This window comes from Pseudomonas sp. LBUM1661 (assembly GCF_059695925.1).
The window spans coordinates 1-56,682 of the sequence record NZ_CP166794.1 but is presented as its reverse complement, the minus strand read 5'-3'; the positions used below and the strand labels follow the sequence as shown (position 1 = coordinate 56,682).

The 56,682-nt window shown below is 60.0% G+C and carries 52 protein-coding genes (1 of these 52 only partly in view); 27 read left to right on the top strand and 25 right to left on the bottom strand.

The genetic code is table 11. The features are described 5' to 3' along the window. The 7 genes from ACA057_RS00260 to ACA057_RS00230 all read left to right on the top strand — a co-directional run. A protein-coding gene (locus tag ACA057_RS00260) for a c-type cytochrome (RefSeq protein ID WP_060540368.1) crosses the window boundary here: on the top strand, positions 1 to 226 show its 3' portion. Its footprint begins 65 nt before the window's first position; 226 of the gene's 291 nt are visible here — the last part of the coding sequence; its start codon lies off the left edge, out of view; its stop codon occupies positions 224 to 226. Positions 227 to 272: 46 nt separating this feature from the next. Further along, positions 273 to 884 (top strand): c-type cytochrome, encoded by a 612-nt coding sequence (locus ACA057_RS00255; protein ID WP_109627072.1) that lies wholly within the window; start codon positions 273 to 275, stop codon positions 882 to 884. A 200-nt stretch (positions 885 to 1,084) separates the two neighbouring features. After that, complete coding sequence (locus ACA057_RS00250) at positions 1,085 to 1,726, top strand: thiol:disulfide interchange protein DsbA/DsbL (RefSeq protein WP_497345033.1); 642 nt, start codon at positions 1,085 to 1,087, stop codon at positions 1,724 to 1,726. Between the two features lie 14 nt (positions 1,727 to 1,740). Beyond that, positions 1,741 to 2,619: an endonuclease/exonuclease/phosphatase family protein gene (locus ACA057_RS00245; RefSeq protein WP_401360393.1), complete on the top strand. Its 879-nt coding sequence runs from the start codon at positions 1,741 to 1,743 to the stop codon at positions 2,617 to 2,619. After that, positions 2,616 to 4,625: a GGDEF domain-containing protein gene (locus tag ACA057_RS00240; protein ID WP_497345031.1), complete on the top strand. Its 2,010-nt coding sequence runs from the start codon at positions 2,616 to 2,618 to the stop codon at positions 4,623 to 4,625. Before ACA057_RS00245 ends, ACA057_RS00240 begins: the two co-directional genes overlap by 4 nt. Before the next feature lie 102 nt (positions 4,626 to 4,727). After that, positions 4,728 to 5,510, top strand: a complete 783-nt coding sequence (locus ACA057_RS00235) for an N-acetylmuramoyl-L-alanine amidase (RefSeq protein WP_497345029.1) — start codon at positions 4,728 to 4,730, stop codon at positions 5,508 to 5,510. Positions 5,511 to 5,585: 75 nt separating this feature from the next. Next, positions 5,586 to 7,196, top strand: a complete 1,611-nt coding sequence (locus tag ACA057_RS00230) for an EAL domain-containing protein (protein WP_497345027.1) — start codon at positions 5,586 to 5,588, stop codon at positions 7,194 to 7,196. Positions 7,197 to 7,208: 12 nt separating this feature from the next. Here ACA057_RS00230 and ACA057_RS00225 read toward each other — a convergent pair whose 3' ends face one another. After that, positions 7,209 to 8,999: an ATP-binding protein gene (locus ACA057_RS00225; protein ID WP_497345025.1), complete on the bottom strand. Its 1,791-nt coding sequence runs from the start codon at positions 8,997 to 8,999 to the stop codon at positions 7,209 to 7,211. Between the two features lie 7 nt (positions 9,000 to 9,006). Beyond that, positions 9,007 to 10,353: a sigma-54-dependent response regulator transcription factor AlgB gene (gene algB / locus ACA057_RS00220; protein ID WP_497345024.1), complete on the bottom strand. Its 1,347-nt coding sequence runs from the start codon at positions 10,351 to 10,353 to the stop codon at positions 9,007 to 9,009. Positions 10,354 to 10,789: 436 nt separating this feature from the next. On the opposite strand from algB, the gene ACA057_RS00215 reads away from it, so the two are divergent. The 5 genes from ACA057_RS00215 to ACA057_RS00195 all read left to right on the top strand — a co-directional run bounded on the left by ACA057_RS00215 (position 10,790) and on the right by ACA057_RS00195 (position 15,274). Beyond that, a complete protein-coding gene (locus tag ACA057_RS00215) occupies positions 10,790 to 11,077 on the top strand; it encodes a hypothetical protein (protein WP_497345022.1) in 288 nt (95 codons plus the stop codon). 81 nt (positions 11,078 to 11,158) lie between these two features. Then, positions 11,159 to 11,323, top strand: a complete 165-nt coding sequence (locus ACA057_RS00210) for a DUF1328 domain-containing protein (RefSeq protein WP_003177151.1) — start codon at positions 11,159 to 11,161, stop codon at positions 11,321 to 11,323. A gap of 2 nt (positions 11,324 to 11,325) precedes the next feature. After that, positions 11,326 to 11,787: an inhibitor of vertebrate lysozyme family protein gene (locus tag ACA057_RS00205; RefSeq protein ID WP_497345020.1), complete on the top strand. Its 462-nt coding sequence runs from the start codon at positions 11,326 to 11,328 to the stop codon at positions 11,785 to 11,787. Positions 11,788 to 12,491: 704 nt separating this feature from the next. Beyond that, positions 12,492 to 13,823, top strand: coding sequence for a glutamate/aspartate:proton symporter GltP (gene gltP, locus ACA057_RS00200; RefSeq protein ID WP_497345018.1), 1,332 nt, complete (start codon positions 12,492 to 12,494; stop codon positions 13,821 to 13,823). Between the two features lie 221 nt (positions 13,824 to 14,044). Then, complete coding sequence (locus ACA057_RS00195; protein WP_497345016.1) at positions 14,045 to 15,274, top strand: nucleoside recognition domain-containing protein; 1,230 nt, start codon at positions 14,045 to 14,047, stop codon at positions 15,272 to 15,274. 117 nt (positions 15,275 to 15,391) lie between these two features. On the opposite strand, the gene ACA057_RS00190 is transcribed toward ACA057_RS00195, so the two are convergent. The 9 genes from ACA057_RS00190 to ACA057_RS00150 all read right to left on the bottom strand — a co-directional run bounded on the left by ACA057_RS00190 (position 15,392) and on the right by ACA057_RS00150 (position 25,882). Then, positions 15,392 to 16,018: an ABC-type transport auxiliary lipoprotein family protein gene (locus ACA057_RS00190; protein WP_497345014.1), complete on the bottom strand. Its 627-nt coding sequence runs from the start codon at positions 16,016 to 16,018 to the stop codon at positions 15,392 to 15,394. After that, positions 16,015 to 16,953: an MlaD family protein gene (locus tag ACA057_RS00185; RefSeq protein WP_497345012.1), complete on the bottom strand. Its 939-nt coding sequence runs from the start codon at positions 16,951 to 16,953 to the stop codon at positions 16,015 to 16,017. Before ACA057_RS00185 ends, ACA057_RS00190 begins: the two co-directional genes overlap by 4 nt. A 1-nt stretch (position 16,954) precedes the next feature. Next, the gene (locus tag ACA057_RS00180) at positions 16,955 to 17,758 is read right to left on the bottom strand and encodes an ABC transporter ATP-binding protein (protein WP_497345010.1); all 804 of its coding nucleotides are present in this window, start codon (positions 17,756 to 17,758) and stop codon (positions 16,955 to 16,957) included. Continuing rightward, positions 17,755 to 18,903, bottom strand: a complete 1,149-nt coding sequence (locus tag ACA057_RS00175; RefSeq protein WP_497345008.1) for an ABC transporter permease — start codon at positions 18,901 to 18,903, stop codon at positions 17,755 to 17,757. The genes ACA057_RS00180 and ACA057_RS00175 overlap by 4 nt, the downstream gene beginning before the upstream one ends. Before the next feature lie 54 nt (positions 18,904 to 18,957). Continuing rightward, positions 18,958 to 19,986: a DUF5924 family protein gene (locus tag ACA057_RS00170; protein ID WP_497345006.1), complete on the bottom strand. Its 1,029-nt coding sequence runs from the start codon at positions 19,984 to 19,986 to the stop codon at positions 18,958 to 18,960. A gap of 221 nt (positions 19,987 to 20,207) precedes the next feature. After that, positions 20,208 to 21,596: a M16 family metallopeptidase gene (locus tag ACA057_RS00165; protein WP_497345004.1), complete on the bottom strand. Its 1,389-nt coding sequence runs from the start codon at positions 21,594 to 21,596 to the stop codon at positions 20,208 to 20,210. Positions 21,597 to 21,762: 166 nt separating this feature from the next. Continuing rightward, entirely contained in the window at positions 21,763 to 23,421 is a 1,659-nt protein-coding gene (locus ACA057_RS00160; protein ID WP_497345002.1) for a Na/Pi cotransporter family protein, read from the bottom strand. Positions 23,422 to 23,721: 300 nt separating this feature from the next. After that, positions 23,722 to 24,489, bottom strand: a complete 768-nt coding sequence (locus tag ACA057_RS00155) for a TerC family protein (RefSeq protein WP_497345000.1) — start codon at positions 24,487 to 24,489, stop codon at positions 23,722 to 23,724. Between the two features lie 85 nt (positions 24,490 to 24,574). Next, on the bottom strand, positions 24,575 to 25,882 hold the full coding sequence (locus tag ACA057_RS00150) for a CitMHS family transporter (protein WP_497344998.1): 1,308 nt from the start codon (positions 25,880 to 25,882) through the stop codon (positions 24,575 to 24,577). 353 nt (positions 25,883 to 26,235) lie between these two features. Here ACA057_RS00150 and ACA057_RS00145 point away from each other — a divergent pair, with 353 nt between their 5' ends. Beyond that, entirely contained in the window at positions 26,236 to 26,637 is a 402-nt protein-coding gene (locus tag ACA057_RS00145) for a GFA family protein (protein WP_497344996.1), read from the top strand. Here ACA057_RS00145 and ACA057_RS00140 read toward each other — a convergent pair whose 3' ends face one another. Further along, positions 26,638 to 26,964 (bottom strand): DOPA 4,5-dioxygenase family protein, encoded by a 327-nt coding sequence (locus ACA057_RS00140; protein WP_497344994.1) that lies wholly within the window; start codon positions 26,962 to 26,964, stop codon positions 26,638 to 26,640. Between the two features lie 84 nt (positions 26,965 to 27,048). Between ACA057_RS00140 and ACA057_RS00135 the strand changes: the two genes are divergently transcribed. Further along, entirely contained in the window at positions 27,049 to 27,714 is a 666-nt protein-coding gene (locus ACA057_RS00135; RefSeq protein WP_497344992.1) for an NAD(P)-dependent oxidoreductase, read from the top strand. Positions 27,715 to 27,719: 5 nt separating this feature from the next. Here the strand turns inward: ACA057_RS00135 and ACA057_RS00130 are convergent, their stop codons facing one another. Next, positions 27,720 to 28,670 carry a choline sulfate utilization transcriptional regulator gene (locus tag ACA057_RS00130; RefSeq protein ID WP_497344990.1) on the bottom strand — a complete coding sequence of 317 codons (951 nt, stop codon included), beginning with the start codon at positions 28,668 to 28,670 and terminating at the stop codon, positions 27,720 to 27,722. Between the two features lie 114 nt (positions 28,671 to 28,784). On the opposite strand from ACA057_RS00130, the gene betC reads away from it, so the two are divergent. The 3 genes from betC (at position 28,785) to ACA057_RS00115 (ending at position 32,947) form a co-directional block, all read left to right on the top strand. Next, positions 28,785 to 30,299, top strand: coding sequence for a choline-sulfatase (betC, locus tag ACA057_RS00125; protein WP_497344988.1), 1,515 nt, complete (start codon positions 28,785 to 28,787; stop codon positions 30,297 to 30,299). Between the two features lie 16 nt (positions 30,300 to 30,315). After that, a complete protein-coding gene (choX, locus tag ACA057_RS00120; protein ID WP_497344986.1) occupies positions 30,316 to 31,236 on the top strand; it encodes a choline ABC transporter substrate-binding protein in 921 nt (306 codons plus the stop codon). Between the two features lie 142 nt (positions 31,237 to 31,378). Then, positions 31,379 to 32,947, top strand: coding sequence for a SulP family inorganic anion transporter (locus tag ACA057_RS00115; RefSeq protein WP_497344984.1), 1,569 nt, complete (start codon positions 31,379 to 31,381; stop codon positions 32,945 to 32,947). Positions 32,948 to 33,034: 87 nt separating this feature from the next. Here the strand turns inward: ACA057_RS00115 and aroE are convergent, their stop codons facing one another. Then, positions 33,035 to 33,856, bottom strand: a complete 822-nt coding sequence (aroE, locus tag ACA057_RS00110) for a shikimate dehydrogenase (RefSeq protein ID WP_497344982.1) — start codon at positions 33,854 to 33,856, stop codon at positions 33,035 to 33,037. Positions 33,857 to 33,869: 13 nt separating this feature from the next. Beyond that, the gene (hemF, locus tag ACA057_RS00105) at positions 33,870 to 34,784 is read right to left on the bottom strand and encodes an oxygen-dependent coproporphyrinogen oxidase (RefSeq protein ID WP_497344980.1); all 915 of its coding nucleotides are present in this window, start codon (positions 34,782 to 34,784) and stop codon (positions 33,870 to 33,872) included. A 177-nt stretch (positions 34,785 to 34,961) separates the two neighbouring features. Here hemF and ACA057_RS00100 point away from each other — a divergent pair, with 177 nt between their 5' ends. After that, positions 34,962 to 35,939, top strand: coding sequence for an NADPH:quinone reductase (locus ACA057_RS00100; protein ID WP_497344978.1), 978 nt, complete (start codon positions 34,962 to 34,964; stop codon positions 35,937 to 35,939). A gap of 112 nt (positions 35,940 to 36,051) precedes the next feature. Here the strand turns inward: ACA057_RS00100 and tsaC are convergent, their stop codons facing one another. From tsaC to ACA057_RS00085, 3 genes are all read right to left on the bottom strand, one after another. Next, a complete protein-coding gene (tsaC, locus tag ACA057_RS00095; protein WP_497344976.1) occupies positions 36,052 to 36,609 on the bottom strand; it encodes an L-threonylcarbamoyladenylate synthase type 1 TsaC in 558 nt (185 codons plus the stop codon). Positions 36,610 to 36,663: 54 nt separating this feature from the next. Beyond that, entirely contained in the window at positions 36,664 to 37,770 is a 1,107-nt protein-coding gene (gene dprA / locus ACA057_RS00090; RefSeq protein WP_497344974.1) for a DNA-processing protein DprA, read from the bottom strand. 80 nt (positions 37,771 to 37,850) lie between these two features. Beyond that, positions 37,851 to 38,876: a LysM peptidoglycan-binding domain-containing protein gene (locus tag ACA057_RS00085; RefSeq protein ID WP_497344972.1), complete on the bottom strand. Its 1,026-nt coding sequence runs from the start codon at positions 38,874 to 38,876 to the stop codon at positions 37,851 to 37,853. A gap of 167 nt (positions 38,877 to 39,043) precedes the next feature. On the opposite strand from ACA057_RS00085, the gene def reads away from it, so the two are divergent. The 5 genes from def (at position 39,044) to ACA057_RS00060 (ending at position 43,772) form a co-directional block, all read left to right on the top strand. After that, a complete protein-coding gene (gene def / locus ACA057_RS00080; RefSeq protein ID WP_497344970.1) occupies positions 39,044 to 39,550 on the top strand; it encodes a peptide deformylase in 507 nt (168 codons plus the stop codon). Between the two features lie 70 nt (positions 39,551 to 39,620). Continuing rightward, entirely contained in the window at positions 39,621 to 40,580 is a 960-nt protein-coding gene (gene fmt / locus ACA057_RS00075) for a methionyl-tRNA formyltransferase (protein WP_497344968.1), read from the top strand. After that, complete coding sequence (gene rsmB / locus ACA057_RS00070; protein ID WP_497344966.1) at positions 40,577 to 41,905, top strand: 16S rRNA (cytosine(967)-C(5))-methyltransferase RsmB; 1,329 nt, start codon at positions 40,577 to 40,579, stop codon at positions 41,903 to 41,905. The genes fmt and rsmB overlap by 4 nt, the downstream gene beginning before the upstream one ends. A 4-nt stretch (positions 41,906 to 41,909) precedes the next feature. After that, the gene (gene trkA / locus ACA057_RS00065) at positions 41,910 to 43,283 is read left to right on the top strand and encodes a Trk system potassium transporter TrkA (RefSeq protein ID WP_401360325.1); all 1,374 of its coding nucleotides are present in this window, start codon (positions 41,910 to 41,912) and stop codon (positions 43,281 to 43,283) included. A 195-nt stretch (positions 43,284 to 43,478) separates the two neighbouring features. Then, a complete protein-coding gene (locus tag ACA057_RS00060; protein WP_497350064.1) occupies positions 43,479 to 43,772 on the top strand; it encodes a tetratricopeptide repeat protein in 294 nt (97 codons plus the stop codon). Here the strand turns inward: ACA057_RS00060 and ACA057_RS00055 are convergent, their stop codons facing one another. The 3 genes from ACA057_RS00055 to tag form a co-directional block, all read right to left on the bottom strand. Then, entirely contained in the window at positions 43,773 to 44,012 is a 240-nt protein-coding gene (locus ACA057_RS00055) for a PilZ domain-containing protein (protein ID WP_497344964.1), read from the bottom strand. 162 nt (positions 44,013 to 44,174) lie between these two features. Further along, positions 44,175 to 45,062 carry a lysophospholipid acyltransferase gene (locus ACA057_RS00050; RefSeq protein ID WP_497344962.1) on the bottom strand — a complete coding sequence of 296 codons (888 nt, stop codon included), beginning with the start codon at positions 45,060 to 45,062 and terminating at the stop codon, positions 44,175 to 44,177. Positions 45,063 to 45,102: 40 nt separating this feature from the next. Beyond that, positions 45,103 to 45,660: a DNA-3-methyladenine glycosylase I gene (gene tag / locus ACA057_RS00045; protein WP_059403757.1), complete on the bottom strand. Its 558-nt coding sequence runs from the start codon at positions 45,658 to 45,660 to the stop codon at positions 45,103 to 45,105. 81 nt (positions 45,661 to 45,741) lie between these two features. Between tag and glyQ the strand changes: the two genes are divergently transcribed. The 4 genes from glyQ (at position 45,742) to ACA057_RS00025 (ending at position 50,148) form a co-directional block, all read left to right on the top strand. Then, positions 45,742 to 46,695, top strand: coding sequence for a glycine--tRNA ligase subunit alpha (gene glyQ, locus ACA057_RS00040; RefSeq protein ID WP_008155694.1), 954 nt, complete (start codon positions 45,742 to 45,744; stop codon positions 46,693 to 46,695). Continuing rightward, positions 46,692 to 48,746 (top strand): glycine--tRNA ligase subunit beta, encoded by a 2,055-nt coding sequence (gene glyS, locus ACA057_RS00035; RefSeq protein WP_497344960.1) that lies wholly within the window; start codon positions 46,692 to 46,694, stop codon positions 48,744 to 48,746. The genes glyQ and glyS overlap by 4 nt, the downstream gene beginning before the upstream one ends. A gap of 6 nt (positions 48,747 to 48,752) precedes the next feature. Further along, positions 48,753 to 49,286, top strand: a complete 534-nt coding sequence (gene gmhB / locus ACA057_RS00030; protein WP_497344958.1) for a D-glycero-beta-D-manno-heptose 1,7-bisphosphate 7-phosphatase — start codon at positions 48,753 to 48,755, stop codon at positions 49,284 to 49,286. Positions 49,287 to 49,368: 82 nt separating this feature from the next. Next, on the top strand, positions 49,369 to 50,148 hold the full coding sequence (locus ACA057_RS00025) for a lysophospholipid acyltransferase family protein (RefSeq protein WP_497344956.1): 780 nt from the start codon (positions 49,369 to 49,371) through the stop codon (positions 50,146 to 50,148). A gap of 324 nt (positions 50,149 to 50,472) precedes the next feature. Here ACA057_RS00025 and gyrB read toward each other — a convergent pair whose 3' ends face one another. The 4 genes from gyrB to dnaA are packed head-to-tail and all read right to left on the bottom strand — an operon-like array spanning position 50,473 to position 56,682. Then, positions 50,473 to 52,890 carry a DNA topoisomerase (ATP-hydrolyzing) subunit B gene (gyrB, locus tag ACA057_RS00020; protein ID WP_059403954.1) on the bottom strand — a complete coding sequence of 806 codons (2,418 nt, stop codon included), beginning with the start codon at positions 52,888 to 52,890 and terminating at the stop codon, positions 50,473 to 50,475. A gap of 5 nt (positions 52,891 to 52,895) precedes the next feature. Beyond that, positions 52,896 to 53,999 (bottom strand): DNA replication/repair protein RecF, encoded by a 1,104-nt coding sequence (recF, locus tag ACA057_RS00015; RefSeq protein ID WP_123515478.1) that lies wholly within the window; start codon positions 53,997 to 53,999, stop codon positions 52,896 to 52,898. Between the two features lie 20 nt (positions 54,000 to 54,019). Next, positions 54,020 to 55,123, bottom strand: coding sequence for a DNA polymerase III subunit beta (dnaN, locus tag ACA057_RS00010; RefSeq protein WP_059403761.1), 1,104 nt, complete (start codon positions 55,121 to 55,123; stop codon positions 54,020 to 54,022). 38 nt (positions 55,124 to 55,161) lie between these two features. Continuing rightward, the gene (gene dnaA, locus ACA057_RS00005) at positions 55,162 to 56,682 is read right to left on the bottom strand and encodes a chromosomal replication initiator protein DnaA (protein WP_497344953.1); all 1,521 of its coding nucleotides are present in this window, start codon (positions 56,680 to 56,682) and stop codon (positions 55,162 to 55,164) included.

Below are 56,682 nucleotides of genomic sequence, written 5' to 3'. Positions count from 1 at the left end.
TCCGGAAGCTGTGTACAACCGTGTTTGTGGTGCCTGTCATTCCGGCCAACTACCCATGGCGCCCAAAAAGGGTGATCAGGAAGCTTGGACGCCGAGGTTGGCGAAAGGTATGGAGACGCTGGTGCAACACGTGACCCAGGGTTTCAAGGCGATGCCGCCGCGTGGTTTGTGCATGGACTGCAGTGCCGAGGATTACCAAGCCATCATCCACTGGATGAGCGAGTGATCCCGGTCCATAACTCTTTAACCCTTAGCCGTAGTTGGATTAGCTGATGAACAAATTGATCGTGAGTCTGCTGTTGACCGTGGGGATCTCCGGCATAGCCCATGCTGCAGGTGATGCGACTGCTGGTCAGGCGAAAGCCGCAGTATGTGGCGCCTGTCATGGCCCGGATGGCAACAGCATGGCGCCAAACTTTCCGAAACTGGCAGGTCAGGGCGAGCGTTATCTGAACAAGCAGTTGCACGACATCAAGTCCGGCAAACGCACCGTTCTGGAAATGACCGGTTTGCTGACCAACCTGAGCGATCAGGACCTGGCTGATATCTCCGCCTACTTCGCCAGCCAGAAAGGCAGCGTTGGCGCTGCCGACCCGAAAGTCGTGGCTCGCGGTGAAGCACTGTTCCGTGGCGGTGACTTGGCCAAGGGCCTGCCAGCCTGCACCGGCTGCCACTCTCCGGATGGCAAGGGCAACGCAGCTGCCGGCTTCCCGCATCTGGGTGGCCAGCACGCTCAATACGTCGCCAAGCAATTGACCGACTTCCGCAAGGAAGAAGGCGGTCGTGCCAACGATGGCGATACCAAACCGATGCAGAGCATTGCCAAAAAGCTCAGCGACGAAGATATCGCAGCAGTGTCCAGCTACATTCAAGGCCTGCACTAAGACCGGCGAATCGGGCGTCGTGCGGGAAGTACATCTCCTGCAACGTTAACGCTCTATTAATCCGTCGCAGCAAGTATAAAAAGGGTGGCTTTGGCCGCCCTTTTTTGTGGCCGCTGCCGTTACACTACAGAACTCAAGCCCGCCATGACCTGTCTGAAAACAGGTCGCGCGAGGCGACCCCATTTGTCCAGGAGTAAAGCATGCGTAATCTGATCATCAGCGCCGCACTGGTCGCTGCCAGCCTGTTCGGCATGACTGCCCAAGCCGCTGAAGCACCCGCCGCACCTTACGTCGAACTGACCAACCCGGTGCCGGTCGCTGTCCCTGGCAAAATCGAAGTGGTGGAGCTGTTCTGGTACGGCTGCCCGCATTGCTACGCCTTTGAACCGGTGATCAACCCTTGGGTTGAGAAACTGCCTTCGGACGTGAACTTCGTACGTATTCCGGCCATGTTCGGCGGCCCGTGGGATGCACACGGCCAAATGTTCCTGACCCTTGAAGCCATGGGCGTCGAGAACAAGGTGCATGCTGCGGTGTTCAACGCGATTCAGAAAGAACACAAGAAGCTGGTCACGCCAGACGAAATGGCAGAATTCCTTGCGACTCAGGGCGTAGACAAGGACAAGTTCCTGGCCACCTTCAACTCCTTCGCCATCAAAGGCAAAATCACCCAGGCCAAAGAGCTGGCGAAGAAATACGAAATTTCCGGCGTTCCGACCATGATCGTCAACGGCAAGTATCGCTTCGACGTGGGCTCTGCCGGCGGTGCCGAACAAGCGCTGCAACTGGCCGACAAACTCGTCGACAAAGAGCGAGCGGCTAACAAGGCTGCCGCCAACTAAGCGCGGGGCCTGCCATGCGCCGCTGGGGAACTGAACGCGTCGTTGGCCTGCATGATCCGCGGGTCAACGAACATCATCTGGAATCGACGGGCTTGCCCGCAGACAGCCGTCTGCGTTTGCTCAGTTTCAATATCCAGGTCGGCATCAGTACCGAGCGGTATCGGCACTACCTGACCCGGGGCTGGCAACATCTGTTGCCGCACACCGGGCGTGCCGACAATCTGCAAAAAATCGGTAATCTGCTGGGCGACTTCGATCTGGTCGCCTTGCAGGAAGCCGATGGCGGCAGCCTGCGATCAGGCTACGTCAATCAAGTGGAACACCTGGCCCAGCTCGGTGCTTTCCCCTACTGGTATCAACAACTCAATCGCAATCTCGGTCGCCTCGGCCAGCACAGCAATGGCGTGCTCAGCCGCCTGCGCCCGTGGGCGATTGAAGACCATCCGCTGCCGGGGCCCAAGGGTCGCGGGGCGATCCTGGTGCGCTTCGGCGAAGGTCCGGAGGCGCTGGTGGTGGTCATGATGCACCTGGCGCTGGGCGCTCGCGTGCGCAGCATGCAACTGGCTTATATCCGCGAGTTGATCGGCGGCTATAAACACCAGGTGCTGATGGGCGACATGAATACCCATGCCAGTGATTTGCTGCAAAACTCGCCGTTGCGTGACCTCGGCCTGCTCGCGCCGCAACTGGAAGCGACCTTCCCCAGCTGGCGCCCGCAGCGCTGCCTGGACCATATTCTGCTGAGCCCGACCCTGACCCTTGAAAAGGTCGAGGTACTGGCACAACCCATTTCCGATCACCTGCCGGTCGCGGTAGAGATTCGTCTGCCGGGTTCGCTCACGGCTGATGCATTCCCCGCGTTGAGTCCTGCCCCTCGCGGATCCCATGAATGAGCGACGAAGCACAGCGCTGGAAAGAAAAATACCTCAAAAGCATCGAACAACAGGAAAAGCTGGAGCGCCGATGGGACGCTCGGCTCGACCTTCTGCGTCGCGGCCTAGTACGCAGCAGCCTGGCAGCCGAGGGCACTGACCGCGCCGTTGACCAATGCATGAAGGAAATGCGCGAAGTCGTGCGCTCCGATGACATGGACGCCGGCCTGGCGAACCTGCTTCCTCGGCTGGAAAAAGCCGTGCTCGACTCCGAACAGCGCCGGGAAACCCGGGTCAATCAGACCAGCGCCGCACTGACCGCGCTGGTTTCGCAGCTGCAAACATTGCCGCTGCCGCGAGAAGTCAGCCGGCCACTGAAGAACTTCGCCAAACAACTCGACGGGCGCGTCGGCCAGGCCCGCGAAATTCCGCTGCTGCTCAGCGAACTGAGCGGCCTGCAAGGCAAGGCCCTGAGTCAGCTTGAGAACCCGGCAGAACCCGATCGCCCTGGTTTATTGCAACGGTTGTTCGGTAGTCGTGAGGCCGATGAAACGGTTGCCGCCCCGATGGTGCAGCTGCCCGCGTCTCAGCCTGTCCAAGCCGCTTGCGCGCTGCGGGCCGAGACGCAGCAGCCAGCGGTCGATCTCGTACCAGTGATCGATGAGCCGCAGGTGGTGCCAACCGTCGCGCCTGCGGCTGTCGCTCCCGAGCCATTGGCAATTGAAGCATCGCCCGCAGCAACGCTTGCTCCGGTTGTCGTTGCGTTTGTCCCGCCGGTGCTCGAACCGCAAAACGCCAGCCCCCGGACCGAAGAGGCACCCGCACCGACGCCCCCTGTTGTTGAGCAAGCCCCACAGGCTCAACCGGCCAGCAATCCCGACGAGCTAACTAGCCTGCCACCGCCCTCGCCCCTGGCCGTCGTTGATCCGGAGCAGCCTGAGCACGATATTCTCTACGCCCTACCGGACTCGCCCGAGCCTTCCTACAGTTCGGTGGCCAAGCACATCGAAGACACGTTGCTGGGCCTGCTCGACGACCTGACGCTACCCGAACGTCATCGTCCGCAAGCCGAAGCCATGCGTGATCGCCTGCAAAATGGTTTGAATTGGTACGAACTACTGCCCATCCTCGACGATCTAGCCACCTTGATGCTGGCAATTACCGACAGCGGGCAGCACGAATTCGAAACCTATCTGCAGCAGCTCAATGAACGCCTTGAGTCGTTCCAGAGCAACCTGCTCGCCGCCAGCACGGGCCATGCCGACAACCATTCCGCCGCGCGCGAGATGGACACGCAGATCCGTGAGCAGGTCGACGGCTTGCAGAGCAGCATGCAGGAAGCGGCAGACCTCGACGATCTGAAGCACGTACTGGAAAACCATCTTGAAGGCCTGCTTGGCACCCTGGATCAACACCAGAAGCAGCGCGACGAGCGCGAGCAAGAGGTCGCGGCGCGCCTGCACGGACTGGCCGAACGCGTTGCGCACATGGAGCAAGAAGCCCTGGGCTACCGCGAGCACCTCGAAGAACAGCGCCAGAAAGCCTTGATCGATCCGCTGACGGGCCTGCCCAACCGGGCGGCCTGGGGCGAGCGGCTGGATCACGAAGTCAGCCAATGGCAACAACATGGCAACACCCTGCTGCTAGCCATGCTCGACCTCGATCATTTCAAACGCATCAACGATAACTACGGGCACCTGGCGGGTGACAAAGTGCTGAAAATCATCGCCAGCGTGTTGCGCAAACGCCTGCGCGGGACGGATTTCATTGCCCGTTTTGGCGGCGAGGAATTTGTCCTGTTGATGCCCGCCACGGTTCCGGCGGTCGGCACCCAACTGCTGGAAAACCTGCGCGCATCGATCGAAGCCTGCCCGTTCCATTTCAAGGGTGAGCCAGTAACCATCACCCTTTCCATGGGGCTGACGGCTTTCAGGCCCGGCGAACATAGCGATGCGGTGCTTAAAAGAGCCGATCAGGCGCTATATCGCGCGAAACATGCCGGTCGCAACCGGGTGGAGTTGGGCTGACGGCTAATTGTTCCATTTTGTTTAAAACTTCGCGTTAGCCAGCCGCGCGCAGGTCAGTACGTTACACTGTTGCATTACTGACTTGCGCGTACCGCCTCTGCCATGAAATACCTTGCCCTCATCGTGTCGCTGATTATGTTGGCCGGCTGTGCCAGCGGTCCCCGGTTCGACACCAGCCATCCTTCTGCCAATCACGACAGCCGTGTTCAATTTGTCGTGGTGCATTACACCTCCGCCTCGCTGGAGCGGTCGCTGCAATTGCTGACCCATGGCGAGGTCAGCGCTCACTACCTGATTGGCGACGACTCGCGCGCCACCATTTATAAACTGGTGGACGAAAACCTGCGGGCCTGGCACGCCGGGGAAAGCGAATGGCAAGGACGGACCTGGTTGAACTCCAGCTCCATCGGCATCGAGATCGTCAATCCGGGTTTCAAAGTACTCCCGACCGGGGAGCGTGCCTGGTATCCCTACAGCGAAGCCCAGGTCCAGTCCTTGATTGTCTTGCTCAAAGACATCAGCAAGCGTTACGCCATCAGCCCCCTCAGTATCATCGGCCATAGCGACATCGCTCCCTTGCGCAAGCTCGATCCGGGGCCGCTGTTTCCCTGGAAACGCCTGGCGGCCGAAGGCCTCGGAATCTGGCCGAACGAGCAAGCCGTGGCGCGTCAGCAAACAAAGTTCGAAACACAACTGCCGAGCATCAGTTGGTTTCAGTCACAGCTTGCTCGCCTGGGTTATCCCACCCCGCAAACCGGGGAGTTGGATGTAGCGACGCGCCATGTGCTGGGCGCCTTTCAGATGCACTTCCGCCCTTCCCGCTTTGACGGCATGCCGGACGCGCAAACGGCAGCGTTGCTTCAGGTGTTGAACCAGACAAAATAATGACGCCCGCCCGACGGTCACGCTTTTTCTCAATCAGCAGCTATAACTCATTGGTAATTCTTCGGATATTGCACGATGACTGCTGCTCGAGAGACGTTGCGTAGTTGGTTTTATCGCCCCTGGTTTTTGGCGATGCTGGCTGCTGCGTTGAGCACGACACTGTTGATGGCGGGCAGTCTGTTCGTGGCCATCCATCAAGTCGAGCAGAACGAAAGTGAGGAAATGAATGCTCAGGGCGAGCGTTTCCTCGCGCGTCTGGAGCAGTTGTTCGGGCAATTGCGTGAAAGCCTCGACGACCTGGAAGCCCAGCCGTTAAGAGGCTGCGATGACGAAATGATCGCCACCTTGCAGCAGGTCAGTTTCAATTACCGCTTCGTGTACGAAGCGGTTTATATGGACGCCTCGCGAATCTGCTCCAATCGCCCTCGCCAGGAACTGTCGTTGATACGTCCGCCGGACATCAAGGGCCCCACCTACAGCTACTGGTTGAATACCACCACCGAACCCGATGAGAATCGCGCCGCTTTAATGCTCGGGCGTGGCAATTTTCGGGTCGCCACCTCTCGCGGGCATTTGACCGACATGGTCGATTTGTCTCCGGGCAGCAGCTTGCTGGTGGTCGTTGACCGTGGAGCACGGGCCATCCCGGTACTGGGTGCCGAACAGGCTTGGCCACCGACGGAAGCCTGGCCCCCGAAAAGCCGCGAATCGCTGCAAATCACTCAGACCCGCTTGATTTACCGCATGCCAACCAACAATCCCGCCTATCAATTGGTGCTGATTTCCCCGCGTACCGGCATGCACATTCCCGCCGTATGGTGGTGGTTGCTGCCGGCCAGCCTGTTACTGGGCGTGTGTGTAGGCTTTATGGTGTTTCTGCTGGTGCGCCAACGCCAGTCGCTGGACGCCGAACTGACAGGCGCCATTCGACGAGGCGAGTTGCAGGTGCTGTATCAGCCGATCTTCGACCTCGACAGCCGCAACTGTGTCGGTGCCGAAGCCCTGCTGCGCTGGCGACGACCGGACGGCACGCTGACCAGCCCCGATCTGTTCATTCCCATGGCTGAGAACACCGGCCAGATCCGCCAGATGACCGACTTCGTACTCCAGCGCCTGCTTGAGCAACTGGGGCAACTGCTGCGGGCGAATCCGCAGCTGTACATCTCGGTCAACCTGGCGGCCTGTGATGTCATGGTGCCGCGTATCGGCCAGGTCATGGCGCGCTTGCTGACCTTGCACCGGGTCGCCGCCAAACAGATTGCCTTTGAGGTCACAGAGCGGGGATTGATCGATGTCGAGGTCGCTCGGGAAAACCTGCAAGCCTTGCGTGATGTCGGGCATCAAGTGCTGATCGATGATTTTGGCACCGGCTATTGCAGCCTCGCCTACCTGCAAACCCTGCCGGTGGATTGCCTGAAAATCGATAAGGCCTTTATTGACGCCCTGGGCCATGACGCGGCCAGTAGCGGGGTCGCCCCGCACATCATTCACATGGCCCAGGCCCTGCAACTCAAGGTGATCGCCGAAGGCATCGAATATGAAGCCCAGGCAGCGTTTCTGAGCAGTGAAGGGGTGAGATTCGGTCAGGGCTGGCTGTTCGCTCATGCGTTAAGCGCGGTGCAGTTCATCGAACTGATTACCCGAGGCCGCCGGCTCTCCGCGCGGCGCCTGGACGATGAAGCCTGAAGTCGCAACGGATCAAACCGACAACGCCATATAGAACTGAGTCCCCTGCCCCGGCCGCGAATAGACGCCCATCCGCCCGCCGTGCAACTGCACGATTTCCTTGCACAGCGCCAGACCGAGCCCGGCCCCGCCTTTCTTGCGACCGACCTGAACAAAGGGCTCGAAGATCCGTCCCTGCTGGCCGTAGGCAATGCCTTCACCGTTGTCCTCGACGCTGATAATCACTCGCTCGCCATGGCGACGGGCTTGCAGGCGTATCTGCCCCTCGGCAGCGGTATGGCGCAATGCATTGTCGATCAGGTTATCGAGCACCCGGTCCAGTTGCGGCTGATCGGCCTGCAACCACGGCAAAGGGCCCTGAACCTCCACTAACAGATCGATGCCCTTCTCCATCGCGGAACCGGCAAAACGTGACCGGGCCTGCTCCAGCAACTCCTCGATGGAACACGGCGCCAGGGTCAGTTTCTGCAAGCCGTTCTGGTAGCGGGAGAAGTTCAGCAGGTCGTTGATCAGCTGCATCAAGCGCTGCATCTCTTCATTCACGGTGTCGAGCAAATCGGCTTCCCGCGAATCCGCGGCAAAATGTGCGCGCTCGCGGAACAGACCGAACGCCATGTGCATCCCGGTCACCGGCGTGCGCAACTCATGGGAGGCGCGCAATACGAACTCGCTGCGCACCCGTTCGAAAGCACGTTGTTCGGTCACATCATGCAGCACCATCACCGCGCCGAGAATATGGCCCTGGGTATGGCTGACCGGCGTCAGGCTATAGGTCAACAACCGCGACTCGCCATCGACCTCAATGCTCAAGTCTTCCGGCGCCCGCTCCAGGGTGCCGCCGCGCAGCACCAGTTGCAGTTGTTCATCGAGTTCGGGGCGTTCAAGGGCCGTGCCCAGCCCTTGGCCAAGACGATCGTCGTCCCAGCCCAGCTGACGCTGCGCCACTGGGTTAAGGTGCTCCAGATGGCCATCGCGATCGATCATCAGCAAACCGTCGTCAATGCTGTCGAGCACGGCCTGCAAGCGCTGCTGGCCGGCAAGCAACTCATCGATGTTGGTCGCCTGATGCTGGCGCAAGGCCTCGGCCATGATGCCGAAGCGCTTGGTCAGTTGGTTCATTTCCACTGCCGAAGAAATCGGCAGGGTCACTTCGAAATTGCCTTGGCCGATGTTGTCAGCCGCCTGCGCCAAGGCCTCGATCGGCGCGCCGAACCGTCGGGCAATCGCATGGGCGGTCACGAAGCCGATGATCAGCACCGCCAACCCGACCAATCCGAGCAGGCCGGCAATCAGCAGCGCCCGCTCCCGCGCTTGGCGCTGCGTATCGTTGATGTTATCCAGTGCTCGCTTGTGTTCGGCGATCAACCCGTTGCGTAACGCGTTGAATCGTTCGGTCAATGCCTCGTTACCGCTGAGCACATGGGTCGAGTCGTGTGACAGGTCCAACGCTTGCAGAAAACTCAGGTAATCATCCTTGGCCTGCATGAACCCATACAGGTTGCCCTCGCCGCCCTGTTCATGGGCAATACCTTCATCCAGCAGCTGAACATAATGTTGCTTTGACGCTTCGAACGCCGCCGGGTCGGATTTTTCATTGAGCATGAGGATCAGTTGATCACCCAGGGTCTGGCGCAATTTGAGACCCAGATCCAGCGTGACGAAGTTGTTGCGAATGAGTGCTTCCTGGTTGCCGGCCATCTGCATCACGCTGACCAGGCCTAGCAACAGACCCAGCAGCGCGACAGTGATCAGTGCGGAAATACTCAGAAACAGCCGCGTGCGCAACTTCATCGCGAGTTTCATAGGAGGCTCACAGGTTGTACTGCTTGCGTTTGCGGTACAACGTCGAGGCATCGATGCCCAAGGTCTTGGCAGCCTGGTCCAGGGTGTCGGCCGTTGCGAGGACCGCACCGATGTGGGCTTTTTCCAACTCATCCAGACTCAACGCAGCACCGATGCGCGGGGCATTGTTGACCGGCGTTTCGGCCATGCCCAGGTTGCTGATCTCGACCCGTTCCTGTGGGCAAATAATGCTCGCCCGCTCCACCACGTTGCGCAGCTCGCGGATGTTCCCTGGCCATCGGTAACCCAGCAGCGCTTCACGGGCCTCGTCGCTGAACCCTCGGGCCGGACGCGCATACTCCTTGACGAACCGGGCCAGAAAGCGATCAGCCAGGTTGAGGATGTCCTCCCGGCGTTCGCGCAACGGCGGCAGGTGCAAGGTGATGACGTTCAGGCGATACAGCAGGTCTTCGCGGAAGCGACCGTCGCGGACCATGTCTTCGAGGTTCTGGTTTGTCGCGGCCAGAATGCGCACATCAGCGCGGCGGGTGACCGGGTCGCCTACCCGCTCGTATTCTTTATCCTGGATGAAACGCAGCAGCTTAGGCTGCAAAACCAATGGAAAATCGCCGATCTCGTCGAGAAACAGCGTGCCACCGTCGGCCTGATTGACTCGACCCAACGTACTTTCGCTGGCGCCGGTGAAGGCGCCACGGCTATGGCCGAACAGCTCGCTTTCCATCAGTTCGGCCGTCAGGGACGGGCAGTTGATGGTGATGCAGGACTTCTTCGAGCGCTTGCTCCAGCCGTGAATGGCCTGGGACAACTCGCCCTTCCCCGTACCGGATTCGCCGAGAATCAAGATATTGGCATCGGTGTTGGCCACCTGGCGGGCGGTTTCGAGCACCACTTTCATCGCCGGGCTGTGGGAATCGAGACCGTCCTTGGGCTTGCGCACCTCACCTTCCAACGCCTCCAGACGTGCTGACAGTTGCCGCACTTCCAGTTGCTTGGCGGTGGCCAGGCGCAATTGATCGGGGCTGCACGGCTTGACCAGATAATCGGCGGCACCCGCCTGGATCGCGTCGACGGCGGTGTCCACGGCCGAGTGAGCCGTGACAATCACCACGCGCATCCACGGCGCCTGAATACGCATCTGTGCCAGCACATCCAGGCCGTTGTCTTCGCCCAGACGTAAATCAAGGAAGCACAAATCGAACACCTGACGCTGCAACAATGCATCCGCCTGCGCCGCGCTGTTGGCGGTAGCGACGCTATAGCCTTCGTCTTCGAGGCAATAACGGAAGGTTCGCAGGATGGCGGACTCATCGTCCACCAGCAGAATGCGGCCTTGATTCTCAGTGGCTGATTCCATTTTCCTACGCTCCTTAATGAATGATCTTTGGTTAGTCCCGGAAAAATCGGGCAAGTTGCATGGTTGATTCTGGTCGATTCCGGCCACGCCGGGGTAGATATCTCATCACCCTACGGCTAATGACCTGATTTTGTTGGTTTTTTAATAAATTAACGCTTTTCAGGCGGCTTCCCGCGTGCAGTTGTGACATCCGCGCCCTCTTCTCAATTCAAAAATATTGAAACTTCCTACGGAACCATCGTGCATTACGCACGACTTCAGGAGGGGCATCGTGCAGGATGCGTCCGGAATGATTTTTACTGTATTCATAACATATTGATTTATAACGATTTTATCCCTGTAAAAAGCTGGCATGCACACTGCAATGATTTGGTTAATCCAGGGCAAAAGATCGATGCCCTAAACCAGATCACCACAGTGTGGGAGGAGCTTCAGGATGAGTCGCCAACGTGCCGCCCAATTGCGTATCTCGCCACTGCATATCCAGCAAGGCCTGTTTGCTGTTCTGGCGCTGTTGATCACCTTGATCGGCGGCCAGCAGTTTCAGAGCTGGAACCAGAGCCAGCAGCAAGACGCGATCCGTGTGTCGATTCAGCACCCGACCCAAACCCACTTCAGCGCCGCCAGCAGCAACCAGGCTGACCTCGCCCCGATGCGCATGATGGACGTCGACCAGGCACAGCCTGTGGATGAGATGCCCCGTCAGGAACGTTGGGTGTTCTAAGTAAACGAACTTGGCGCGCTTGCTGCGCCGGGAAAGGCACCACAAGCAACACCTCTAAATAGAAGCGTAAGGAGAATCACCATGTTGAGCTGGGCAATCACATTCTTGATCATTGCCATCATCGCCGCCGTACTGGGCTTCGGTGGTATCGCGGGCACCGCCACGGGTATCGCCAAGATTCTCTTTGTCGTGTTCCTGGTGATGTTCATTGCTTCGTTCTTCTTTGGCCGTCGCGGTCGAGGTTGAACATGAGCGTTTTAAAGACAGTGGCAGCCGCCCTGCTCCTGGGCGGTAGTGCCATGGCGATGGCGGCCAATGATGGCCAGACGCGGGTCAATGAGTTGCTGACCGCAGACCCGCAATACCGTGAAACGTGGCAAGGCGTGGTGAAGAAGGAAGAACGCCTGCCGGAATGGGTGATGAACCTCTCCGGCGACGCCGAGCAAATGAATGCCGTTGAAGAGGATGGCGACAAGTATCTGGTCGGGCCACTGTGCGAAACACAGCAGACGTGCCTGAACAAGCGCTTGATCGTAGCGTTCAGCTTCGACAAGAAGGATGCCTACGCCATGCTGGTCGAAGTGCCTGCGGGGCTGCCGGCCGACAAGTCGCCTACGCGACATGCCGACTACCGCTTCCTCGGAAAGCCGGACCAGGGCATGCAAGACCTGTTGATGGAACAACTGAAGAAAGATCCGAAGTGGTACTGAGTTTGAAACAAGAGAGAAGCTACGATGCTTCTTTCCGATGCGCTACCCGAGGAAGGTAGACGCATGACCAAGGGGTCGGGACGTTCTGCCTGTTTCAGGGGCGGAGTGACCTACGGGTACAGGGAGTGCCTGCGCCAGGGCCGGGTCAGGAAAAGCTGCGACGCAAGTTCGCCGACCCCTCAGGGCTCGACGGACTTGCGAAGAGCTTCCTCGCGGTAAAAGCATCGCCCCGAGCGTTCAGCTCACTTTCCTTGCATAACGTCGAATATTCCCTGGAATACATTTTTCCGGTGATTTTTTGCGACCATCTATCGAGAAAGCTGCGGCAAAATGTAAGCGATAATTCGCCCTTAAACGTAGGATTTTTCTGTAGTTTTAGCCCTCATCCCTCCGCTCAAAAAACAACCAACCTCCTCTGAAATGGCCGGTTCACGGTACTTATAGCTGCCGAAATGTCGTATGCAAACCGGTTGGGACGCCAGTTTCATTTAAAAAAGCTCATGCTGATTCGGCATAGGGTAGGCGTTTACGGCATTAGACGTCGCTTCCTTGCATCGGAATAGTTGCGCCTTTTTTCGCCTGCCAGAGAGCCATAAATACTAGCTCCGGGGCTCCTTATACGGGGGTAGATGCACAAGACTTTTACGCCACAAGCGTGCCGGTTCTTGCATCTGCCTGAGTCAAACGCAAGTAAGGGTAAAGATATGAAGAAGGCAAAGCTTAGCCTCGCCTGGCAGATCCTCATCGGTCTGGTATTGGGGATTGCAATCGGTGCGCTGCTCAACCATTTCAGTGCCGAAAAAGCCTGGTGGATCAGTAACGTCCTGCAACCAGCGGGCGATATCTTTATCCGTCTGATCAAGATGATCGTGATCCCGATCGTGATCTCCTCCCTGATCGTCGGCATCGCGGGTGTCGGCGACGCGAAGAAGCTTGGTCGCATCGGTCTGAAGACCATCATTTACTTCGAGATCGTCACCACCATCGCCATTGTGGTCGGTCTGGTGCTGGCCAACGTGTTCCATCCGGGCACCGGCATCGACATGAGCACCCTGGGTACCGTGGATATTTCCAAGTACCAGGCGACTGCCGCCGAGGTTCAGCATGAACACGCGTTCATCGAAACCATCCTCAACCTGATCCCGTCGAACATCTTCGCGGCCATGGCCCGCGGCGAAATGCTGCCGATCATCTTCTTCTCCGTGTTGTTCGGTCTCGGCTTGTCGAGCCTGCAATCGGACCTGCGCGAGCCTCTGGTGAAGATGTTCCAGGGCGTGTCGGAAAGCATGTTCAAAGTCACCCACATGATCATGAACTACGCCCCGATCGGCGTTTTCGCACTGATCGCGGTGACCGTGGCCAACTTCGGCTTCGCTTCCCTCATCCCGCTGGCCAAACTGGTGATCCTGGTTTATGTCGCCATCGCCTTCTTCGCCTTCGTGATCCTGGGCCTGATCGCTCGCCTGTTCGGCTTCTCGGTGATCAAGCTGATGCGCATCTTCAAGGATGAGCTGGTGCTGGCCTACTCCACCGCCAGCTCCGAGACCGTGTTGCCACGCGTGATCGAGAAGATGGAAGCCTACGGCGCGCCGAAAGCCATTTGCAGCTTCGTGGTGCCGACCGGTTACTCGTTCAACCTCGACGGTTCGACCCTGTACCAAAGCATCGCGGCGATCTTCATTGCCCAGCTGTACGGCATTGACCTGTCCATCAGCCAGCAATTGCTGCTGGTGCTGACCTTGATGGTCACTTCCAAAGGCATCGCCGGCGTACCGGGCGTGTCCTTCGTGGTGCTGCTGGCCACGCTGGGCAGCGTGGGTATTCCGTTGGAAGGCCTGGCGTTCATCGCCGGTGTCGACCGCATCATGGACATGGCCCGTACCGCACTGAACGTGATCGGCAACGCCCTGGCCGTGTTGGTCATCTCCCGTTGGGAAGGCATGTACGACGACGCCAAGGGCCAGCGCTACTGGAACTCCCTGCCGCACTGGCGCAGCAAGGAAAAGCTGCCGGTTGGCGAAACCTCCATTAACTGATTGCTGAACCCTGTGGAGATTGGCTTTTTTGTGGGAGCCAGCCTGCTGGCGATGAGGCCGGCACACTCAACATCTCTGTTGTTTGAAACACCGCTATCGCCAGCAGGCTGGCTCCCACATTGATCCGCGCCAACTGCACCGACAAACCCCGGAGAAATCCGGGGTTTGTCGTTTCTGGCGACCCCGCTATCATTCGCCCCATTCTTCGGGGGATTCAACTGATGCTCAATGGCCTGTGGCTAAGCTTCTTCATCGTGGCAGCCGTGTCGGCGCTGGCGCAGTGGCTGATTGGCGGCAACGCCGGGATCTTCGCGGCGATGGTGGAAAGCATTTTCGCCATGGCCAAATTGTCGGTCGAGGTCATGGTCCTGCTGTTCGGCACCCTGACCCTCTGGCTGGGTTTTCTGCGAATTGCCGAGAAGGCCGGGATCGTCGAGTGGCTGGCCAAGGCATTGGGCCCATTGTTTCTGCGTCTGATGCCCGGCGTCCCGGCAGGTCACCCGGCCATCGGCCTGATCACGCTCAACTTCGCCGCGAACGGCCTGGGCCTCGACAACGCCGCCACGCCGATCGGCCTCAAAGCCATGAAGGCGCTGCAAGAGCTCAACCCCAGCGACACCATCGCCAGCAACGCGCAAATCCTCTTCCTGGTGCTCAACGCCTCCTCGCTGACCCTGCTGCCGGTGACGATCTTCATGTACCGCGCCCAGCAAGGCGCGCCTGATCCGACCCTGGTGTTCCTGCCGATCCTGTTGGCCACCAGCTGCTCGACCTTGGTCGGCTTGTTGTCGGTGGCGGTCATGCAGCGTCTGCGCCTGTGGGACCCGGTGGTGCTCGCTTACCTGATTCCCGGTGCCCTGGCCCTCGGCGGCTTCATGGCGCTGCTGGGAACGCTCTCGGCGACCGCGCTGGCCGGCCTGTCTTCGATCCTCGGCAACGTGACGCTGTTCGGGCTGATCATGCTGTTCCTGGTGGTCGGCGCGCTGCGTAAAGTGAAGGTGTACGAGGCGTTCGTCGAAGGCGCCAAAGAAGGTTTCGACGTGGCCAAGAACCTGCTGCCGTATCTGGTGGCGATGCTCTGCGCGGTGGGCGTGTTGCGCGCATCCGGCGCGCTGGATTTTGGCCTGGACGGGATTCGGCATCTGGTGGAATGGGCCGGTTGGGACACCCGCTTCGTCGATGCGCTGCCGACGGCGATGGTTAAACCGTTCTCCGGCAGCGCTGCCCGGGCGATGCTGATCGAAACCATGAAAACCTCAGGCGTGGACAGCTTCCCGGCACTGGTGGCGGCGACGATTCAGGGCAGTACCGAAACGACTTTCTATGTGTTGGCGGTGTACTTCGGTGCGGTGGGGATCCAGCGGGCGCGGCATGCGGTGGGGTGTGCGTTGCTGGCGGAACTGGCCGGCGTGCTTGGCGCGATCGGCGTCTGCTATTGGTTCTTCGGCTAACCAAAATCCCCTGTGGGAGCGAGCCTGCTCGCGATGAGGGCGTGACATTCAAAATAGATGTTGGCTGTCAGACCGCCATCGCGAGCAGGCTCGCTCCCACAGTGGTTTATGTAGGTTTTAAGGTCGCAGTGGCGGGGCGACTTTCTGGCCTTGTTCGACCGCCCAACTCACCACTTGCGCCGTTAGCTGATCACTTGCCTGGCCAAACCCGGCGACCACCGCCGGTACTTTCACATCACTGAGCGGCTGACGCACTTCAAAGCGCCGGCTGGCGAGGATTCGCTGGTCATAACCGCGCACCAGCAACGCATCCAGCCGCAGCACCACGCCAGCGCTCGAGCCTTGGTATTCCGTCTGGAACGCCTGCAAACTCCCGCCCAGCTCCAGATCCGCCTGGAAATTGCTGTCATCAGTACTTAACAGCGTCACCCGCCCGTCACGCTGGAAACCATCCAGCAGGCGATTGCGCAGCAGCACCGGCGCCGGATCGCTCCAGCGCGAGCCCTTGTAGCTGCTGATCACGTCGCCCTGGGGAATGACGGCGATGTTCGAGGTGTTCAACGCTTCGCTGGCCTGGGGTTTGTTCAGGCGCAACGACCAGCGCTGCGGCGTCGCGTAACTGGCCGCCGGGCCGCTTTGCGCCGAGGGCAATCGATAGACATCGAACGGTTCGGACTTGGGCAGAATCGAGCACGCGCTGATCAGCGTGAAGCTGGCGAGGAGGGCGAGGTGGGTCAGCTTCATGGGGTGAATTCCTTGTTCTTGTCACTGCCCAGCAAATAACCGCTGGGGTTGGCCTCCAGGCGCTGAGAGATGGCGCGCAGCGAGCTCAGGGTTTCACGCAGCTCACGCACCGCCGGGGCCAGGCCATTGAGGCCCTGCATCCCGCTGTTGAGCGAATCCTGATTGCTCGTGAGCAGCTTGTTGATGGTCGCGCTGCTTTGTTCCAGCGACTTCATCGCCTGCTCGGCACTGCCGAACATCTGCTGGCCCTGATCGGTGAGCAGGCCGTTGGCATTGCGCATCAGCGCGGCTGTCTGTTCGAGGGTGGCCGTGGCCTGCTTGCCGACGGCGCCCAGTTGCTGCATGGCCTGGCGGATGTCGCCGCGCTGGTCGGCGATGGTGCCGGTGGTTTGCTCCAGGTGTTCAAGGGTCTTGCTGATGCGTTCGACGTTCTCCGAGGAAAACATCTGATTGGCGTTATGCATCAGCATGTTCACCCCGGCCACCAGGTCGCCACTGTCGTTCAGCAGGCGGGCGATGGGCGAGGGCGATGCCACGATCACCGGCAGATTGCCGTCTTTGCCCTTGAGCTTCGGACTCTGCGGGGTACCGCCGCTGAGCTGGATGATCGAGGTGCCGGTGATGCCGGTCAGCGCCAGGATCGCTTGGGTGTCTTCCTTGATCGGCGTATCGCCGCCCAGACGAATCCGCGCCAACACCCGGCGCGGGTCTTTCGGGTCCAGGCGCAGGGTCACCACGTCGCCGACCTTGATCCCGCTGTACTGCACGGCGCTGCCCTTGGACAGGCCGCTGACCGCCTCGTTGAAGACGACTTCGTAATCCTTGAACTCGGTGTCGACACTGGACTTGGCCAGCCATAAGCCGAAGAGCAGGGCGCCCGCCACCACAATCACAGTGAACAGGCCGATCAACACATGATGGGCTCGGGTTTCCATGTCAGACCTCGTTGAGCTGTTGAGCGGCCGTCAGCGCCGCGCGGCCGCGAGGGCCATGGAAGTATTCGTGAATCCACGCGTCGTCGGTTTCCGAGACCTTGTCGATGGCGTCCGCCACCAGCACTTTTTTCTGCGCCAGCACCGCCACCCGGTCGGTGATGGTGTACAGCGTGTCGAGGTCGTGGGTCACCAGAAACACGCTCAGGCCCAAGGCATCGCGCAGGGTCAGGATCAGTTGATCGAACGCTGCGGCGCCGATCGGATCGAGGCCGGCGGTGGGTTCATCGAGAAACAGAATGTCCGGGTCCAGCGCCAGCGCCCGGGCCAGGGCCGCACGCTTGATCATGCCGCCGGACAGCGAAGCGGGGTACTTGTCTGCCGCCGACAGCGGCAAGCCGGCCAGGGCCATTTTCACCGCCGCCAGATGCTCGGCATCGTTGCGGCTCAAACCGGCGTGTTCGATCAGGGGCAGGGCGACGTTTTCGGTGACGGTCAGCGAAGAAAACAGCGCGCCTTTCTGGAACAGCACGCCGAACCGTCGTTCGACCATCGAGCGCTCGTGCTCGGACAGCGTCGGCAAGTTTTTGCCAAAGACCTTCACCAGCCCTTCGCTGGGCTGCCGCAAGCCGACGATGCTGCGCAGCAACACCGATTTGCCGCTGCCGGAACCGCCGACCACGGCGAGGATTTCGCCCTTGTACAAATCCAGATCGAGGTTCTCGTGCACGCTCTGGCGACCAAAGCGATTGCACAGCCCACGGACTTCGATCACCGCCTCGGCGGGCGCTCGGGGTAGACGACTCACCAGCCCATCTCCATGAAAAACAGCGCGGCCACGGCGTCGAGCACGATCACCACGAAAATCGACTGGACCACGCTCGACGTGGTGTGCGCGCCCACGGACTCGGCGCTGCCACTGACCTTGAAGCCTTCAAGACAGCCGATCGCGGCGATCAGGAACGCGAAGATCGGCGCTTTGACGATCCCCACCAGAAAGTGTTGAACGCCGATGTCGGTTTGCAGCAGCGAGAGGAACATCGCCGGCGAGATACCCAGCGACACGGCGCAGACCACGCCACCGCCGATAATTCCCGAGACCATCGCCAGGAAGGTCAGCATCGGCAGCGCCACCAGCAACGCCAGCACGCGCGGCACCACCAGCAATTCCATCGGGTCCAGGCCCAGGGTGCGGATCGCGTCGATTTCTTCGTTGGCCTTCATCGAGCCGATCTGCGCCGTAAACGCACTGGCGGTACGGCCGGCCATCAGGATCGCGGTCAGCAACACGCCGAATTCGCGCAGGAAGGAGAAGGCGACAAGGTCCACGGTGAAGATGCTCGCACCGAAACTGGCGAGCACCGTCGCCCCGAGGAACGCCACCACCGCGCCCACCAGAAAGGTCAGCAGGGCGACGATGGGCGCGGCGTCGAGGCCGGTCTGTTCGATGTGCGCGACCATCGGCGTGATGCGCCAGCGCTTGGGGCGAAACAGCCCACGGGCGATGGTTTCGAGGATCAGGCCGACGAAACCCAGCAGTTGCAAGGTGTCCTGCCAAACCGCGTCGACCGCGCGGCCGATGCGGGTCAGCAGTTGAATGCCGACACTGATTTCCGGTTCCTTGATCGGTACGCAGAAGTCGGTGAGCGAACAGTAGACGGTCTGCAACAAGGCGCGGTCGGCAGAGGACAGTGTGCAATCGGGATGTTCGGCGGAGCGCCCCAAACGCTCGGAACCGAGCAACTCCACCAGTAACGAGGCGCCGGCGGTGTCGAGTGCGCCGAGGCCGTTGAGGTCGATGTGGGTGCTGTCGGTGTATTGACCGTGGAGCGTTTCGCTCAGGTGCTTGAGGTCGGCGTAGTGGGCAAGCGTCCAGTCACCCGTGACCCGCAGTTGAGCAGGGGAGTGAGAGGTGTCTAGCTGGGCATTGCCGGCGATTGTGCTGCTGGTCATAAGCTCCGTGCTTGTTCGGCTACTACGCAGATCTACGTAATAGCACGAACCGCATTACTTTTCTTTGATCGGCGTGCTGTCCTTGACCTTGAAGCGCAACACACCGATCACCTGACCGTCTTCGGTGAGCACGCGAACCTGCCATTTGCCGACGGGGTTGCCGGGGAAATTGGTTTTGTGGGTCCAGGCCCGGTAGCCTTCCTTGCGCCCGCCGTGGATGTCCAGCGGGATGCGGTCGACCTCTTTGCCGTTGAACTTCCACACGTGATAGATCCGCTCGTCCAGGCCGCGCGGGGCGTTGATCGCGGTGTAGGCGTACAGCCCGTCACCCCGGATCTGTTCGACGCTGACTTCATCCAGACTCTTGCCCGGCGTGCGGTCCTGCAGTTGCGTGCTGATCGCCACGTCGGTCATCCACAGCGTCGCGGGCGGCACCCACGAGCGCAGCACCCAGCCGAGGGCGCCGATGCCCAGGGTGATGCTGAGAATCGCCAAGGCGTTGCGCACGGTGCGGATCGGGAAGATCGACGCCAGGCTCGGGAACGACAGCAGCACGGCGATGCCCAGGGCCAGTTTGAAACTCTGCGAGGTGGTCAGGTGCAGGATGACGGGCAGGGCGGTCAGCAGCGCGGCGAACAGTGTCAGCGTGTGCAACGCGAGGAACGCCCAGCGCCGTGGCGCCAGCCATTTGTAGTAGAGCGGGTCGACGATGGAAATCAGTGCGGCAATGCCCAACAGCCCGGTGAAAAACAGTTGGCCGCTGTTCCAGGTGGTGGTGATGAAAAAGAACGGCAGGACGAAGAACAGGCTTTCCTGGTGAATCATCTGCGTGGCGTAACGCAGCAGGGGCCGGGGAATTTCGCGTTTGAAGATTCTGGCGAACAGCTTGGTCAGGCTGTTTTCCAGCATCAGCCAGATCCAGCTGAGCACCATGATGATGGTGATCCAGGTCGCCAGGCCTTGCTGGCGATCCACCAGAATGAAACTGCCGACCCCGGAAATGAAACCACCGAGCGCAATGACCCCCGGATAGCGCTTCATCAATTCCAGGATGCGCTGGACGTACAGGGTCAGGGTAGGCATTCGGCGGTTCGCACTAGTCGTAGGAAAAAATCCTCGACAGAGTACCGCTGGCAAAGCGGTGTGGCGAGGGGCTGCACTCCAATCACAAACCCGTGTAGCAGCTGCCGAAGGCTGCGTTCGGCTGCGCAGCAGTCGTAAATCCGTTTTGTCAGATATACCTGACGGACCGCGTTGAATGGCTATACGACTGCTTCGCAGCCGAACGCAGCCTTCGGCAGCTGCTACACGGTTCGTGGTGCTTTGCGATGGATGCGCCAGGCCAATAGCCCGAGCACAATCAAAGCGAACACCCCGACAATCGCCCACAGCAGCTGGTCATAACTCATCAACGGCTTCTCGATTCGCAAATACCCCGGTTGCAGAAGCAACTCGCGCATCGCTTTGTTGGCTTCGTCCAGTGTCACGCCTTGCAGTTCCCTGGCAGGGTCGGCGAAGCGGCCGTCCTCGTAGTCGCCAATGGCGCCCCAGTAGTAATCGGCCAGCGCGCTGTTGCCCTGCACGGCCCAGGCCTGGCGGGCGATGGCGGCCTGCTTGAGGCGGTTGAAGGTGTCGACATTGAGACCGTCCTTGAGCAACCCGGCCTTCAAGTCATCCAGCACACTTTCAGCCTCGGTCACGTCGTCGCGCTCAAGGTCGGCGTTCAGGCTCATGAAGCCGACGCCACCGAATACCTCGCGTTCGGCCCAGGGGCCGTAGGACAAACCATGCGCGAGTCGCAACTGGCGATAGAGCGCCCAGTCCAGATAGTCCTTGAGCAGGTCGAAGGTTTCGTCGTGCTGGTCTTCCAGCACCGGTTCCGGCACCAGCCAGTGCAACTTGGCGCCGCCGCCGACGAACCCATGGATCAGGCTGCGCTCATGGGCGGCGCTGGCCTTGATTTCCGGCAGGGGCAGGTGCTCGGTGGGATCGATCGCCTGAAGCGCGCCATAGGCCCGTTCCAGATAGGCCGGCAGCACCCGTTCGAGATCACCCACCACGATCAGCGTCATGTTGTTCGGCGCGTACCAGTCCTGGCGCACCTTTTCCAGTTGCTCGCGGGTGAGGTGCTCGACTTGTGCGCGCTCGGGGCATTTGAGGCCCAGTTCCACCGCCAGCTGGTTACTCGCCGAGTGGCCCAGGTCCTGGCGGTCCAGCCAGCGTTGCAGGTGCGAGTAATGACCACCGTCCTCGCGCTCGACCACTTGCTTGGCGGCATTGATCGCGTTGTCGTCGAATCGGGTCTGGGTCAGCAGCGCCAGCAACAGGTCGAGCACCTTGCGCTGGTTTTTCGCCGGGGCTTCGATGACGAACGTGGTGTCGGCGTTGCTGGTGTAGGCGTTCCACTCGCCGCCCAAGGCTTGCATGCGCTCTTCCAGGCCACCTTCGCCGCTGGCGTCGATGCCGCTGAACAGCAAGTGTTCGAGCAGGTGCGGCAGCTCTTTATCGGCGCAGCTGAAATCATCCAGGCCGACGCCGACCACCAGACGAATCGCCACATGCCCGCGCTCGGTGCCCGGTTTGAGCAGCATTTGCAGGCCGTTGGGCAGCGTATAGCCCTCGACCTGGAAGCGATCCAGGGCAAACGAAGGCAAGGAACCCAGCAACAGACAGGCGAACAACAGACAACGCATAGCAAGCTTCCAGGCAACCAATCGGAGATCCGTGTCGTCAGTCAGGCCGCCATCGCGAGCAGGCTCGCTCCCACAGTGGAATGCGTTTCGACTGTGGGAGCGAGCCTGCTCGCGATGGCGGCCTTGAGGCTGCACAATGTTACTGACTGACCACACTGCCAGACGTTCAAGGCGAATGTGTGATGTCAGCCAAATCGTCAACGGCCAGCGCGCCGGTATCGGACGTTTCCAGCACCACATAAGCACTGCTGCAGAACAGCGAGTTCAGACGCTTCATGTCGGCGATCAACTCCAGGTGCAGCGAACTGGTCTCGATACTTTGCACGATCTTACGTTGCAATCGGCTGACATGAGCGTGGGCCAGGCGGCGTTCCTGTGCGCGAAAGCGACGTTTCTCACGCAGCAACTGACGGGCACTTTCCTTGTCGGCACTGAGGAACACCGACAACCCGAGGCGCAGGTTGGAGATCAACTGGCCTTGCAGTCCCGCCAATTCTTCCAGGCCGACCTGGGAAAACGACCGGCGTTGCGAGGTTTTCTGCTGCTGGACCTTGCGCAGCATGCGTTCGATCAAGTCGCTGGCCAGTTTGAGGTTGATCGCCAGTTCGATGATTTCCGCCCAACGGCGGCTGTCCTGATCGCTGAGGTCTTCCCGGGGCATTTGCGCCAGATAGAGTTTGATCGCGCTATAGAGCGCTTCGACATCATCGGTCAGGCGACGCATTTCCTGGGTCACGGCGGTTTGCTTGCCGTGCAGCACATCGAGCATGGCTTCGAGCATGTTGTCGATCAGGTCGCCCATGCGCAGGGTTTCCCGCGCGGCATTGGCCAACGCCAGGCTGGGCGTGACCAACGCGGTGGGATCAAGGTGACGGGGTTTGGCCATGCCGTTGACTTGCGGGCGCTCCGGCAACACCCATGCGCAAAACCTGGCCATCGGCCCGACGCTCGGCAGCAAGATCAGGCAGCGAGCAGTGTTGTAGAGCAGGTGGAAGCCGATGACCATTTCCTGAGGGCTGAAATCCAGGCTGTCGATCCAGTGCACCAACGGGTCGAGCACCGGAATGATCAGCAGCAGGCCGATCAGCTTGTACAGCAGGCTGCCCAACGCCACTTGGCGGCCGGCGGCGTTCTGCATGCTGGTGCTGAGGAAGGCGAGCACGCCGCTGCCAATGTTGGCGCCAATCACCAGGCCGATGGCCACGGGCAGACTGATCACGGCGGCGCCGGCCAGGGTCGCGGTCAGCAGGACGGCCGCCAGGCTCGAGTAGGAAACCATCGCGAACAGCGCGCCGACCAAGGCATCGAGCAGGATGTCGCCGGTCAGTGAGGCAAATATCACCTTCACACCTTGCGCATGCGTGATCGGTGCCGCGGCCTCGACGATCAATTGCAGCGCCAGAATGATCAGCCCCAGGCCGATGCTGACACGGCCCAGCTGGCCCAGGCGGGTCTGCTTGCGGGACAGGAAGAAAATCACCCCGAGAAAGATCAGCAGCGGCGACAGCCACGACAGGTCGAAGGTCAGCACCCGCGCCATCAGTGCGGTACCAACGTCCGCGCCGAGCATGGTCGCCAGGGCGGGCGTCAGCGCCATCAGGCCTTGACCGACAAAGGAGGTGACGAGCATGGCGGTGGCGTTGCTGCTCTGGACCATCGCCGTCACGACGATCCCGGAAATGAACGCCAGCCAGCGCCTGGACATGTTCTGGGCGATCACGTGGCGCAGGTTGGAACCGTAGACCCGCAAGATGCCGGTTCGGACAATGTGCGTGCCCCAAATCAACAAGGCCACGGCAGATAATAAATTGAGCAGGGTGAGCATGCAGGCCCCCTGTGGTGGTAGCGCCCCAAAGGGGCAAGTTGACGGTGCCGCGCGACGTTCTACGTTCTGTACTTAAGCTGTAGTTGGCTAACGGTCTGGGCGCCAGCATCGCATAGCTAAAGAAGTGATTGAAACAAAACTGTCATGAAAACAGCTTCTTCGCCGAGACTGAAAACCAATGTGGGAGCGGGCTTGCCCGCGAAAGCGTGGTATCAGGCAACATTGATGTCGTCTGATACTCCGTCTTCGCGAGCAAGCCCGCTCCCACAGGTTTTGCGTATTATTTGAAGGACAGGCGGCTTATTGCCCTGGAATGTCCTTGCGCAGTTTCACCGGATCCTGCTGCTTCTTCTTTTTCGCCATCGCGGTGCGCAACTTGATGTTGATCGCTTCCACGGCCAGCGAGAACGCCATGGCGAAGTAGACGTAGCCTTTCGGTACGTGAACGTCCAGGGATTCGGCAATCAGCACGGTACCGACGATCAACAGGAACGACAGCGCCAGCATCTTCAGCGACGGGTGCTTGTCGATGAACTCGCTGATGGTGCCCGAAGCCCACATCATCACCAGCACCGCAACGATAATCGCCGCGACCATGACCGGGACGTGGGACACCATGCCCACCGCGGTGATGACCGAGTCCAGCGAGAACACGATGTCGATGATTGCGATCTGAATGATGGTGTAGAGGAAGTTACCGCCCTTGCCGCTCGGCTCCTCGTTGGTTTCATCTTCGCCTTCCAGCGCGTGGTACATCTCTTGCGAGCTCTTCCACAGCAGGAACAGACCACCGAAGAACAGGATCAGGTCACGCCCGGAAATACCCTGGCCGAACACTTCGAACAGGTCCGCGGTGAGGCGCATGACCCAAGTGATCGACAGCAACAACAGAATCCGCGTGATCATCGCCAGCGCCAGGCCGAAAATCCGGGTGCGCTGTTGCATGTGCTTGGGCATGCGGCTGACCAGGATCGAGATCATGATGATGTTGTCGATGCCCAGGACGATCTCCAGGGCGGTCAGGGTGAAGAAGGCAACCCAGATTTCAGGGTTGGTCAGCCATTCCATGTGTATTCCTTTGAGCGAGTGTTAAACCACGAAGGGCCCGGGCTTCAAATAGCAAAGCCTGGACCCGTCATGGTGAGTCTTGGGCTTATAGAGTGCTGAACATCGGAAAAATCCCCATCAGCAACGCGGCGACCAGTATGCACATGCACACCAGCACTGCCCACTTCAGGGTGAAGCGCTGGTGATCACCGAAATCGATACCGGCCAGGGCCACCAACAAGTAAGTCGATGGTACCAGCGGGCTCAACAAGTGGACGGGCTGACCGACGATCGAGGCACGTGCCATTTCAACCGCGGTTATACCGTAGTGGCTGGCTGCTTCGGCAAGTACCGGTAACACGCCGTAATAAAATGCATCATTCGACATGAAGAAGGTGAACGGCATGCTCACCAGCGCCGTGATCACGGCCAGGTACGGGCCGAGGAAATCCGGGATCACCGCCAACAGGCTTTTCGACATCGCATCGACCATACCGGTGCCCGTCAGGATACCGGTGAAGATACCGGCCGCGAAGATCAAGCCGACCACTGCCAGCACGCTACCGGCGTGGGCCGCGACGCGATCCTTCTGCTGTTGCAGGCAAGGATAGTTGACGATCATCGCGATACTGAACGCCACCATGAACAGCACTGGCAGCGGCAACAGGCCGGCGATCAGGGTGCACATCAGCGCCAGGGTCAGCGCGCCGTTGAACCAGATCAGATTCGGACGACGGGCATCCGGGAACTGCGAAACACTGATTTCGCTGTGATCGACTTCATCGCCCACCAGGTGCAGTTCGCCGAGGCGTGCACGCTCACGTTTACCGTAGAAGTAGGCAATCGCCAGGATCGCCACCACGCCGGCCAGCATCGCCGGAATCATCGGCACGAAAATATCGGACGGGTCCACATGCAGCGCACTGGCCGCACGGGCGGTCGGGCCACCCCACGGGGTCATGTTCATCACGCCACCGGCGAGGATGATCAGGCCGGCCATGATCCGCGGGCTCATGCCGATACGGCTGTAGAGCGGCAGCATGGCGGCCACGCAGATCATGTAAGTGGTTGCGCCGTCACCATCGAGGGAAACGACGAGCGCCAGCACGGCGGTGCCGACCGACACCTTCAACGGGTCGCCCTTGACCAGTTTGAGGATCTTGCGCACGGCCGGGTCGAACAGGCCGGAGTCGATCATCAGGGCGAAATACAGAATGGCGAACATCAGCATCACACCGGTCGGCGCGAGCTTGGTGATGCCTTCGAGCATCATCGGGCCGATTTTCGGGGCAAAACCGCCGAACAGGGCGAAAATGATCGGGATGATGATCAGGGCGATCAGCGCGGACAGGCGCTTGGTCATGATCAGGAACATGAACGTGATGACCATGGCGAAGCCAAGGAAAGTCAGCATGGGAATACTCCAGGCATAGCGCGGCTAGGGAATGGGCGAACCGGGTGGGTCAGCGCAGAACGGGAAGCGCGAGGCGTATGGGCGGAGTGGCGGCGAAGCGGCGGGTTGCAAAGGACATCAGGATCACCATTGTTGTTGTTAAATGGACCGGGCGAGCAATCAAACACTCGCTTTGGCCAACCGGTCTGTTGCCGGCAGTGAGGGCGATCCTAATCGGGGAAGCTTTCACCCAGCTTTCGCTGGTGAAAGCATTGACCGGAAGTACAACCGGTCGTCGGACCGGCAAACCGAGTTGCGGCCTTCGCGAGCCTGCTCGCGAAGGCGTCGGAACAGACGCATCAGGAGGAAACAGAATGGCCGAATTTCATACCGGCGGCTGCCACTGCGGGCAACTGCGCTATCAATTCAACGGCCCGTTGCGCGACATCGCCCACTGCCATTGCTCGATTTGCCGGCGGGTCAGCGGCGGGATCGTCACGACCTGGATCACCGTGCCGTTGTCGACCTTTGAATGGATGAAAGGAACACCCGCGCAGTACGACTCTTCATCAAGCTGCGTTCGCTATTTCTGTCCGAACTGTGGCGCGCAGCTGGCGCTGATCACACGCCTCAGTCCCGAAACCATCGATGTGACCATCGCCACCCTCGATCACCCGGAACTGGCGCCGGCCGAACGCCACATCTGGACGGACAGCCGTTTACCCTGGCTGCACCTCGACGAGCACTTGCCGGGCGAAGCCGAAGAAAGCATCTGATCAGAAAATAGACAGATTCAACGGTCGGATCGCGCCCATCCAGATCGCATGCTCGGTGTGATCGAGCAGATCGTTACCGGTGTCCGGGTGCAGAAACACCACCAGACCTTTGCGATTGAGCGCCAGCCACGGCAGTACGTCGCCAATGTATTGCGGCTCGAACGCCAGTTGGCAGCTCCAGTCGGGGTGCGGACCCACCGGGCGTTCGTGTACGCGGCCCATCTTCAGCGGGAACAATTGCGCAGCTTGCTCGCACAAGGCTCGCGCCTGATCGAGGGTGCTGGCGTTAAAATAGACATGGGCGTGGTAGCCCTTGATCGCTTGCATCTGAAACCCTCTAAAAACCCGGTCGAACCGTCACCGTTTCCCATTGGTCACACGCCATATACGCAGGAAAGAACGGAGCCAGCCATGAAAAATGCCGAAACGCCAGTGGTGAAAGTGGTGCTTTATGGTGCCATGAGTAGCTTGGGCAGTGCGCTGATGGCTGAAATGCTGCGGCGCCAACATGAAGTGATCGCGATTCTCGATGACCTGACAGCGCTGGCGCCGCGCCCGGGTTTGCGGGCCAAGACCGGCGATTTGTTTGATGCCGAACGTGTGAAGCAAAGCGTGGCAGGCAGCTCGGCGGTTATTTGCCTGCTGGACGCGCCCGGCTTGCCGTTCAACAGCGAGCATGTGGAAAAAACCATCGTTCCGGGCCCGGTCGAACAGGTGCTGGCCGTGGATGCGCTGATCGAGGGCATGCAGGCGGCGGGCATTGCCCGACTGTTTCTGGTGGGGGATTTCGAGTTGCTGGACGATCCGGAAATAGAGGACCAGTTACAGCGCCACGCCGCCGAGGAAATCCGCGAAGCCCTGCAAAGCAGCACCTTGCATTGGACCCTGGTGAACGCACCGCGCGGGGTGCCGGGGCTGACGATCGAGCATTTCAGCCATGTCAGCAGCAGCCTGGAGCCGGGCCTGGCCGAACCGCTCGAGCGGTTGAATCGCGTCGCGGTGGGGATTGCCGATGAGCTGCGGTTGAACCTGCACGTCGGTGAGCACGTGAATTTTGTGGCGACTTCAGAACCGTAAAGCTTTCATACCGCAATCGAAGGCAACGGCAGACCATTGAGCGATTGCGCACTGCTCGCCTGCTCGGCCATCAACCAATCGACAAACTGTTGAATCAACGCCCCGCGCCGTTTGCGCTGGGGCAACACCACGTAATAGCCCAGCCTGGACATCACCGTTTCAGCAATCGGCCGACACAGCAAACCTTGCGCCAGCAAGTTATCCACAAGGTGCCGCCAGCCGATTGCCACGCCTTGGCCGCCAATCGCCGCTTGAATCAACAATGTGTAATTGTCGAAGCGCAACTGGCCCGGTGCGGGTGCAGAAGTTATCCCCAACTCACGAAATACACCGCTCCAGTCGAACCAGTTGCTGCTGTTTTCCCCGCGCAGGTGAAGCAAGGGGAATTCCAGCAATGACTGAGCCGACATGGGCAGGGGACGGTCTTTCAACAGCAGCGGACTGCACACCGGAAACACTTCTTCACTGAACAGCCAGTGGCTTTCGCCCTGCTTGAATCGGCCATCGCCGAACAACACCGCCACGTCGATGTCGGTGCGCAGCATATTAAGGCTGCGTTCGCTGGTGACCAGGCTGACGTCAACTTGCGGATTGGCGGCATGAAAGCGATGCAGACGCGGCATCAGCCAGTACGCGGCGAAGGCGAAATCGGTGGCGACCTGCAGCACCTCATGTTGATGTTGCGCGCTGATCGCACTCAATCCTGCGTCGATATTCTGCAAACCGAGCTGAACCTGCTCGAAAAGAATCGTCCCGGCCTCGGTCAATTCAATGCCGCGATAGATACGGTCGAACAGCCGTGTGCCCAGTTGTTCTTCCAACCGCTTGATCTGCTGGCTGATCGCCGGTTGCGTCGTGCCGAGCTCCACCGCAGCCGCCGTGAAGCTGCGCTGACGGGCGGCGGCTTCGAAAGCACGAAGCAAATCCAGAGACAAATCACCAAGGGCATCATACATAAGCTGTGCTTATCCTAGTCATTGCCGCGCATGGGCTTTACCACAAAAGGCATGGGCTACATGCTCGATCGCAGCACTCTCGCATAAATATTCACTATGGAATGCCGCGATCACATGAAGCGCAAGAATATTCTTTTCATCATGGCCGATCAGATGGCCGCGCCAATGTTGCCGTTCTACGGCCCTTCGCCCATCAAATTGCCTAATCTCAGCCGCCTCGCCGCCGAAGGCGTGGTGTTCGACGCCGCTTATTGCAACAGCCCACTGTGCGCGCCGTCGCGTTTCACCCTGGTCAGCGGTCAGCTGCCGAGCAAAATCGGCGCCTACGACAACGCCGCCGATTTCCCCGCCGATGTTCCGACTTATGCCCATTACTTGCGTCGACTCGGTTACCGCACCGCGCTGTCGGGCAAGATGCACTTTTGCGGCCCCGATCAGTTGCACGGCTATGAAGAACGCCTGACAAGCGACATTTATCCGGCCGATTACGGTTGGTCAGTGAACTGGGACGATCCCGATGTGCGTCCGACTTGGTACCACAACATGTCGTCGGTGCTGCAAGCCGGGCCATGCGTGCGTACCAATCAGTTGGATTTTGATGAAGAGGTGGTGTTCAAGGCGCAACAGTATCTGTTCGACCATATCCGCGAGGATGGCGATCAGCCGTTCTGCCTGACCGTCTCGATGACTCACCCACACGACCCGTACACGATTCCCAAGGCTTTTTGGGATATGTACGACGACGCGGATATCCCGTTGCCCGAAACGCCGGCACAGGCCGATCTCGATCCGCATTCCCAGCGTTTACTGAAGGTTTACGACCTGTGGGATAAACCGCTGCCTGTGGATAAGATTCGTGATGCGCGACGAGCGTACTTCGGAGCCTGCAGCTATATCGACAGCAACGTCGGCAAACTCCTGCAAACACTCGAAGATACCGGGCTGATCGACGACACCATCATCGTCTTCTCCGGCGACCACGGCGACATGCTGGGCGAACGCGGGCTCTGGTACAAAATGCACTGGTACGAGATGGCCGCCCGTGTGCCCCTGTTGATAAGTGCTCCGGGGCAATTCGGCGCAGGCCGGGTCAGTGCCGCGGTGTCTACCGCCGACTTGTTACCGACCTTCGTCGAATTGGCCGGTGGCTCGCTGGAGCCGGGCTTGCCGCTGGACGGTCGTTCTCTGGTTTCGCACCTGCAAGGGCAGGGCGGTCACGATGAAGTGTTCGGCGAATACATGGCCGAAGGCACTATCAGCCCGCTGATGATGATCCGACGCGGCGCTTACAAATTCATCTACAGCGAAGACGACCCTTGCCTACTCTTCGATGTACACAATGATCCGCGCGAACAGGAAGAACTCAGCCATTCGCCGCAACATCGGCAGCTTTTCGAGGATTTTCTCGCCGAAGCACGGGCTAAATGGGATATTCCAGCCATTCATAAACAGGTGCTCGCCAGCCAGCGGCGCCGACGTTTCGTTGCCGATGCGTTGACCCTCGGCAAGCTGAAGAGCTGGGATCACCAGCCGCTGGTGGACGCCAGTCAGCAGTACATGCGCAACCACATCGACCTCGACGATCTGGAGCGAAAAGCACGTTATCCACAACCCTGCCAAAACCAATAATGTTAAGGGGAAGTCCATGCAAAGGTTATCCACAGTACTGACGGTCGGGCTGCTCGCTCTGGGCAGTGCATCGGCGTATGCCGATCAGAGCTGCGAAACGGTGAAAATGGCCGATCCCGGCTGGAGTGACATCGCCGCGACCAACGCCATCACCGGGTTTCTGCTGGACGGCATGGGCTACAAGGCCAAAGTTGACACCCTGGCGGTGCCGATTACTTTTGGCGGGCTCAAGGATGGCCAGGTTGATGTGTTCCTGGGTAACTGGATGCCGGCGCAGCAGGGCTTCTACGACAAGTTCGTGGCCACGGGCGATGTCACTCAATTGGCCAAGAATCTCGACGGCACCGAATTCACCCTGGCGGTCCCGGACTACGTCTGGGACGCGGGTGTGCATAACTTTGCCGACCTGAACAAATACGCCGACAAGTTCGACAAAAAGATTTACGGCATCGGCTCCGGCGCCCCGGCGAATATTTCGCTGCAAGAGATCATCAAGAAGAACGATTTCGACATGGGCCAGTGGAAACTGGTTGAGTCCAGTGAGCAGGCAATGCTGGCCGAAGTGTCTCGCGCGGTGAAAAAACAGAAGTTCGTGACCTTCCTCGGCTGGACGCCGCACCCGATGAACGTGCAACTGAAAATGCATTACCTGAAGGGCGGCGAGAAGTACTTCGGCGATACCGGCAGCGTGCATACCCTGACTCGCAAAGGTTATGCACAGGCCTGCCCCAATGTTGGCAAGCTGCTGACCAACCTGAGCTTCACCCAGGAGATGGAGAACAGCATCATGGCCGAGGTGGTGAACAAGAAGGTCAGCAATGCCGATGCGGCCAAGGCGTGGATCAAGGCCAATCCGGCGGTGCTGGATAAATGGCTGGATGGCGTGAAGACCTTGGATGGGAAGGATGCATTGCCGGCGGTCAAGGCCAAGCTCTAACCAACCCTTGTAGGAGCGAGGCTTGCCCGCGAAGGCGTCTTTGAGTACGCCAAAAGCTTCGCGGGCAAGCCTCGCTCCTACAAAAGGAAGGAATCGTCGTCTGTCCTGCTACCCTTGCACAAAATCCCACCCGAGAGGACTCATGGCCTTCCCCAGCCGCCATACACTCTTCCCATTCCTCGCCTGGTTACCCCGGCAGACCCGCGCCAGCGTCGGTCGTGACTTGATCGTCGGCCTGAGCGGCGCGATTCTCGCGTTGCCGCAGTCCATTGCCTACGCCCTGATCGCCGGTCTCCCACCGGAATATGGCCTGTACGCCGCGATCATCCCGGTACTGATCGCTTGCCTCTGGGGCTCGTCGTGGCATCTGATCTGTGGTCCGACAGCAGCCATTTCCATCGTCCTCTACGCCAGTGTCAGTCCTCTGGCCATTCCCGCGTCAGAGGACTACGTCACCCTGATCCTTTTGCTGACGCTGCTCGCCGGTATATTCCAGTGGCTGTTGGGTTTGCTGCGGTTCGGCGCCCTGGTGAATTTCGTTTCTCACTCGGTGGTGCTGGGGTTCACCCTCGGCGCGGCGGTGGTGATTGCCATCGGCCAATTGCCCAACCTGCTGGGGCTGGACTTGCCGAACCAGGCCACCGCGCTGGACAGTTTTCTGATGGTGTTCAGGCATCTCGGCGCAGTGGATAAACCTTCGCTGTTGCTGGGACTGGCCACCGTCGTGGTGGGCGTGATCCTGAAATTACTGCTGCCACGCTGGCCGACGCTCTTGATGACCCTGGTGTTGAGCGGGCTGCTGGTCTGGTTCTGGCCATCGATGTTCGGTCACGTGAAACTGGTCAGCGCGTTTGTCGGGCGCTTGCCACCCTTCAGTCCGTTGCCGCTGGATCTGGACCTGATCCTGCGTCTGTTGCCCAGTGCGGTAGCGGTCGGGATGCTCGGGCTGGTGACGAGTCTGTCGATCGCCCGTTCTTTGTCGGCCCGTTCGCAGCAACTGCTCGACGCCAATCAGGAAGTCCGCGCTCAGGGATTATCGAACATGGTCGGTGCGTTTTTTTCCGGCTCCTTGTCAGCCGGTTCTTTCACCCGCTCGGGCCTGAGTTATGAAGCGGGGGCCTGCTCACCGATGGCCGGGGTTTTTTCGGCATTGTGGGTGGCGTTGTTCGCCATCTTCGGTGCGAATCTGATCGCACACATTCCGATCCCCGCGATGGCCGGGAGCATTCTGTTGATCGCCTGGGGCTTGGTGGACCATCGCGGCATTCGCGCGTTGTTGCGGGTCAGCCGCGCCGAGTTCCTGGTCATGGCGCTGACCTGTGTCGCCACGCTGTTGCTGGAATTGCAAACGGCGATCTATGCCGGCGTGCTGGCGTCGCTGTTCTTCTACCTCAAGCGCACCTCGCAACCACGGGTGCAGCATTGGCGCGACGGGGATGAAGACATTCTGCGGGTCGGCGGCTCGATTTTTTTCGGCGCCAGCCATTACCTGCAAGTGCGCCTGCAACGGATGCACGGCGCCCGAGTGGTGATCGAGGCGCAGCAGATCAACTTCATCGACTATTCAGGGGTGGAGATGCTGCACCAGGAAGCGCGACGGCTGCTGCGGCAGGATCGCAGCTTGACCCTGCGCGGGGCGAGGCCGCCGGTGGTGGAAGAGTTGCGGAAGCTGGAAGGCGCAGAGAAATGCCCGATCCGTTTCGAAGACTAAAACACCGCCCCTGTAGGAGCGAGGCTTGCCCGCGAAGGCGTCCTCAGGTACGCCAAAAGCTTCGCGGGCAAGCCTCGCTCCAAGGTTTTATGCGGTCAGTTGGCGGCGGAGTTCGGCCAGTACCGGCGCGGTATCCGGGCGCACACCACGCCACAGATAAAACGCCTCAGCCGCTTGCTCGGCCAACATCCCCAACCCGTCCATCGACACCGCCGCCCCATGCTCGCTGGCCCAACGGCAGAACGAGGTCGGTTCCTTGCCGTACATCATGTCGTAGCACACCGTCTTGCCCGGCTCGATCAAGCTGCTGGCAATCGGCGGTACTTCGCCTGTCAGGCTCGCGGAGGTCGCGTTGATGATCAGGTCCACCGACTCCCGCAACCAGTCGAAACCACTGGCCGACACCGGGCCCAGGTCAGAAAACAATTCCGCCAGCAACTCGGCTTTTTCCACCGTGCGGTTGGCGATGATCACCGACGCCGGCTGTTCCGCCAGCAGCGGCTCCAGTACACCGCGCACCGCGCCGCCGGCACCCAGCAGCAGAATGCGTTTGCCCTTGAGGCTGAAACCGGCGTTGACCGTCAGGTCCCGCACCAACCCGGCGCCATCGGTGTTGTCACCCAGCAGACTGCCATCGGCCTGTTTGCTCAAGGTGTTCACCGCACCAGCCCGCTGCGCCCGCGGCGTCAGGCTGTTCGCCAGGCGATAGGCCTCTTCCTTGAACGGCACCGTCACGTTCGCCCCGCGCCCCTCAAGGAAAAAAGCCCGGGCAAAGTCGGAAAAGTCGTCAAGCGGCGCCAGCGAAGTGCTGTAGTCCAATGCCTGAGCGGTTTGCTCGGCGAACAGACGATGAATCAGCGGCGACTTGCTGTGGCCAATTGGGTTACCAAATACGACGTAACGGTCCATCGGGATTCCTCGTTCAGGCCTCGGACAACCAATCGCGGTCTTGCAGGAAGTACTCGGTCAGCCGTGCTTCTTCGCTGCCCGGCTCGGCTTTCCAGTCATAGCTCCAGCGTACTTGCGGCGGCAGGGACATGAGGATCGACTCGGTACGTCCGCCCGATTGCAGGCCGAACAGCGTGCCACGGTCGTAGACCAGGTTGAACTCGACGTAGCGGCCACGGCGGAATTCCTGGAATTCGCGCTGCTTGGCGCTGAACGCCTCGTTCTTGCGGCGCTGCACAATCGGCAGGTAGGCGTCGATGTAGGCGTCACCGATGGCGCGCATGAACGCGAAGCTGGTGTCGAAATCCCACTCGTTCAAGTCATCGAAAAACAGGCCACCGATGCCCCGTGGCTCGTGGCGATGCTTGATGTGGAAGTAGCTGTCGCACCATGCCTTGTAGCGCGAGTAGACGTCCGGACCGAACGGCGCGCAGGCCTGTTCGGCGACACGGTGCCAATGCACGCAGTCCTCGACGTTGCCGTAATAAGGGGTCAGGTCGAAGCCGCCGCCGAACCACCAGACCGGTTCTTCACCTTCTTTTTCAGCGATGAAAAAACGCACGTTGGCGTGGGAAGTCGGCACGTGCGGGTTGTGCGGGTGGATCACCAGCGAAACACCCAGCGCTTCGAAGCCACGCCCGGCCAGTTCTGGCCGATGGGCGCTGGCGGACGGTGGGAGACCGCTGCCAAACACGTGGGAAAAGTTGACGCCGCCCTTTTCGATAACCGTGCCGTTTTCGATCACCCGCGTGCGACCGCCACCGCCAGCAGGCCGGGTCCAGGCGTCTTCGACGAAACGCGTGCCGCCGTCCTCGGCTTCCAGGGCAGCGCAAATGCGGTCTTGCAGGTCGAGCAGGTAGGCTTTTACGGCCTCGGTGCGGGTAGTCATGGCATCACCTTGAATCGGGCAAAGCTACGCGGCGCCATTGAAGCAGGGGGCCGGCGCAAATGGGCGCGTAGCATAACATCGCAGGTCGACGCTTCGCAGTTGACGAAGATCAAGGTTAGGCGTTCGATAGGGCGCTTCGTCTTATGTCCCAAGAAACATGACCCAAGGAGTAGGCAGATGGCTAAGCGTATCCAGTTCCGCGCCCACGGCGGCCCCGAAGTGCTCGAGTATGTTGATTACCAACCCGCCGAGCCCGGCCCGCAGCAGGTACGCGTGACCAACAAGGCCATCGGCCTGAACTTCATCGACACCTATTTCCGCAGTGGCCTCTATCCGCTCCCGGCCTTGCCATCGGGCCTGGGCTCGGAAGGCGCGGGCGTGGTCGAGGCGGTCGGCAGTGAAGTCACCCGCTTCAAAGTCGGCGACCGCGTGGCGTATGGCAGCGGACCGTTGGGCGCCTACAGCGATGTTCACGTCTTGCCGGAAGCCAATCTGGTGCTTCTGCCGGACGCCATCAGCTTCGAACAAGCGGCCGGGGTAATGCTCAAGGGCCTGACCGTGCAGTACCTGTTGCGTCAGACCTATGAGCTGAAGGGTAGCGAAACCATCCTGTTCCACGCCGCCGCCGGCGGTGTCGGTTCGCTGGCCTGCCAATGGGCCAAGGCCTTGGGCGTGAAGCTGATCGGCACCGTCAGTTCGCCGGAGAAAGCCGCGCTGGCCAAGGCCAATGGCGCCTGGGCGACCATCGATTACAGCCATGAAAACGTCGCACAACGGGTGCTGGAATTGACTGACGGGAAAAAAGTCCCGGTGGTGTACGACGGGGTGGGCAAAGACACCTGGCTGACGTCGCTCGATAGCGTTTCGCCGCGTGGCTTGGTGGTGAGTTTTGGTAACGCCTCGGGGGCGGTGGAGGGGGTGAATCTGGGGATTTTGTCGGCGAAGGGTTCGCTGTACGTGACCCGGCCGACCCTGGCGACCTATGCCAACAACGCTGAAAACCTGCAGCGTATGGCGGATGAGCTGTTTGAGATGATCATCAGCGGCAAGCTGAAGGTGGATATCAGCCACAAGTATCCACTGGCTGACGCGGCGAAGGCGCAGACCGAGTTGTCGGCGCGGCGCACGACTGGCTCGACGGTTCTATTGCCTTAACCTTTGCGGCGACTGTTCGGGCCTCATCGCGGGCAAGCCCGCTCCCACAGTTTTTGTGTACGACACATAACCTGTGGGAGCGGGCTTGCCCGCGATTGGGGTCACCTCGGAATTAGTCCGGGCGCAAAACCTTGCCCGTCGCCACGTCGCGAATCACGCTCGGGTTCTTGCGCCCACCCAGATTCCCGCCCAACACCAAATCAAGCTGCCCACGGAAATACTGCTCGATGCGAATCCGTGACCGCGCTGCCGGCCGGCCCTGTGGGTTGGCGGACGTCGAGACCAACGGCCCGACCAACGCACACAAATCCCGCACCTGCGGGTGATCGCTGACCCGCAACGCCACCGTTTCATGCACCCCGGTGATCCATTGCGGCAACAGATTCTGGTGCGGCACCAGCCAGGTATTCGGCCCCGGCCAAGTGCTGGCCATACGGTCCATCCACAGCTCCGGGAAGTCTTCGAAGAGGAAGTCGAACTGGCGGATGTTGTCGGCGACCAGAATCAGGCCCTTTTCCACAGACCGACCTTTGATCATCAGCAAACGATCCACCGCCTCTTCGTCCCACGGGTCGCACCCCAGGCCCCAGACAGCTTCGGTTGGGTAGGCAATCACCGCGCCTGCGCGAATGGCTCGTGCGGCTTGTTGCACACGCCAACTGTTAACCATGAAAAACTCTCCGGAATAAGGCTCTGCGCAGTTTACCGATGTTCATTATAAAACCTAGCTTACCCGCGCAAACCAGCGCCCATTTTCGCAGACTGCCCGGCCCTCCATTTCCAGCTCCGTCAACGCCGCCAGCACTTTCGGCAAGGTCCAGCCACTGCTGTCGGCCAGCGCTTCACTGGTGTGAGGCGCCGCATGGAGCAGCGACAGCAGCGGGTGGCTCGTCACGGCCGGCGTCGCCTCTGTGGATAACGGCAGCCGTTGCCAACCGCGCAAGGCTTCGAGGATGTGCTCGATGGTCTCCACCAATACCGCACCGTCGCGAATCAACTGATGACAACCACGGGCACCGGGGTGATGGATCGATCCCGGAATCGCATACACCTCGCGACCTTGCTCCGCCGCCAACCTTGCCGTGATCAACGAACCGCTGGCGACACTGGCCTCGACCACCAGCACGCCGAGGGACAAACCGCTGATGATTCGGTTACGCCGTGGGAAGTTGCCGGCGCTGGGTCCGGCGTCCAGCGGGAACTCCGAAAGCACCGCGCTGCCCGACGCAATCATGGCGTCCGCCAGGCGTCGATTGCGCTGTGGATAAAACTTTTCAAGCCCCGTGCCAAGAACACCTACCGTTCGCCCGCCAACGTCCAAAGCCGCCTGGTGCGCGGCGGCATCGATGCCCAGGGCCAAACCGCTGGTAATTACAAAACCGGCACTGGCCAAACTGCGGGAAAAAGCGGCGGCGGTGTCCATGCCTGGCCGCGAGGCGCGACGGCTACCGACCATCGCCAATTGCGGTTTTTCCAGAATGCCCGGATCGCCCGCCACGAATAACAGCGGCGGTGCATCGCCGAGTTCTGCCAGCAGCGCCGGGTAGTCAGGCTGGTCCCACATCAGCAAATGCTGGCCCGAACGCTCTAGCCAGGCCAATGCGTGGCTCGCGCCATCACGGATTTCACTGGAGCGCCGGGCGTCGGAGCACGCGAGCGGCAAACCGAGCGCACGCCAGGCACTGGCCGGCGCGCTGATAGCGCTGGAGGCCGAGCCAAACGCCTCAAGCAATTTCTTGAAACGCGCCGGGCCGAGTTCCGGCAAGCGATGCAAACGTAAACGGGCTTCCAGTTCCGCGGGGGAAACCGGTGCAAATACAGGCAGTGACATGGATCATCCTTGATCGTTATGAGCCCCGTTCAAACGGGAATAAGCTGTGGATAACTCTGTTGGTAACTTGTGGAGCAGGTTTAAGGATTTCGCACCTTGTCCATCACCGCCAGGGACCGCGATGCGTTGAGTACCAAGCCGTAACTGAGTTTGTCGTAGGTACGGAACACCATCAGCAAGCCGGCACGCTCATCGGGAATTTTCAGCGGCTGGCCGGTGATCCGATCACGTACGGTTTCGCCGGTTTTCATCACCACCAACACGTTACCCTCGGCCAAGCCATCGCGCTGACCCTTGTTCAGCGTGACCACATCCATGGCGCCGATCTGGGTGACGCCGCGCGGCACGTCAATGATCAAGCCATTGATCTGGCTTTTGGGCGCACTGGGCATGAACGTGGAGTTGATCGAGCGCTCTTCACCGCTGAACAAACGGTCACCGAGGCGCACTTCCTGAGTGGTCCGTTGCAGCGCCAACGTCGCGACGTCGCCCTCGGAGGCGACAATTTCGCCACCGCCGATGTCGTCGGCGTTGATCCCCAAAAACTCTTTGCTGTCAGGATCGGTGTAGACCTTGCCCTGGCGGAAGATGCCGTAGACCGGTTGATTCGGGTCGAAATGGCCACGGGCGAAGATCCGGTCACCGGTGCCGCTGAGCACCCGTTCGGCATCGCCGGCGACGATGTAGGGCGCCTTGTCGAAATCCTCGACCTTGTCGACGATGCGGTTACTCAGCAGAAAGCTGTTGATCGATTGCAACGGAATGCTCGGGATGGCGTCGGCCACCGGGCTGCTGCGGATGCGCGGCGAGAGCTTGATGGTGCCCCGGGAAGCCCCGCGATTGAGGGTCAGGCGCGGCTGACCGTTGACGTAGACCAGCGACAGCTGGTCCCCGGGGTAGATCAGATTGGGGTTTTCGATCTGTGGATTGGCCTGCCAAAGGTCCGGCCATTTCCACGGTTCACGGAGGTATTTTCCCGAGATGTCCCAGAGTGTGTCCCCCGTGACCACGGTGTATTGCTGTGGAAAACCTTCCTTGAGTTGCACTTGCCCCTGCGCAAAACCGGCCGAGGCCAGAAGGAGCAAGGCGAGTAGTGATTTCCTCATGCGGTGAATCCCTTTATTATGTGCGTTCGCGTGAAACGCCAGAGCCCTCGTGGCTCGCTCCCCGCTCATTGCTGAAAAGGGCGCTACGTTTTACAACGGTAGCCGGCATCTTCGGACCCGCCAGGCCATCGACCCGACTTTACCTCACACGTGCAGCAATTAAGCTTATGGCCATTTTAGACATCCTCGAATTTCCCGACTCGCGCCTGCGCACTATCGCCAAACCTGTGGCCGTAGTGGACGACGAAGTGCGTCAGTTGGTCGATGACATGTTTGAAACAATGTATGAAGCGCCAGGCATTGGCCTCGCCGCGACCCAGGTCAACGTGCACAAACGGATTGTCGTGATGGACCTCTCCGAAGACCGCAGCGAGCCCCGGGTGTTCATCAACCCCGAGTTCGAAACCCTGACTGACGAAATGGAGCAGTATCAGGAAGGCTGCCTCTCGGTACCGGGCTTCTACGAAAACGTCGACCGCCCGCAAAAGGTCAAGATCAAGGCCCTGGACCGTGACGGCCAGCCTTACGAATTGATCGCCGAAGGCCTGCTCGCGGTGTGCATCCAGCATGAATGCGACCACCTCAACGGCAAATTGTTCGTCGACTACCTGTCCAATCTCAAACGTGACCGAATCAAGAAGAAACTGGAAAAGCTCCATCGCCAGAACACTTGATGCCCCTCTTTCAAAGGCTTGCTGCGGCAAGCCTTTTTCTTTTGCGACTGCTTTGTAATAGAGAGCTTCCATGACTGAGCCACTGCGCATCGTCTTTGCCGGCACCCCGGAATTCGCCGCCGAACACCTCAAGGCCCTGCTCGACAGCCCTTACGAGATCGTCGCGGTCTACACCCAACCGGACCGTCCGGCAGGTCGCGGGCAAAAACTGATGCCGAGCCCGGTCAAGCAGTTGGCTCTGCAAAACAGTATCCCGGTATTGCAGCCGCCGACCCTGCGCAACGAAGACGCTCAGGCGGAACTGGCCGCGTTGAAGCCCGATTTGCTGGTGGTGGTCGCCTATGGCCTGATCCTGCCGCAAGTGGTGCTGGATATTCCACGCCTGGGCTGCATCAACAGCCACGCGTCCTTGCTGCCTCGCTGGCGCGGTGCGGCGCCGATCCAGCGCGCCGTTGAAGCAGGCGATGCCGAAAGCGGCGTGACCGTGATGCGCATGGAGCTGGGCCTCGACACCGGGCCGATGCTGCTGAAAGTCACCACACCGATCACCGCTGAAGACACCGGCGGCAGCCTCCACGACCGTCTGGCGGAAATGGGTCCACCGGCCGTTGTTCAAGCGATCGCCGGCCTCGCTTCCGGAACGCTGGAAGGCGAAGTGCAGGACGACAGCCTCGCCACGTATGCTCACAAATTGAACAAAGATGAAGCACGCATCGACTGGAGCCGTCCGGCGGTTGAGCTGGAGCGCCTGGTCCGCGCTTTCAATCCGTGGCCGATCACCCACAGCACGTTGAATGGCGAAGCGTTGAAGGTGCTGGCCGCGAGCCTTGTCGAAGGGCAGGGCGCACCGGGGCAAATCCTCAGCGCCAGCAAAGATGGTTTGATCGTCGCTTGCGGCGAACAGGCGCTGTGCCTGACGCGTCTGCAATTGCCTGGCGGCAAGGCGCTGAACTTCAGTGACTTGTTCAACAGCCGTCGTGAAAAATTTGCCGTCGGCACCGTGCTCGGTCAAACGGCGGACGCTCAATGAACCCACGTCTGGCCGCCGCCAAGGCACTTGCTGCTGTTCTGAATGGAAAAGCCTCACTCAACAGTTCCCTGCCGACACAAATGGACAAGGTCGAAGACCGCGATCGCGGCTTCACCCAGGACCTGGCGTTCGGCACCGCTCGCTGGCAGCCGCGCTTGTCGGCGCTGGCGGCCAAGCTGCTGCAAAAGCCGTTCAAAGCGGCGGACGCCGATGTCGAAGCGCTGCTGCTGGTCGGTCTCTATCAACTGCTCTACACCCGCGTTCCGGCCCACGCCGCCATCGGCGAAACCGTGGGTTGCGCCGACAAGCTGAAAAAGCCCTGGGCCAAAGCCTTGCTCAACGCCGTGCTGCGCCGCGCCCAGCGGGAAAGCGAAGCGCTGTTGGCCGAGCTGGAACACGATCCGGTGGTGCGCACCGCCCACCCGCGCTGGCTGCAAAAATCCCTGAAGGCGTTCTGGCCTGAGCAATGGGAAGCCATTTGCGCGGCGAACAACGCGCATCCGCCGATGATTTTGCGGGTCAACCGTCGCCATCACACCCGCGATGCTTATCTCGGGTTGCTGACCTACGCCGGCATCGCCGCCACGCCGTGCGTGTACAGTCAGGACGGCATCATCCTCGACGCCGCCGCCGACGTGCGCAGCCTGCCGGGTTTCGCCGAAGGCTGGATCAGCGTGCAGGACGAAGCGGCGCAACTGGCCGCCGACCTGCTCGACCTGGCACCGGGTCAACGCGTGCTCGACGCCTGTTGCGCACCGGGCGGCAAGACCTGCCACATCCTTGAAGCCGAGCCAAAGCTGGCCGGTGTAGTGGCGGTGGACCTGGAAGCCAAGCGTCTGGTGCGGGTGCGGGAAAACCTCGCGCGCCTGGGCCTGAGCGCCGAACTGATCGCCGCCGATGGTCGCGACACCGCGACCTGGTGGGACGGCAAACCGTTCCAGCGCATCCTGCTCGACGCGCCATGCTCGGCCACCGGCGTGATCCGCCGTCACCCGGACATCAAGCTGACCCGCCAACCCGACGACATCGCCGCGCTGGCGGTGTTGCAGGGCGAACTGCTCGATGCCATGTGGATAACTTTGGACGTCGGCGGCATTCTGCTTTATGCCACCTGTTCCACACTGCCGACCGAGAACACCGAGGTCATCGAAGCGTTCCTCGCCCGCACGCCGGGTGCCCGCGAACTGGACCTCGCCACGACCGCTGGCATCAAGCAGCCCCATGGCCGCCAATTGCTGGCCCAGGAAGGCGGCCACGACGGGTTCTACTACGCCAAGCTGATCAAGATCGCCGCCGCGCGCGGTAAAATGGATTCAACGGAGTGACTGGATGAAAATCATCATCCTCGGTGCGGGGCAGGTCGGCGGTTCGCTGGCAGAACACTTGGCCAGCGAGGCCAACGACATCACGGTGGTCGACACCGATGGCGAACGCTTGCGCGACCTCGGCGATCGGCTGGACATTCGCACGGTGCAGGGCCGCGGCTCGTTTCCGACGGTGTTGCGTCAGGCCGGCGCGGACGATGCCGACATGTTAGTGGCGGTGACCAACAGCGACGAGACCAACATGGTCGCCTGCCAGGTTGCCCACACGCTGTTCCACACGCCGACCAAAATTGCTCGGGTCCGCGAAGCCGCTTATCTGACACGCGGCGGGCTGTTCAACAATGAAGCGATCCCGGTGGACGTGCTGATCAGCCCGGAACAGGTGGTCACTAACTACATCAAGCGCCTGATCGAGCATCCGGGCGCGTTGCAGGTGATTGACTTCGCTGAAGGCAAAGCCCAATTGGTCGCGGTGAAGGCCTACTACGGCGGGCCGTTGGTGGGCCAGCAACTGCGTCAGTTGCGCGAACACATGCCGAATGTCGAAACCCGCGTCGCGGCGATTTTCCGGCGTGACCGGCCGATCCTGCCCCAGGGCGATACGGTGATCGAGGCCGACGACGAAGTCTTTTTCATCGCCGCCAAGGCGAATATTCGTGCGGTCATGAGTGAAATGCGCCGCTTGGACGAAACCTACAAACGCATTGTCATTGCCGGGGGCGGGCAGATTGGTGAGCGATTGGCCGAGGCCATCGAGAGCCGTTACCAGGTGAAGATCATCGAGATGAACCCGGCGCGCTGCCGTCATCTCTCGGATAACCTCGACAGCACCGTGGTCCTGCAGGGCAGCGCGTCGGACCGGGATCTGCTGCTGGAGGAGAACATCGCCGACGCCGACCTGTTCCTGGCCCTGACCAACGACGACGAAGCCAACATCATGTCCTCGCTGCTGGCCAAGCGCCTGGGCGCGAAGAAGGTGATGACGATCATCAACAACCCGGCCTACGTCGATTTGATTCAGGGCGGCGATATCGACATCGCCATCAGCCCGCAGTTGGCGACCATCGGCACCTTGTTGGCCCACGTGCGCCGTGGCGATATTGTCAGCGTGCACTCGCTGCGCCGTGGCGCGGCGGAGGCCATCGAGGCGATTGCGCATGGTGATGCGAAGTCGAGCAAAGTGATCGGCAAGGCCATTGAGAACATCGGCCTGCCGCCGGGTACGACCATTGGCGCGATTATCCGTGATGAAGAAGTGATCATCGCGCATGACGACACGGTGATCGCGGCGGGCGACCATGTGATTCTGTTCCTTGTGGATAAAAAGCATATTCGCGATGTGGAGAAGTTGTTCCATGTGGGGCTTAGCTTTTTCTGATCCTGGAAAAGGCGGTGGCTGGTCTGGCCTCTTCGCGGGCAAGCCCGCTCCCACAGGAATCTCGGCCCTAATCATGATGGGGGTTCACTGCAAAACACTGTGGGAGCGGGCTTGCCCGCGAAGCGATTTCAAAACACATAGGCATCCCTGAAAAACTTCAATGAGGAATCCACCTTGATCGAATCCCTGGAAAAAATGCTCGCCAAGGGTGTGGATAACTCACTGCTGCGCTTCGGTCTCGGCAAGGGGTACCTGGACTTGGGAGAAAACGCCAAGGCGGCCGAGCATTTCCAGCGCTGCGTCGAATTCGATCCGAAGTATTCGGCGGCCTGGAAGCTGTTGGGCAAGGCGCATCTGGCGCTGGCGGACTTTGCGGCCGCGCGTCAGGCGTGGGAGCAGGGACTGGAAGCTGCCCGTGCCCATGGCGACAAGCAGGCGGAGAAGGAAATGACGGTGTTTCTGAAGAAGCTCGAGCGTCAGGCGCACTGATCAGAGATAGCGCAAGCCAATGCCTTCGGCATCCACCAGCACCACTTCCATGCGCACACGCGGCGCGCCTGTGGGTAAGTCCTGCACCTGACCATAAACCACCGCGCCTGTGGGCAACGCCGACAAGCGCGGATGCTTGACGTAGACGCCTGTGGCCGAAAGGTTACGCGTCTGGCCCAGGCACTCGCCGAAGCTTTCGTGGCTGATCTTGATGCGGAATGATTTGCGCTGTTCGGACATCTTCGTGCGCCCTTGTATGAACCTGTTGTGGATAACTGCTTCTGTAGGAGCGAGGCTTGCCCGCGAAGAGGCCATTAAATTCAACATTGATGTTGGATTGAAAATCGCCTTCGCGGGCAAGCCTCGCGCCTAAAAGTTCTGGTTATCCACAGATCGTGCCAATTAGTACCAGCGCTCTTCGCCGGGTGGACGCTTCTTGAAGCGCTTCATGCTCCACATGTACTGGCTCGGATACGCCCGCACATAGCGCTCGACCACCTGGCTCATGGCCGCACAGGACGTTTCGGTATCCGTGCTGTACATGGCCTCTGGCGCAGCTTCGAGTATCACTTTGTAGCCTGAACCGTCCGGCAGACGCAGGGCATGCAGGAACACGCCGACTGCTTTGCCACCCGCGAGCATGTTCGGTACGAATTTGCTGGTGAGCGCCTGAGTGGCGAAGAACGGCACGAAAATCCCGGCGGACTCGGACGGTTCCGGGTCAGCGGGGATGCCCACTGCACCACCTTTGCGCACTTCCTTGATCACGCTGAGGATGCCTTCCTTGGTGGACGCGGCGACCTTGTTACCCAGCTGTACGCGCTGCTTGCGCAGCAAATCGTCCACCGCCTTCAATTTCGGCGGACGATAAAAAATGATCGGTTTGCACTGGCTGCAATAAAAGTGGTTAAGCACTTCCCAGTTGCCCAGATGGCTGGTGATACCGACGACGCCTTTACCAGACGCCAACGCCTCCTTCAGCACATCGAGCCCTTCGACTTCGCGCACCAGGTCGATGGAACGCTGAGCCGGCCAGATCCAGGCGCAGGCGCTTTCGGTCAGGGACTTGCCGATGTCTTTCAGGCTCTGGCCCACCAGGCGCTCCCGTTCAGCCGGGTCCATGTCGGGGAAGCACTTGGCAAGATTGATCCGCACCACATCGCGGGAACGGTTGGGGGTTTTCCACATGACCCAACCGATGAACGAACCCACGGCTTGCACTGCCCGCCACGGAAGCAGGGCAAACAACCGCAGAGCGCCTACCAGCAAGGCGCCTTTAAACTTATCCACAGGTCACTCCTGATCTTGTGCTGTGTGCGAGGCGGCCATTCTAACCGCCGTTCGCCAGCACCGCGTAGCGATCGCAATCCCGGGTGTGGTCCATGACCATGCCCGAAGCCTGCATCAGCGCGTAGCAAATGGTCGGGCCGACGAAGGTGAAACCGGCCTTTTTCAGGCCTTTGCTCATCTCCACGGCGACCGGCGTCACGGCCGGTACTTCAGTGCGATCCTTGAAATGATTGATCACCGGCTTGCCGCCGACGAAGGACCAGAGAAACTCCACAGGATCCTCCAGCGCCAGCCAGGCCTGGGCATTGCGTCGGGCCGCGTTGAGTTTAAGGCGATTGCGAATAATGCCCGGATCGAGCATCAATTCGTCGATTTCCGCGTCGCTCATCTGCGCCACGCGCTGCACGTCGAAGCCGAACATCACCTCGCGATAGCGCTCGCGTTTACGCAGCACGGTGATCCAGGAAAGGCCGGCCTGGAACCCTTCGAGCAAAAGCAACTCGAACAATCCCTGCGCATCGCGTAGCGGCGTGCCCCACTCCTGATCGTGATAAGCCATGTACAGCGGATCTTCGGAACACCAAAAGCAGCGTGGCATAAGGCTCCAGGGGGCGTGCGCAGGACCGAATCGGGTATACTCCCGCTCTTTAAATCGCAGCCCAAGAAACAGGTGAATTTCGTGAGCCAGCCTACGCCAGCCGTGCGTACCTTCCAAGACTTGATCCTCGCCCTCCAGCAATACTGGGCCGAGCAAGGTTGTGTGGTACTTCAGCCCTACGATATGGAAGTAGGCGCCGGCACTTTCCACACTGCTACATTCCTGCGCGCCATTGGCCCGGAAACCTGGAACGCCGCTTATGTGCAGCCCAGTCGTCGCCCGACTGACGGCCGCTACGGCGAAAACCCGAACCGTCTGCAGCACTACTACCAGTTCCAGGTCGTCCTGAAACCGAACCCGGACAACTTCCAGGAGCTGTACCTCGGCTCCTTGAAGCATGTCGGCCTGGACCCGTTGGTCCACGACATCCGCTTCGTCGAAGACAACTGGGAATCGCCGACCCTCGGCGCCTGGGGCCTGGGCTGGGAAGTCTGGCTCAACGGCATGGAAGTGACGCAGTTCACTTACTTCCAGCAAGCGGGTGGCATCGAGTGCTATCCGGTGACCGGCGAGATCACTTACGGTCTCGAGCGTCTGGCCATGTACCTGCAAGGCGTGGACTCGGTCTACGACCTGGTCTGGGCTGACGGTCCGATGGGCAAAGTGACCTACGGCGACGTGTTCCACCAGAACGAAGTGGAGCAGTCGACCTACAACTTCGAACACGCCAACGTCGAGAAGCTGTTCGAATTGTTCGATTTCTACGAAAGCGAAGCCAAGCGCCTGATCGAACTCGACCAGCCGCTGCCGTTGCCGAGCTACGAAATGGTGTTGAAGGCCTCTCATACCTTTAACCTGCTGGATGCGCGCCGGGCGATCTCGGTCACCGCGCGTCAGCAATACATTCTGCGCGTGCGCACCCTGGCGCGTTCCGTTGCGCAAGCCTACCTGCTGGCTCGCGCCAAGCTGGGCTTCCCGATGGCGACCCCGGACCTGCGTGATGAAGTACTGGCCAAGCTGGAGGCTGCACAATGAGTGCTCTGGATTTTCTGGTTGAACTGGGCACTGAAGAACTGCCACCCAAAGCCCTGAACACCCTGGCCGAGGCGTTTCTTGCCGGTATCGACAAGGGTCTGCAAGCGGCTGGCCTGAACTACGAGACCAAAACCGTCTACGCCGCGCCGCGTCGTCTGGCTGTGCTGATCACCGATCTGGCGACTCAGCAGCCGGATCGCAGCATCAACCTGGACGGCCCGCCACGTCAGGCCGCGTTCGATGCCGATGGCAACCCGACTCAAGCGGCATTGGGTTTCGCCAAGAAGTGCGGCGTCGACCTGAGCGAAATCGATCAGAGCGGTCCGAAGCTGCGTTACAGCCAGAGCATCGCCGGTAAACCGACCGCGAGCCTGCTGCCGACCATCGTCGAAGATTCCCTGAACGACCTGCCGATTCCAAAGCGCATGCGCTGGGGCGCTCGCAAAGAAGAATTCGTTCGCCCAACCCAATGGCTGGTGATGCTGCTCGGTGACCAGATCATCGATTGCACAATCCTCGCCCAAAAGGCCGGTCGCGATTCCCGTGGTCACCGCTTCCACCACCCGCAAAGCGTGCGCATCACTTCGCCGGCCAACTACCTGAGCGACCTGCGTGCCGCTTACGTATTGGCCGATTCCAACGAGCGCCGCGAGCTGATCAGCAAGCGCACCGAAGAATTGGCGACAATGCAGGAAGGCACGGCGATCGTGCCGCCAGCCTTGCTCGATGAAGTGACCGCGCTGGTTGAATGGCCGGTGCCGCTGGTGTGCTCGTTCGAAGAGCGTTTCCTCGACGTGCCGCAAGAAGCCCTGATCACCACCATGCAGGACAACCAGAAGTACTTCTGCCTGCTGGATGCCGACGGCAAGTTGCTGCCACGTTTCATTACCGTGGCCAACATCGAAAGCAAAGACCCGCAGCAGATCATCGCCGGTAACGAGAAAGTGGTTCGCCCACGCCTGACCGACGCCGAGTTCTTCTTCAAGCAAGACAAGAAGCAGAAGCTCGAAGAGTTCAACCTGCGCCTGCAAAACGTGGTGTTCCAGGAAAAACTCGGCAGCGTCTACGACAAGGCCGAACGCGTTTCCAAACTCGCTGCGTTCATCGCTCAGCGCATCGGCGGCAACGCGGCATGGGCTTCCCGTGCCGGCCTGCTGTCCAAGTGCGACCTGGCGACCGAGATGGTCGGTGAGTTCCCGGAGATGCAAGGTGTCGCCGGTTACTACTACGCCCTCAACGACGGCGAGCCGGAAGAGGTCGCACTGGCGCTGAACGAGCAGTACATGCCGCGCGGTGCCGGTGCTGAACTGCCGACCACCCTGACCGGTGCGGCCGTGGCCATCGCCGACAAGCTCGACACGTTGGTCGGCATCTTCGGTATCGGCATGCTGCCAACCGGTAGCAAAGACCCGTACGCCCTGCGCCGTGCTGCACTCGGCGTGTTGCGCATCCTGATCGACAAGAAGCTCGACCTCGACCTGAACGACGCCGTGGCTTTCGCCGTGAATGCGTTCGGTACCAAGGTGAAAGTGGCCGGCCTGAACGACTCGGTGCTGGAGTTCATCTTCGACCGTCTGCGTGCCCGTTACGAAGACGAAGGTGTCGACGTCGGGACGTACCTGTCGGTGCGTGCCCTGAAACCGGGTTCGGCGCTGGACTTCGACCAGCGCGTGCAAGCGGTTGAGGCCTTCCGTAGATTGCCGGAAGCCGCTGCCCTGGCCGCCGTGAACAAGCGCGTTTCGAACTTGCTGAGCAAGGTCGAAGGCACTGTGCCTACGCTGGTTGAAGCCAAGTACTTCGACAACGCCAACGAGTTCTCCCTGTACTCGGCGATCCAGCAGGCGGACCAGGCTGTACAGCCAATGGCCGCTGCACGTCAGTACAGCGAATCGCTGGCACGCCTGGCTGCCTTGCGCGAGCCGGTGGATGCGTTCTTCGAAGCCGTGATGGTCAACGCGGAAGATGCCAAAGTCCGCGGCAACCGTTATGCCTTGCTGGCGCGTCTGCGTGGGCTGTTCCTCGGCGTCGCCGACATTTCGTTGCTGGGGTAAGACTGTTTGAAACTGCTGATTCTCGATCGGGACGGGGTGATCAATTACGACTCCGACGCTTACATCAAGTCGGTGGAGGAGTGGATTCCGCTCCCCGGTTCGATCGCAGCCATCGCGCAGTTAAGCAAGGCCGGCTGGACGGTAGCGGTGGCTACCAACCAGTCGGGCATTGCTCGCGGCTATTACGACATCGCTACCCTGGACGCCATGCACGAGCGCTTGCGTTCGCTTGTGGCGGAGCAGGGCGGTGAAGTCGGGCTGATCGTCTATTGCCCACACGGGCCGGACGATGGCTGCGATTGCCGCAAGCCAAAACCCGGGATGTTGAAAACCATCGCCACGCATTACAACGTATCGCTGACCAATCTATGGTTCGTCGGCGATACCCTTGGTGACCTGGAAGCCGCCAAAGCCGTCGATTCTCAGCCAGTTTTAGTAAAGACCGGGAAAGGCGAAAAGACTTTGGGCAAGACCCTACCGGTGGGCACCTTGATTTTTGACGATCTGGCGGCGATTGCCGCAGAACTTATCCACAATTAGAGTGCTTCGATTGTTCCTGGCCAAGGATTGATCGGGAGTGCGCTTTATATAGACGGGCAGAGCCCGCACGGTAACCGTCACCATGTCGATATTGCAGGCCATCAGAACCTTCCTCTTTTACCTGCTACTGGGCACCACCTCCTTGCTCTGGTGCAGCCTGAGCTTTTTTATCGCGCCTTTTCTGCCGTTCAAGGCGCGCTATCGCTTCATCAACGTGTACTGGTGCCGCTGCGCCTTGTGGCTGAGCAAAGTCTTTCTGGGCATCAGCTATGAAATCAAAGGCGCCGAGAACGTACCAGACCAGCCCTGCGTGATTCAGTCGAACCACCAGAGCACCTGGGAAACATTCTTTCTCTCGGCTTACTTCCAGCCGCTGAGCCAGGTGCTCAAGCGTGAACTGCTCTACGTGCCGTTCTTCGGCTGGGCCATGGCCATGCTGCGACCGATCGCCATCGACCGCGACAACCCGAAGGCCGCGCTCAAGCATGTGGCCAAGAAGGGCGATGAGCTGCTTAAGGATGGCGTCTGGGTGCTGATCTTCCCGGAAGGTACGCGCGTTCCCTACGGCACCATCGGCAAGTTCTCACGCGGTGGCACCGCGTTGGCGGTCAACGCCGCACTACCCGTGCTGCCGATTGCGCACAATGCTGGCAAGTTCTGGCCGAAAACCGGGTGGGCGAAGAAGCAAGGCGTCATCACCGTAATCATCGGCGCGCCGATGTATGCCGAAGGCAGCGGGCCGCGAGCCATTGCCGAGCTGAACGACCGGGTGCAAGCCTGGAACGAGCAGATGCAACGGGAAATGGGATCGCTGCCGGCTGCTCCTGAAGCCCCTTCTGCCAGTGATCAGGTGGCTGTCTGAGATTCTGTGGATAACCTGTGTACCGTTTTGTCGAAAAGTAGCGTTTTTTGTGTTTAAACTTATGATTTATATACATATTTCTTAAACACATAAAACTCCGGAAATGGTGCATAAGTTTTTTTCGGGCGCAAAAAAACCGGCTGATATAGCCGGTTTTTTTATGCCTGTAATGTGGCTGTTTCAATCGATGTACACAGTGAATCGAGAGTGAAACAGGGACATGACTTCGACCACCAAAATCGAAGGCTGCGATCTTTTTCTTTCGACAAATAAAAAGGCCAACGCAAATGCGTTGGCCTTTTTTGTTTGGTCGGTGACCTGGGATCAGAAGTCCAGGTTAGATACCGCCAAGGCGTTGCTTTCGATGAAGTCACGGCGGGGTTCGACCGCATCACCCATCAGGGTATTGAAGATCTGGTCCGCGCCAATGGCGTCTTCGATGGTCACTTTGAGCATCCGGCGCTGAGCGGGGTCCATGGTGGTTTCCCACAGCTGATCCGGGTTCATTTCACCCAGACCTTTGTATCGCTGGATGGTGTGACGCTTGGTGCTTTCCGCCATCAGCCATTCAAGGGCTTCCTTGAACTCGGTGACCGGCTTCTTGCGCTCGCCACGCTGGATGTACGCGCCGTCGTCCAGCAAGGTGCTCAATTGAGCGCCCAGAGACACGACAGTCTTGTAATCGTTGCTGCCGAAGAAGTCGCGGTTGAAGGTGACGTAGTTCGACAGGCCATGGGAGATCAGTTCGACCTCTGGCAGCCAGACGTTACGTTCACGGTCTTCACGCAGGCTGGCTTTGTAGACCAGGCCGGATTTCTCGACAGTGCGCAGGCGAACTTCGTACTGAGCCATCCAATCTTGCATTGCTGCGTGATCGGACAGTTGTTCCAGGCTTACCGCCGGCAGGTAGATGAAGTGCTCGGTCAGTTCCTGTGGGTACAGGCGCGACAGACGCTTGAGGGTCTTCATTACCAGGCGGAAGTCATTCACCAGGCGCTCAAGGGCAGGTCCGGAAATACCCGGAGCGTCCTCGTTCAGGTGCAGGCTCGCGTCTTCCAGGGCCGACTGCGTCATGTACTCTTCCATGGCGTCGTCGTCTTTGATGTATTGCTCTTGCTTGCCTTTCTTGACCTTGTACAACGGCGGCTGGGCGATGTAGATGTAGCCGCGCTCGATCAGCTCCGGCAATTGACGGAAGAAGAACGTCAGCAGCAGGGTCCGGATGTGCGAACCGTCGACGTCAGCATCGGTCATGATGATGATGTTGTGGTAACGCAGCTTGGCGATGTTGTACTCGTCACGGCCGATGCCGCAGCCCAGCGCAGTGATCAAGGTGCCCACTTCTTGCGAAGAGATCATCTTGTCGAAGCGCGCCTTCTCGACGTTGAGGATCTTGCCCTTCAACGGCAGGATGGCCTGGGTCCGGCGGTTGCGTCCCTGCTTGGCGGAGCCGCCAGCAGAGTCACCTTCCACGAGGTACAGTTCGGACAGGGCAGGGTCTTTTTCCTGGCAGTCAGCCAGTTTGCCCGGCAGGCCGGCGATGTCCAGCGCGCCTTTGCGGCGGGTCATCTCACGGGCCTTGCGCGCCGCTTCACGAGCACGGGCCGCGTCGATCATCTTGCCGACGACCAGTTTGGCTTCGTTCGGGTTTTCCAGCAGGAAGTCGGAGAAGTACTTGCCCATTTCCTGTTCGACCGCGGTCTTCACTTCGGAAGAAACCAGCTTGTCTTTGGTCTGGGAACTGAACTTCGGATCCGGCACTTTCACCGAGATGATCGCAGTCAGGCCTTCACGCGCGTCATCACCGGTGGTGGCGACTTTGTGTTTCTTCGCCAGGCCTTCAGCTTCGATGTAGGTGTTCAGGTTACGCGTCAGTGCGGAACGGAAACCCACCAGGTGAGTACCGCCATCGCGCTGTGGAATGTTGTTGGTGAAGCACAACAGGTTCTCGTTGAAGCTGTCGTTCCACTGCAGGGCGATTTCCACGCCTATGCCGTCTTCACGCTGGATGTTGAAGTGGAACACCTGGTTGACCGGCGTCTTGTTGGTGTTCAGGTATTCAACGAATGCACGCAGGCCGCCTTCGTACTTGAACAGCTCTTCCTTGCCGCTGCGCTCATCCTTGAGGACGATGCCGACACCGGAGTTGAGGAAGGACAGTTCGCGAATCCGCTTGGCCAGGATGTCCCAGCTGAAGTGGATGTTCTTGAAGGTCAGGTCGGACGGCTTGAAGTGGATCTGAGTACCGGTGGACTCGCTTTCACCGACGATTTTCATCGGTTCTTTCGGAACACCGTGGATGTAGGTCTGTTCCCAGATCTTGCCGCTGCGGCGAACGGTCAGGACCAGCTCTTCCGACAGGGCGTTGACCACCGACACACCTACGCCGTGCAGGCCGCCGGAAACCTTGTAGGAGTTGTCGTCGAACTTACCGCCGGCGTGCAGCACGGTCATGATGACCTCGGCTGCCGAAACGCCTTCTTCTTTGTGCACGTCTACCGGGATGCCACGACCGTTGTCGCGCACGGTGATGGATTCGTCCGGGTGGATAATGATGCTGATGTCGTCGCAGTGGCCGGCGAGAGCTTCGTCGATCGAGTTATCGACCACTTCGAACACCATGTGGTGGAGACCGCTGCCATCGTCGGTGTCACCAATGTACATACCGGGACGTTTGCGTACGGCATCCAGGCCTTTCAGCACTTTAATGCTCGTTGAGTCGTACGTATTTTCTTCGCTCAATGCCTTCACTCCCGATGGTCGTGGGTCTGGGTGATACGGCCCTGTTCCACGTGGAACAGAGCGACTGGCGTTTCCGTCTGCCAGCCTTCCCTCAATAATTCGTGATCTACACAGGTGATAAACACCTGGCAGCGTAAGTCTTCCAGCAAGCGGCAAAGCGCACGGCGGTGTTGCTCGTCCAGTTCGGACGGCAAGTCATCCACCAGATAAATACACTGGCCGCGTCGGGCCTGGCTGACCAAGTGCCCTTGGGCTATCCGCAATGCACAAACCACCAACTTCTGCTGACCCCGGGACAAGATGTCCGCGGCGTTATGAGCGCCCAATCTAAGACGCAAATCAGCGCGTTGTGGTCCGGCCTGGGTATGACCCATTTGCTGATCCCGCTGCAGGGACCCGGCGAGTACAGCACTCAGCTCGCGGTCTTTGTCCCAGCCTCGGTAATAGCTGAGCGTCAAGCCCTCGAGCTCAACCAGTTCGCTCAAGGTCTGTTCAAAGACTGGTTTCAAGGCTTTGATGTAAGCGCGGCGGTATTCATCAATTTCAGCGCTGGCCTGGCACAGTTCCCTGTCCCAAACCGCTTGCGAAACGGCGTCAAGTGTACCATGCCGCAGCCAAGAGTTTCTCTGGCGCAGGGCCTTCTGCAAGCGCTGCCAGGTGGACATGAATCGCGGTTCCACGTGGAACACGCCCCAGTCGAGAAACTGCCTGCGAATCTTCGGCGCCCCCTCCAACAGCCGGAAGCTGTCGGGGTTGATCAGCTGCAACGGCAGGATCTCTGCCAGCTGCGCAGCGCTACGGGCGTTCTGCCCGTCGATGCGGATCTGGAACTCGCCCTGACGGTCCCGAGATATCCCCAGCGCGCTGTGCCCGCCCTCTGCCAATTCGACCTGACCAAACACCGTGCACGCCAACTGCTCGTACTGAATCACCGGTAATAGACGGCTGCTACGAAACGAACGGGCAAGCCCCAGCAGGTGAATGGCTTCCAGAACACTGGTTTTGCCGCTGCCGTTGGCGCCGTAAAGAATATTGATTCGGGGGGAGGGGGAGAAGGTCACCGGGTGCAGATTGCGCACCGCGGTGACCGAGACGCGACTTAAGGACATCTAGCTTCTGCTGAACATGATTACAGACGCATCGGCATGACAACGTAGGCCGAGTCGTCGTTGTCGGACTCTTGCACCAGCGCGCTGCTGTTGGAGTCGGACAGGATCAAGCGAACCTGCTCAGTGGTCATCACGCCCAGCACATCGAGCAGATAGCTCACGTTGAAGCCGATTTCCAGGGAGCCGCCGTTGTACTCAACGCCCACTTCTTCTTCCGCTTCTTCCTGCTCAGGGTTGTTCGCCTGGATCTTCAGCTGACCGTTGGCCAGTTGCAGACGGATACCGCGGTACTTCTCGTTAGACAGAATCGCGGTACGGCTGAACGCTTCACGCAGCGCCTGACGATCACCGAGCACCAGCTTGTCGCCGCCTTTAGGCAGAACGCGCTCGTAGTCAGGGAATTTTCCGTCGACCAGTTTCGAGGTGAAGGTGAACTCGCCAGTGGTAGCACGGATGTGGTGCTGACCCAGAACGATGCTGACGAGGCCGTCGGGTTCGGTCAGCAGGCGCGCCAGTTCAAGAATACCTTTGCGCGGCACGATCACCTGGTGACGATCCGGCTGACCGATATCGGCCTGCATCGAGCACATGGCCAGGCGGTGACCGTCGGTGGCCACGGCGCGGATGATGCCGGCAGAGACTTCCAGCAGCATACCGTTCAGGTAGTAACGCACGTCCTGCTGAGCCATGGCGAAGCTGGTGCGTTCGATCAGACGACGCAGTTTGCTTTGTTCCAGGCTGCACGTCAGCGAGCCAGGGCCTTCTTCCACGGTCGGAAAATCATTGGCCGGCAAGGTCGACAGGGTGAAGCGGCTACGGCCAGCCTTCACCACGAGCTTCTGCTCATCAACCTTGATGTCGATCAGGGCATCGTTTGGCAGGCTCTTGCAGATGTCCATCAGCTTGCGCGCAGGCACGGTGATGGAACCTGGATCAGCCGGCTCTTCTAGTTGCACACGACCGACCAGCTCGACTTCCAGGTCGGTACCGGTCAGCGACAATTGCTGGCCTTCGACAACCAGCAGCACGTTGGAGAGCACCGGCAAGGTCTGTCGGCGCTCGACGACGCCTGCGACCAGTTGCAGGGGTTTCAACAGGGCTTCGCGTTGAATGGTGAAATGCATGGTCTAGTCCCTTGCCTTAAAAGCTGCGCTGGTGTTCATCAAGTGGTCAGTGTACGCAGCAGGTTCTTGTAGTCCTCGCGGATGTCCGCGTCGGATTCCTTAAGTTCATTGATCTTGCGGCAAGCGTGCAACACAGTCGTATGGTCGCGGCCGCCAAACACATCGCCGATTTCCGGCAGGCTGTGGTTGGTCAGCTCTTTGGACAACGCCATGGCCACCTGACGCGGCCGAGCTACCGAGCGTGAACGACGCTTGGACAGCAGGTCTGAGATCTTGATCTTGTAGTACTCGGCGACCGTGCGCTGAATGTTATCCACAGAGACCAGTTTATCTTGCAGCGCCAACAAGTCTTTCAGGGATTCGCGAATCAGCTCGATGGTGATGTCGCGGCCCATGAAGTGCGAGTGGGCGATCACGCGTTTAAGCGCGCCTTCCAGCTCACGGACGTTGGAGCGAATGCGCTGGGCGATGAAGAACGCCGCATCGTGTGGCAGATCGACTTTGGCCTGGTCGGCCTTTTTCATCAGGATCGCCACGCGGGTTTCCAGCTCCGGCGGCTCGACGGCAACCGTCAGGCCCCAGCCAAAGCGGGATTTGAGGCGCTCTTCAAGGCCTTCGATTTCTTTCGGATAGCGGTCACTCGTGAGAATGACCTGCTGGCCACCTTCAAGCAGAGCGTTGAAGGTGTGGAAAAATTCTTCCTGGGAACGTTCCTTACGGGCGAAGAACTGAATGTCATCGATCAGCAACGCATCCACCGAACGGTAGAAGCGCTTGAATTCATTGATGGCATTCAGTTGCAGCGCCTTGACCATGTCGGCCACGAAACGCTCGGAATGCAGGTACACGACCTTGGCATTCGGGTTCTTCTTCAATAGGTGGTTACCCACCGCGTGCATCAAGTGGGTTTTACCCAAGCCGACGCCACCATAAAGGAAGAGCGGGTTGTAACCGTGCTTGGGGTTGTCCGCCACCTGCCAGGCCGCAGCCCGGGCCAATTGGTTGGACTTACCCTCGACGAAATTCTCGAAGGTGAAGGTGCGGTTCAGGTAACTGGTGTGCTTGAGCGCGCCTTCAACCTGCACGGTGCGCTGTTCGGCGCGAACCGGAGCCTGTTGCGAACTGGCGCCGGCCATTGGGTCGAAGCTGTCGCGGGACGGCTCTTCGCTGACCTCGGCGACTTTTTGTGTCGCACGCTTGGTCGGCGCAGCTGTCGGAATTGGCGCCGGAGCGTTGACCGGTGCTTGAGCAGCCTGAGCCTGGGACGCAGCGGCGGCCAACGGAGCATTGGGGGCGGCACGGGGTGCCGAACTGCGCTTGCTGCCTATTAATAAGGACAGCGCCGGCGCCATGCCATTGCCGTGCTCATCGAGCAGTTCAAGGACGCGCCCCAGGTACTTTTCGTTGACCCAGTCGAGAACAAAACGATTCGGTGCGTAGACACGCAACTCGTCGCCTTCGGCTTCGACCTGTAGTGGACGGATCCAAGTGTTGAATTGTTGGGCAGGCAGCTCATCGCGCAAAAGCTCCACGCACTGCTGCCAAAGTTCCACTGACAC

Excerpts from the sequence above, each read along its gene's own strand:
- ACA057_RS00140 (WP_497344994.1), bottom strand. The coding sequence starts at position 26,964 with ATGCAAGCGATCAAGGGCTACCACGCCCATGTCTATTTTAACGCCAGC.
- ACA057_RS00060 (WP_497350064.1), top strand. The coding sequence starts at position 43,479 with ATGCTCGCCAAGGGTGTGGATAACTCACTGCTGCGCTTCGGTCTCGGC.
- ACA057_RS00205 (WP_497345020.1), top strand. The coding sequence starts at position 11,326 with ATGAGCGTTTTAAAGACAGTGGCAGCCGCCCTGCTCCTGGGCGGTAGT.
- ACA057_RS00240 (WP_497345031.1), top strand. The coding sequence starts at position 2,616 with ATGAGCGACGAAGCACAGCGCTGGAAAGAAAAATACCTCAAAAGCATC.
- ACA057_RS00215 (WP_497345022.1), top strand. The coding sequence starts at position 10,790 with ATGAGTCGCCAACGTGCCGCCCAATTGCGTATCTCGCCACTGCATATC.
- hemF (WP_497344980.1), bottom strand. The coding sequence starts at position 34,784 with ATGACTACCCGCACCGAGGCCGTAAAAGCCTACCTGCTCGACCTGCAA.
- gltP (WP_497345018.1), top strand. The coding sequence starts at position 12,492 with ATGAAGAAGGCAAAGCTTAGCCTCGCCTGGCAGATCCTCATCGGTCTG.
- ACA057_RS00230 (WP_497345027.1), top strand. The coding sequence starts at position 5,586 with ATGACTGCTGCTCGAGAGACGTTGCGTAGTTGGTTTTATCGCCCCTGG.
- glyS (WP_497344960.1), top strand. The coding sequence starts at position 46,692 with ATGAGTGCTCTGGATTTTCTGGTTGAACTGGGCACTGAAGAACTGCCA.
- ACA057_RS00210 (WP_003177151.1), top strand. The coding sequence starts at position 11,159 with ATGTTGAGCTGGGCAATCACATTCTTGATCATTGCCATCATCGCCGCC.
- betC (WP_497344988.1), top strand. The coding sequence starts at position 28,785 with ATGAAGCGCAAGAATATTCTTTTCATCATGGCCGATCAGATGGCCGCG.
- ACA057_RS00155 (WP_497345000.1), bottom strand. The coding sequence starts at position 24,489 with ATGGAATGGCTGACCAACCCTGAAATCTGGGTTGCCTTCTTCACCCTG.
- ACA057_RS00150 (WP_497344998.1), bottom strand. The coding sequence starts at position 25,882 with ATGCTGACTTTCCTTGGCTTCGCCATGGTCATCACGTTCATGTTCCTG.
- rsmB (WP_497344966.1), top strand. The coding sequence starts at position 40,577 with ATGAACCCACGTCTGGCCGCCGCCAAGGCACTTGCTGCTGTTCTGAAT.
- ACA057_RS00115 (WP_497344984.1), top strand. The coding sequence starts at position 31,379 with ATGGCCTTCCCCAGCCGCCATACACTCTTCCCATTCCTCGCCTGGTTA.
- def (WP_497344970.1), top strand. The coding sequence starts at position 39,044 with ATGGCCATTTTAGACATCCTCGAATTTCCCGACTCGCGCCTGCGCACT.
- ACA057_RS00170 (WP_497345006.1), bottom strand. The coding sequence starts at position 19,986 with ATGCCTACCCTGACCCTGTACGTCCAGCGCATCCTGGAATTGATGAAG.
- ACA057_RS00160 (WP_497345002.1), bottom strand. The coding sequence starts at position 23,421 with ATGCTCACCCTGCTCAATTTATTATCTGCCGTGGCCTTGTTGATTTGG.
- ACA057_RS00225 (WP_497345025.1), bottom strand. The coding sequence starts at position 8,999 with ATGAAACTCGCGATGAAGTTGCGCACGCGGCTGTTTCTGAGTATTTCC.
- choX (WP_497344986.1), top strand. The coding sequence starts at position 30,316 with ATGCAAAGGTTATCCACAGTACTGACGGTCGGGCTGCTCGCTCTGGGC.
- ACA057_RS00025 (WP_497344956.1), top strand. The coding sequence starts at position 49,369 with ATGTCGATATTGCAGGCCATCAGAACCTTCCTCTTTTACCTGCTACTG.
- ACA057_RS00175 (WP_497345008.1), bottom strand. The coding sequence starts at position 18,903 with ATGACCAGCAGCACAATCGCCGGCAATGCCCAGCTAGACACCTCTCAC.
- ACA057_RS00145 (WP_497344996.1), top strand. The coding sequence starts at position 26,236 with ATGGCCGAATTTCATACCGGCGGCTGCCACTGCGGGCAACTGCGCTAT.
- fmt (WP_497344968.1), top strand. The coding sequence starts at position 39,621 with ATGACTGAGCCACTGCGCATCGTCTTTGCCGGCACCCCGGAATTCGCC.
- ACA057_RS00130 (WP_497344990.1), bottom strand. The coding sequence starts at position 28,670 with ATGTATGATGCCCTTGGTGATTTGTCTCTGGATTTGCTTCGTGCTTTC.
- ACA057_RS00235 (WP_497345029.1), top strand. The coding sequence starts at position 4,728 with ATGAAATACCTTGCCCTCATCGTGTCGCTGATTATGTTGGCCGGCTGT.
- dprA (WP_497344974.1), bottom strand. The coding sequence starts at position 37,770 with ATGTCACTGCCTGTATTTGCACCGGTTTCCCCCGCGGAACTGGAAGCC.
- tag (WP_059403757.1), bottom strand. The coding sequence starts at position 45,660 with ATGCCACGCTGCTTTTGGTGTTCCGAAGATCCGCTGTACATGGCTTAT.
- recF (WP_123515478.1), bottom strand. The coding sequence starts at position 53,999 with ATGTCCTTAAGTCGCGTCTCGGTCACCGCGGTGCGCAATCTGCACCCG.
- ACA057_RS00135 (WP_497344992.1), top strand. The coding sequence starts at position 27,049 with ATGAAAAATGCCGAAACGCCAGTGGTGAAAGTGGTGCTTTATGGTGCC.
- ACA057_RS00055 (WP_497344964.1), bottom strand. The coding sequence starts at position 44,012 with ATGTCCGAACAGCGCAAATCATTCCGCATCAAGATCAGCCACGAAAGC.
- ACA057_RS00255 (WP_109627072.1), top strand. The coding sequence starts at position 273 with ATGAACAAATTGATCGTGAGTCTGCTGTTGACCGTGGGGATCTCCGGC.
- ACA057_RS00165 (WP_497345004.1), bottom strand. The coding sequence starts at position 21,596 with ATGCGTTGTCTGTTGTTCGCCTGTCTGTTGCTGGGTTCCTTGCCTTCG.
- ACA057_RS00190 (WP_497345014.1), bottom strand. The coding sequence starts at position 16,018 with ATGAAGCTGACCCACCTCGCCCTCCTCGCCAGCTTCACGCTGATCAGC.
- ACA057_RS00085 (WP_497344972.1), bottom strand. The coding sequence starts at position 38,876 with ATGAGGAAATCACTACTCGCCTTGCTCCTTCTGGCCTCGGCCGGTTTT.
- aroE (WP_497344982.1), bottom strand. The coding sequence starts at position 33,856 with ATGGACCGTTACGTCGTATTTGGTAACCCAATTGGCCACAGCAAGTCG.
- tsaC (WP_497344976.1), bottom strand. The coding sequence starts at position 36,609 with ATGGTTAACAGTTGGCGTGTGCAACAAGCCGCACGAGCCATTCGCGCA.
- ACA057_RS00185 (WP_497345012.1), bottom strand. The coding sequence starts at position 16,953 with ATGGAAACCCGAGCCCATCATGTGTTGATCGGCCTGTTCACTGTGATT.
- dnaN (WP_059403761.1), bottom strand. The coding sequence starts at position 55,123 with ATGCATTTCACCATTCAACGCGAAGCCCTGTTGAAACCCCTGCAACTG.
- ACA057_RS00100 (WP_497344978.1), top strand. The coding sequence starts at position 34,962 with ATGGCTAAGCGTATCCAGTTCCGCGCCCACGGCGGCCCCGAAGTGCTC.
- ACA057_RS00250 (WP_497345033.1), top strand. The coding sequence starts at position 1,085 with ATGCGTAATCTGATCATCAGCGCCGCACTGGTCGCTGCCAGCCTGTTC.
- ACA057_RS00245 (WP_401360393.1), top strand. The coding sequence starts at position 1,741 with ATGCGCCGCTGGGGAACTGAACGCGTCGTTGGCCTGCATGATCCGCGG.
- algB (WP_497345024.1), bottom strand. The coding sequence starts at position 10,353 with ATGGAATCAGCCACTGAGAATCAAGGCCGCATTCTGCTGGTGGACGAT.
- ACA057_RS00195 (WP_497345016.1), top strand. The coding sequence starts at position 14,045 with ATGCTCAATGGCCTGTGGCTAAGCTTCTTCATCGTGGCAGCCGTGTCG.
- trkA (WP_401360325.1), top strand. The coding sequence starts at position 41,910 with ATGAAAATCATCATCCTCGGTGCGGGGCAGGTCGGCGGTTCGCTGGCA.